The organism is Tabrizicola sp. (genome assembly GCF_041913445.1).
Classification (GTDB): domain Bacteria; phylum Pseudomonadota; class Alphaproteobacteria; order Rhodobacterales; family Rhodobacteraceae; genus Tabrizicola.
The window spans coordinates 1-48634 of sequence record NZ_JAYSFG010000024.1; the positions used below are offsets into that span (position 1 = coordinate 1).

Sequence of the window (48634 nt, forward strand, 5' to 3'; positions counted from 1 at the left end):
TCTTCGTCGCCTGGACCCTTTCCGCGGGCACCTCCGGATTCGAGGTGGGGCGCTACTGATCACCTTATCTACCAGCCTCTCCGGCACGATCGAAAGACTGAGACCCCTAGAAACAGAAACGACGCCAGACCATAGGCCCGACGCCGCACTGATTTCCTCGTGGTAGTGGGAATCTAGCGCGAGCCTTGGACCCGTTCAACCAGCAAATACCTTTGCTGGAACGAAATTTTGCATGCCTAACGGTCTGGTGTCATCCCAAGACGGAACGACACATCATGGAACTCACCACGGGCGCTATCCTGCGCCGCATCACCGAAACCCCACTCTCCACGGCGGCGCACAAGCTCGCGACGATCATCCTCGACGGGATTGCCTGGAAGGACGGTTACAACGGGCTCGAGCGCGGGACGGCGGCGTTCACACTGGCGCATCTTGCCGAGAAAATGGGGGTTTCGCGGCAGCACCTGACGGCGCTCCTGGTCGAACTTGCGGCATCTGGTTTGGCACTGGTCCGGTGGAAGCCGAATGGCAAGTTTGCGCCGTGGCTGTTTAGGTTTGGGGGTCACGAAAATGCCGTTGCACAGCCAGATGTCGTGTCAGCCTCAGGCGACACATCACTATCTAGAGAAGATAAGAACAAAACTATCTTTGCAGGAAGGATCGAGATTGCGGACGGAACCAACGTCTACCGGACGCCGTGGGCGGAGCTGATCAAAGCCTCGAAGGCGTCGCTCGCCTGCTGGAATGTCGACACGCAGGTCATCTGGGAGCGGTTCCTTGCGTTCAACAGGGTACGTGGAAATGCCCGCGTTCCGGCTGGCTTCTTGCTTGGCTTCATGCGCCGCTGGCGAACCAGTTCGCCAATCACAGCTCCGTCGCCCTCAGCAGCTCCGGTGCCGCAGCACACGGCTGACCCGAAGGCGCAAGAGCTTCACGATCATATCCGCGCCGCACCGAGCTCCAATCGGCAGTTTCATGCGTCGGATCTCTGTAGGCTGATCGGTCAGCCTGCCTACGAAGCCCGCGTCCGCGCCATCGTTTATCAGTTCGGATGTCCTAGGTTCGCTGCAATCCTCGCGGTGCATGGGCGGGCGGTACTGGCAGGGGAAATTCCGCGGTAAAGGGAATGGTGCGCGCTTTAGCGTCGTTAGATCGGGCAATGCTTCGCTCTGCCCATCGGGAGCAACCTGAGCGAGATATCGGCCATCGGTTCGTACTGTTTGACCGGCCGCGCATTCTGAGCACAAACATCAGGCCCCTCTGGGAGCGACCAAGATGAGCGCTGCACCGAGAAGACAGAGTACCGCTCCGCTCAGGTCCCAGGTGTCAGGGCGCTGTTTCTCTACGGCCCAGAGCCAGACGAGCGATGCAGCGATGTAGACGCCACCGTAAGCGGCATAGGCGCGCCCCGCGAAATCCGATGGCGCGAGGGTAAGGAGCCAGGCAAAGACCGCAAGGCTGAGGATGCCGGGAACCAGCCAGAGCGCGCTCGCCCCTTGTCGCATCCAGGCCCACACCGCGAAGCAACCGGCGATTTCGGCAAGAGCGGCGCCGGCGTATATGGTGAGCGTTGCGGGTGCAGTCATTCCGTCGCCTCTGCCTCCGGGTGTCGATGATCGGTCGCACAAAGGGAATGGTCGCCCAGCACTTCGATGACCCGACAGTCCGCGATCTTCCCGCCAGCGCATTGCACGACCATGCGTTCGAGTTCGGCTTTCAGCGCCGTCAGGCGCGCAAGGCGGCTTTCGACTTCGACCAGTTGGGACCTTGCGATGGCATCTGCGGCGGCGCAGGACTGGTCCGGCCTGTCTGACAAGCTCAGAAGATCTCTGATCGCTTCCAGCGTGAATCCCAGATCGCGGGCATGACGGATGAAGGCGAGCCGTTCCATCGCCTTGCGACCATAGAGCCGCTGGTTTCCCGAGCTGCGTTCGGCTTCGGGAAGCAGGCCAATCTGTTCGTAGTAGCGGATCGTTGGAACCTTCACCCCGGCCGCGTCGCCCAATTTTCCGATGGTCAGCATCAGATTCCCCTTGAAGCTATAGTTGCTAGAGACATTAGGTTGCTGATTCGATGAAATCAACTGCCCGCTCTGCGGCAGGAGGAATGACGATGTCGGAAGCTGCACGCGAAACGTCCTGCGACTGGACAGTGACTGGCATGGACTGCGGGTCCTGCGCGACCAAAATCAAGGATGCGGTCGCGCGTCTGCCGGGAGTAAGCGGCGTCGAGGTCGGGATCATGTCGGAGCGCCTGAGACTGACGCTGGATGAAGGGCAGACCGCGAAGGACAGGATCGAGAAGACTGTCCGCGCACTTGGCTACGAGATTGCGCCACGCACAGCATCGGCGAAGAAAGAATTCGTGCTGCCCGGCGCACAGGCTGTGGCCGATACGACCGACGCGCATCCGGATCTCGATCACGCCAACCGCGATCATGAGGGCCACGATCACGCCGGTCACGATCACGGCCCGAAATCATCCGGCACTAAGCAGGACGAGTCCCGCCACGGCAGCCCCGGCCATATCCATGACGACCCTGCGGATCGCGGCAAGCGTTGGTTTCAGACTGCCAAGGGTAGGCTGGTGATCTTCACTGCCCTTCTGCTGGGGGCTGCCTGGATCATTGAGTATCTGGCACCCGAGATCGGCAAATGGGCCTTCGTCGCCGCTTGTCTGATCGGGGTGGCACCGGTAGCGCAGCGTGCCTTTGCTGCCCTTCGCATGGGTCAGCCCTTCACCATCGAAAGCCTGATGACGATCGCGGCCGTCGGCGCGCTCTTCATCGACGCAGCCGAAGAGGCGGCGCTGGTCGTGTTCCTGTTCGCCGTGGGCGAAGTGCTGGAAGGCGTGGCCGCAGGCAAGGCACGGGACGGCATCCGGGCGCTGGCCAACCTGGTGCCCAAGACGGCACAACTGGTCACAGGTGACACCACGCGCGAGGTGCCAGCAGCAAGCCTGTCCGTTGGTCAGACCGTCCTTGTCCGCCCCGGCGACCGCATTCCGGCCGATGGCGAAATTACCGACGGGACCTCGGGTGTGGACGAAAGCCCGGTCACGGGTGAAAGCGTGCCCAAGACGCGCGGGCCGGGCGATGCGGTCTTTGCCGGGGCGATCAACACCGAGGCCGCCCTGCGCGTGAAGGTCACCAAGGGGCCGGAGGACAACACCATCGCCCGGATCATCCGCCTGGTCGAAGAGGCCGAGGAGGCGCGCGCGCCGACGGAACGCTTCATCGACCGCTTCAGCCGCTGGTACATGCCTGCCATCGTTGCCGTCGCGGCCCTTGTCGTGCTGGTGCCGCCCCTGGCCTTCGGTCAGCCGTGGGATACCTGGGTCTATCGGGGCCTTGCGCTTCTGCTGATCGGCTGCCCCTGCGCACTGGTCATCTCGGTTCCCGCCTCCATCGCCTCGGCCATGTCCACCGGGGCGCGGCGCGGACTCTTGATGAAGGGCGGCGCCGTGATCGAAGCGGCGGCCAAGGTCGATGTCGTGACCTTCGACAAGACCGGGACGCTGACGCATGGCCGCCCGCAGGTGACGGATGTGGTGCCGTTTGGGGCCACCACCGAAGCCGAGCTTCTGGCCGTTGCGGCCGGAGTCGAGACAGGGTCGAGCCACCCGCTGGCCATCGCCATCCTGAACAAGGCCAAGGACGCAGGCGTGACTGCGCTGCCATCGCAGGATGCCAAGGCGCTGATGGGAAAGGGTGTTGTCGCGACAGTGGATGGTGAGCCCGCATGGGTTGCCTCTCCGCGTTACGCGATGGAACATGGTGGGCTTGAAGGCCTTGGCTTGCGACAGGCCACGATCTTTGAGGAGGATGGCAAGACCGCTGTTGCGGTGTTCCGCGAAAAGACCCCACTTGGGTTGCTTGCCATGCGAGACGAGCCACGGGCGGACGCCAAGGACGCTGTGGGCCAGCTCACGGCCATGGGGGTGACCTCGGTGATCCTGACCGGGGACAACCCGCGAACGGCCTCCGCCATTGCCGGAAGTCTCGGGCTGAAGTTCGAGGCTGACATGATGCCCGAAGACAAGCTTGCCTATATCCGCGAGATCGGCTCCAAGGGCGGCGTGATGATGATCGGCGACGGCATCAACGACGCGCCGGCGCTGAAGCAGGCAAGCGTTGGCGTGGCGATGGGCTCGGGCACAGATGTGGCGCTGGAAACCGCCGATGCGGCAATCCTGCGCGACCGGGTCACCGACATCCCGGCGACAATCCGTCTGTCGCGAGCCGCAATGGCCAACATCCGCCAGAACGTGACCATCGCGTTGGGGCTGAAAGCCGTGTTTCTGGTGACCTCGGTTTTCGGTCTGACCGGCCTGTGGATCGCGATCCTGGCCGATACCGGGGCAACGGTGCTGGTAACCCTGAACGCCCTGCGCCTCCTGCGGTTCAATCCCGAGCGTGAGAGCTGACACCATGATCTCGGGTTTTGGCTGGGCCGCGCTGGCCCTTCTGTTCGGTTATTTGGCTCTGTTCTTCTGGGGCAGTGCCTTGGCGGCGCAAGCGGCGGGGCGATCCGTCTGGCTGTTTTCGCGCGCCAAGGGGCGCGACCGGGTGGCCGCGATGGGGTTTCGGGCGGCCTTTGCGCTTGCCTTTTTCGGACCGCTTCTCTGGCTTGCCGTCCCCGCACTACACAAGGTCGATCCGCTTTGGACTGAGGGGCGCGCCATATTCCTCGGCCTGATCGGAGTGTTTGTCGCAGGGCTTGGCGCGATGGTGGCTTTTGCCGCGCAGATGTCGATGGGATCATCCTGGCGCGTTGGCGTGGTGGACGGCGAAACCGGCGATCTGGTCTCGGGCGGCCTCTATCGCTTCAGCCGCAACCCGACCTTTGTTGGTCAGGCGGCGCTGCTGGCAGGTGTTGCCATTGCGGTTCCGGCAGTCCCAACAGTCCTCGCGCCAATCCTGTTTCTGTGGTCGGCCACCACGCAAGTCCGGTCGGAAGAGGCCGCCCTGCGCTTGGCCATTGGGCCGGATTATGACCGTTATGCGGCATCGGTTCCCCGCTGGATCGGCATCAACCGCAAGGCTGAACAATGACCAAGGCGAAGCTGATTTCGGTGATCGCTGCCGCAGTGGTGGCAGACCAGGTGACCAAGGCAACAGCGCTGTCGCTGCTGACGCAGGGGACTGCGGTTCCGGTTCTTCCGGGCTTCAACCTCACCCTTGGCTTCAACGAGGGCGCGAGTTTCGGAATGATGGGCGGGCTCATGGCGGGCAAGCCTCTTTTGATGGCGGCGCTGACGGGCGTGCTGACTGTTGCCTTCGCGGTCATGGCATTCAGGGCGCGGCACCCGCTGGAACGCGCGGGTTTTGCGCTGGTCGTGGGCGGGGCGCTTGGCAACATCATCGACAGGGTGCGGCAAGGGGCCGTCACTGACTTCCTTGATTTCTATTGGCGCGACTGGCACTGGCCCACATTCAACGTCGCCGATATTGCGATCACCTTAGGCGCGGTCCTGATCCTTGCCGCCTCATTTCCCCTTTGTCGCCGCAAGGAGCCTGTTCTTGACCAACACTGACCCGCAGAGCCTTTCGCGCGACGACTTGCCCTTGACCGCCGCCTTCCTTATTGCGCTGACGGCCACGCTTGGTGCGCTTTTCATCGGCGAGGTGCTGAGCCAGATGCCTTGCACGCTGTGCTGGTATCAGCGCATCGCCATGTTCCCGCTGGTGCCGATCCTCGGCCTTTCGCTCTGGCGCGGGGACGGCATGGCACGCACCTACGCCTTGCCGCTGGTCTTGGCCGGGCTGGCGCTTGCGGCCTGGCATTCGGGGCTTTACGCAGGGATCCTGCCCGCGCCCATCGTGCCCTGCACCGAGAACGGCCCATCCTGCACCGGCGAGGCGCAGGTCATCCTTGGCGTGCCGATCCCGTATCTTTCCATGGTCGCCTTTGTGGCGGTCCTTGCCTGTCTCCTATTGCCGAAAGGACAACGCCCATGAATCGTCGCAATCTCCTGATCGGAGCATCCGCACTCGGGCTCGCCGCCTTTGCAGGCGGCGCCATCATCCTGAACCGTCGCCGTTCGGCCGAGGCGGAGGCAGTGGCTGCCGCCACGCCTGCCGTAGATCCGGCGCTTTTGGTCCGAGAGTATTCCCCCAGCTTCGGTCCCGCCGATGCGCCGGTCACATTGGTCGAGTTCTTCGATCCCTCTTGCGAGGCCTGCCGCGCTTACCACCCCGTGGTGCAGGAAATCCGGCGGCAGTTTCCGACTCAGGTCCGCGTTGTGTTGCGCTACACCGTCTTCCATGAAGGCTCGGACGAGGCCGTGCGCATCCTTGAAGCTGCGCGGATGCAGGACAAGTTCGAACCGGTGCTGGACGCGCTTCTGGAGCAGCAGCCCGGCTGGGCCGTTCATGGCTCACCAGAGATGGATGTCGCCTGGGAAATCGCCGGTGCCGCAGGTCTCAATCTGGATAAGGCGGAAACCGACCAGTTCTTCCCGGGGATCACCGGCATTCTGAACCAGGACGCGGCCGATGTCGAAGCACTGGCCATCCGTCAGACCCCGACCTTCTTTCTGAACGGGAAGCGGCTGGAAAACTTCAGCGCCGAAAGCCTGATCGCGGATGTCCGCTTTGCGGTGGAGAACAACTGACGGCGTTCAGGACCGGTTGGCGAAGGCCGAAAACAGGGCCAGCGTCCGCGCGCTCACGTGATGCTCGATGCCCTCGGCATCGCGCTCCGCCGTCTCGGGATCGAGACCCAGACTGATGAGAAAACGCAGCACGATTTCGTGCCGACGCCGGCATTCCTGTGCCAGCGCACGCCCGTCTTCCGTCAGAAAGACCGACCGATACTTCGCGCGGGTGATCAGTCCCTCCCGCGCCAGACGGTCGAGCGTCTTGCTCACTGTCGGCACCTTCACGCCAAGCCGCGCGGCGATGTCCACGGGCCGCGCCTCGCCTTGATCGTGGATCAACTCCGCGATCAGTTCGACGTAATCTTCGGCCAGCTCATTGCGCCGGGCTTCGCGCACGCCCTGAAACGCTCCGGCGCGTAGATCCGCGGGCCGGTCATCCGACATAAAGTGGGGTGCAGGATCGAGCTCTGTCATCATGGCAGTCTCGCATGGAATGGATTGACAAGTAAAGGCGCAGAGAAGATTGTTAGCCTTACCTAACTTTGTGTGCCAAGACTTTGGTACGACCATAAGAGTGTAGAAAGCAAAATCCATGTCCGCGAACGCTTGGCGTCGAGAGAGCGAGACACCATCCCTTTCGGAAGTCTTCCGCAGCATCGCGGTCGGCAACGGCGGCACCAGCAGGTTTAGGCGCTTCCTTGCTTTCATCGGACCAGGCTATCTGGTGGCGGTGGGCTACATGGACCCCGGAAACTGGGCGACCTCGCTCGCGGGCGGGGCGGCCTTTGGCTACACGCTTTTATTCGTGGCCCTGCTGTCGAACATCATGGCGATCCTGCTCCAGTCACTATGCGCGCGGCTCGCTGTCGCCTCGGGGCGCGATCTGGCGCAGGCCTGCCGCGATGCCTTCCCCAAGTGGATGTCGGTCCCACTGTGGGTGCTGGCGGAGGGGGCGATCATCGCCACGGACCTGGCAGAGGTGATCGGCACCGCCATCGGCCTGAACCTTTTGTTCGGGATTCCGCTGGAGATTGGCATCTTCATCACCGCCGCCGACGTCTTCCTGATCCTGTGGTTGCAAAACAAAGGCTTCCGCTGGATCGAGGCGCTGATCATTTCGCTGATGGCTCTAATTGCCGCCTGCTTTGTCGTGCTGATTGCGCAGGCCAACCCTGTCTGGGGCGAAGTCATCGCCGGGTTCGCCCCTAGCCGCGAGATTGTGGGCAACCCGACCATACTCTACCTGGCACTTGGCATCATCGGGGCGACGGTCATGCCGCATAATCTTTACCTACATTCGGGCATCGTTCAGACTAGGGCCTTTGCGCTTGACCTGCCCGCTAAACGCGAGGCCCTGCGGCTGGCCACCTGGGACAGCACCATCGCCCTGATGTTCGCGCTGACGATCAACGCCTCGATCCTGATCCTCGCCGCCGCCGCGTTCTACACCGTCGGCGAAAACGATGTGGCCGAGATCGACAAGGCGCATCTTTTGCTGGAGCCGCTGCTGGGATCATCGCTCGCGCCGATCCTATTTGGGGTGGCGCTGTTGTGCGCGGGGCTCAACTCCACCGTCACAGCCACCATGGCCGGGCAAATCGTGATGGAGGGGTTCATCAACCTGCGCATCGCACCTTGGGCGCGGCGGCTGATCACCCGCTGCCTTGCAATCCTGCCCGCCATCTTCGTGATCCTGCTCTACGGCAGCGAAGGCGTGGGTCAGCTTTTGATCCTGAGCCAGGTCGTTTTGTCGTTCCAACTGCCCTTTGCCATTGTGCCTTTGGTCATGTTCACCGCCAGCCGCGCCAAGATGGGTGAACTCGTGGCCCCGCGCTGGCTGACCGGCCTGTGCTGGCTGATCGCGGCTGTCATCATCGTGCTGAACATAAACCTGCTGTCTACCGTTCTGTTAGGCTGACTCCAGGCAATTCCATCCAGTTACGCAAGGTAAAGCCGGTCACGGAATCTCGCTTGAAGTGCAAGGGTATGGCCGTGCAGCGTAATCAGATCAGCAGCACCTGAGTGCCGACTTGCGCAATGTCGTAGAGTTCGATGACATGCTCGTTGTAGAGACCGATGCAGCCATTCGATGATCTGCGTCCTATCTTTCGGGTGTCGTGAGTACCGTGGATCAAGTAGGCTGGCCAGGACAGATACAATCCGCGGACACCCAGTGGGTTGTCCTTGGCTCCACCCTCCACCATCTTCGGCCAGTCCGGGTTGCGCTCGAGCATCGAAGCCGTTGGGCGCCACGGCGGGTTCACGGCCTTGCGGACAATCTCGGTCCGCCCGAGCCGGGTCAGTTCCTCGGACAGAGGGACGGATGAGGGATATAGCAGGTAAATCGACTGATCCTCTGACCAATAATGGAGTGCACGTGACTTGGTATCCGCCAGAATTGCACCACCCCGAGTATTCTCAAAATAGTCCTGCCACTGCGGCATCCGGAAGCTGGACACGTTGTTCCGCACGCTGCTTGACGCGGGAGCTTGAAACTCCGTGCTGCCTTCCTGTGACCGGGCCGGCAGGGCTGCAAGACTGGCCACCCCGATTGCACCACCCAGCAACGCCCGCCGCTTCACCAAATCGTTGGTCATGGAACACTCCTTCACACGCTTTTCGCGAGTGGAAGTATCGTTCGCTCGTAGACGAGACAAATCAAACAGCCGTTAGCAGTCGGTGCTCGCGGCGAGGAGCGCGACCATCCTTTCTCCCCGCAACCGTACGATAGGCTATCTGGCGGTTTGCAGGCGACGAATATATCCCACCACCTCTTGGTAGTCCTGTTCAAACCGGACAATCCTTCCACAGTTTCAAGCCCACGTCGAAGATCGATCACGTTCCCACCAATCTGACAATGCTGTGATCTGCGAATAGATGCATTGCACCTCAAGCTACTAGAGCAGTTAGCCGTCACCCCTGATTTAGGGGTTGTGGCACGATTGTTCTTTCCAGACGCACGCCAATTTTCGAGCAGGAAGCCTGTCCAAAGCTGGGCGAGTTTGGGGGCAGCCATCGCGGCAGGCACCCTTTTTGTCATGGCTCTGCAGCCATACTCGATCCTGCCGTTTGCGCTGATCGCCTTCGCTATCCTGACAGTTTTGGTGCGTAGCGCATCAGGTTTCTTCGCCTTCGGGCTGGGATACTTCTTCGGCCTTGGTCAATTCGTGCCCGGGCTTTTCTGGATCACCGAAAGTTTTCAAGTTGAGGCGGACCGCTTCGGTTGGCTGGCTCTGCCGGCGGTTCTTGGTCTTTCGGCGCTTTTGTCGGTCTTTCCTGCCCTGGCCTGCGCTCTGGCGGCACGGATGGAACGCGCCGGGTTGTCGTTGGCGCTCTCAATGGCGACAAGCTGGACCGCCACGGAGTGGCTGCGTGGCCATGTTCTCACCGGGTTTCCCTGGAACCTGGCTGCTTACACATTGTCTGACTGGCCGGTTGCCGCGCAGGCTTCCGCTGTCTTCGGAAGCTACTGCCTGGGATTTCTTCTGGTGCTCTGCGCTGCGCTGGCCGGACTGGCCGTTGTCTCGGACGACAACGGGAAACGTATCCGCCACCTCGCCACCGCGGGCGCAATCGCCTTGTCGGTCACCGGATTTGGTGCGATGCGCTTGCTGCTCGCCGATGTGCCGTCAGAGCGCGGCGCGCAAATCCGTGTCGTTCAACCGAACATTGCACAAAGTGCCAAGTGGGATGATGCCGCTCGAGACGGGAACATCCTGAAGCTTCTTGCACTTTCTGCCCGGCCGGGCGACTTCGACATTCTGCTGTGGCCGGAAACCGCTTGGCCAGGGTTTCTGGCAGAGGACGCCGGCGCCAGGGCGATGTTGGGCTGGCTCTTGCCCAAGACCGGCGTCTTGCTGACCGGCAGCCCGGAAAGGGAGGAAACCGGGGCCGAGACAGTCTACCGGAATGCCGTGCTTGCTATCTCTCGTGACGGCACCATTCTGACGCGCTATGCCAAGCATCATCTCGTTCCGTTCGGTGAGTACATTCCGTGGCGGAACCTTTTGCCCCTTCAGCGTCTGGTTCAATCGCTCGGAGACTTCACGCCAGGGCCAGGACCACGGACACTGGCGTTCGGCCCACACCCCTATGCGGGGATCGCAATCTGCTATGAGATCATTTTTCCCGGACATGTCGTCGATGATGCGATCAGACCGGACTGGATCTTCAACGCGACAAACGACGCCTGGTTCGGTGCCTCGATCGGGCCATGGCAGCATTTGGCATCGGCCCGGATGCGGGCCATTGAAGAGGGCCTGCCTCTCGTCCGGGCCGCCAACACGGGAATTTCGGCAGTGGTTGATTCCTACGGTGCAACCTTGGCAATGCTCGAAATCGATAGGTCAGGCGTGATCGACATCCGCTTGCCCCGCCCATTGCCCGCAACCATCTACGCCCGCTTCGGAGACTGGGCGCTTCTCATTATTTTGCTCACTTCATGGGCCATCAGTGGCTACTGGGCCCGGCGGCACCGGGCAAACCTGAAAGGTGCATCGAAATGATCGGGCCGCTCTTCGCAACCATCGGGTTCATTTGGGGTTACCTCGTTGCGCGGCGGCGGGGCGGAAGGACCCTCGACCGCTTGCAGTATGGCGCAGGCTTCGCCATCGCCTTCGGGCTGTTCGGCACTCTCCTTGGAATCGCCCTCGCAAGATATCTTGGGGCAGCCTGATCGGCGAAACCTTGCCGGTCCTGAAACTCTCACCTTCTTATCGGTTGAACCTCTAGTTGCTCGAGGTTCTACACGGCAGGCTGTTCTCTCAGTCCGGACTGTTCATGCGTCTTCGTCCTCTTCAGATTATCCTTTGGATCGCCGCCACTGCGGCTGTTGCCACGTTCTCAGCGGTGCGGTGGTGGCCTGCCACGGACGACACCGCAACAGCAGCTGCAGCCTTCGCGCCTGCCTTCACGCTTGCGGACAGCGAAGGCCGCATCCGCTCGACTGCCGAATTCCGCGGAAAATTCCTGTTGGTGTTCTTCGGCTTTACAAGCTGCCCGGATGTCTGTCCGACGACGCTCTCCGAAGTCGCGCAGGTCATGGATGATCTTGGATCTGACGCAGAATCGGTGCAGCCGATTTTCATTTCGATCGATCCCGAACGGGACAAGCGTCTGGGGCTTGCTGACTACACAAAGGCCTTCCATCCAGCGATCCTTGGTTTGGCAGGAAGCGAAGAGGAGACAAAGTCTGCGGCCGCAAGCTTCAAGATCTTCTACGAGCGGGAGGCCGACACCTCATCACCGGACGGGTACACGATGGCGCACAGTCCTGGCCTGTATCTCATCAGCCCCGATGGCGAGTGGCTGCGTCAGTTCACCTACGGCACATCTGCGGCCGAAATCCTTTCCGACCTTCAATCGAGACTTTGACCTATGAAACACTTCCTTCTTGCCACAGCACTTGTCCTCTCTGCGCCTGCCGCGATGGCCTGTGAGACCGTGACAATCGGCGATCTTACCGTTGAACACGCCTGGTCCAAGGTGACGATCGGCGCGGGACGACCAGGCGTGTTCTATGTGGAGATCAAGAACACCGGGACGTCCGACGATGCGCTTGTGGGTATCGCGACGCCAGCAGCCGACATGCCAATGTTGCACGAGACTGTGGTGCAGGATGGCATCGCATCGATGCCGCATGCGATGTCAGTCCCGGTGCCTGCCGGTCAGAGTGTGCAGCTCGCGCCGGGGGGTTACCACGGCATGCTGATGGGGCTGACGACAGCCCTCAAGGAGGGCGACAGCTTTCCGGTGACCCTTTCTTTCGAAAAGGCGGGTGAGGTGACCGTGAATGTCGATGTCCTCTCGTTGCGCGCGGAGGGCCCGGATTGCGCCGACGCAGGGCAATAATCCTGGGTGCGGGAGGGGCAGTTGGAGCCGTCGCCTTCATGCTGGGCGTCGGGGCCTATCGCACGCGCAATCGGCCAGCCCGCAGCGAGGTCCTGCCAATGCCGATCGGTCAGATGACCTGGACCTTGACCGACCACCAGGGTCGCTTGGTCCGACCCTCTGACTGGGCCGGTCGCCCGGTTATGGTATTCTTCGGTTTCACTTGGTGCCCGGACGTCTGCCCGACCACATTGAGCGACATATCGCTCTGGCTCGAGGAACTGGGTGCCGACGCGGATCGCCTGATCGTGGCGTTGATTTCGGTCGATCCGGAGCGCGACACGCCCGACGTCCTTTTCGATTACCTCAGCAACTTCGATCCACGCATCATGGGGCTGACGGGTCCTGCTAACGAGGTCGCTCAGGTGGTCGCAGATTTTCGCGCAACCTATCGCCGCGTCGACAAGGAGGGCGGCGACTACACGATGGACCACACCGCCGGTGTATTTCTGTTCCACCCCGATGGGCGCTTCGCCAGCATCATAGACTTCCATGAAGACCGGCGTTTCGCCGTTCCCAAAATCCGCCGAACCCTCAGTTGAAAGGTCATTCTGCCAGATGATCCGCTCCACATTTCTGATCCTTGCTATCGCGGCCTTCTCCCCGCTCCAGGCAGTGGCCGATCCACCGACGTCGCATTTGCCTGTGGAATTCGAGGCCACAATCGCCCCCGGTGACACCTTGGACAGCGTCCTTGGTCACGCGGGAGTCCCCGGGACGATCCGGGCGGAAGCCGAGCTCGCGCTATCAGGTGTCTACGACCTGACAGACCTTCGACCTGGTCACCGCATCGAATGGACTGCGGCGTCCGGGGATCCGGCATCGCTGACACGCCTGTCGCTCTTCGTGGAAGATGGTGTGGAGATCGCTCTCTCCTTCGACGGGCCGATCGCGGCGCAACGGCTTGATCCGCCGGTTCGTCAGACGGACCGGCGGGAGACCTTGACACTTGACGAAACCCTGTATGACGCCCTGATGGCACGAAATGCGCCCGAACGATTTGCGGTTGACCTTACGGCACTACTTGCGGGCCAGGTTGATTTCAGGCGCGATCTCAAAGGCGGAGAAACTTTCGCACTCGTCTGGCAGGAAGATCAGCTTCCCGATGGGAGCATCGCGGGAGAGCCGCGCCTGAGTTACGCCAGACTCGAACTTGCGGATCGCGTGCTCGAACTCGTTGCGACCGAAGCCGCTGGCCCAGTCATAGTTTTCGAGGACGGCGAAGCTGTACAGCGTTCAGCGGCACCCATCCTCGGTGCCCGCCTGTCGTCCGTCTTCGGCCGCCGAAACCATCCGGTATTGGGCGGCGTGCGCATGCATACCGGGATCGATTATGCGGCACCTGTGGGGACCGAAGTCTCGGCAACTGGTGCTGGGCGGGTAGTCTTTGCGGGCACGATCCGTGGCTACGGCACCACAATCGACATCGATCACGGCGGCGGGGTCGTGACGCGATATGCGCATCTCTCCGAAATTGCCGAAGACGTTCGCGTGGGGACACGGGTCAAAGCTGGAGACGAGATCGGCGCAGTCGGCGCAACCGGGCTCGTGAGCGGGCCCAACCTTCACTACGAAGTTCGTGTCGACGGCCGACCGGTTGACCCGAAAGACCAGGATGCCCTGCCGGAACAGGAAATTGCTTCGGCAGAAGATCTCAATGCACTCGCCGCCTGGCGCAGCGAAACCGGCTTCATGCCAGCGAATGACGGGGAACGTGGATGAAGGAATATCGCATCGGCCGCCGTGAGTTCCTCCTGGCAGCGACAGCCTTGGCCATAGCACCTGCCGCAAGGGCAGAGGAAGAACCGCCGATCCACGTAGTAAAGGGGCGTGGCTGCGAATGTTGCGATGCATGGGTGGACTACCTGCGCGAACAGCGGTTCACGGTTACGGATGAGGTGTCGATGGGAACCTTGTTAATCCGCTTCAAGATGGATCAGGGCATACCAGCAAAGGTGTTTTCCTGTCACACGGGCACAGTTGACGGCTATGCGCTAGAAGGCCATGTCCCCGCTGCGGATATCCGCAGGCTTCTTGACGAGCGTCCTGACGCAGTTGGCCTCGCCGTGCCCGGCATGCCTTACGGCTCGCCGGGAATGGGATCAGAAGACGGTCGGGACGCCTATGACGTTCTGCTGGTTCGCCGGGATGGAAGCCTGGAAGTTTTTTCAAGCTATCCGGCCGCCTGACATGAACTGTAATTATATCGGATCAGCCAGACTGCCTGTGCGTCTTTTGGTGCTCACGCAGAAAATGGTGTCCGGTCATGTTATTTTGACTAACCGAGGTTTCAGCACAACGTCGGATTATCGACGTCAATTTTTGCCGTAGGCGCTGTACAGCAGCCGAATACGGCGGGACAGTTCTGACGACCTGAATAATGAGGTGTCGGCAGACTATCCCGCTTAGTACCCGTCAAGAATCAGCTCGCGGCTGGTTTGGCGACTTTGAGGAGAGTGGCCGCAACCGCTCGACCTGAGTTGAAGACAACCAGAACAAGCCGCTCGTGACCCATCCCAACTTTGGGAGCATGAACCAATTGTCAATCGCGCGATCAAGCGCATTTATAGTATCTGACCGAAGCTATTTGAACTCGGCCTAAATTATAGACGAACTAGCGGTGTCAACCAGCACTAAGAGAGCAATAGTGAGCTTACTAGAAAAAGCCCAAAAGTAGCCGCAGAGTTGCCAATGCGCACCCGTTAACTGACATCGCTCGATTATGAAACGCGCGGGGGGCACCTATGCGACTTCTCAGAAAAGTGAGTGAACTATCACACAATGTGCGATCAAGACTGGCTCTCCTCGCCACAACGCTTGCATTTCTTTCGGCTCAACCCTCCTTCGCGATCGATAACCGACAGACTGACACTGAAATGCTACCTATAGGGGCAGTCACCTCAGCTCCAGATGGGGCGTCAAATGTGTGCAATGTTTACGTTTGGGCTTGCGCGCAATCTGGTCGCACATTGAAGATTGGCGAGTTGCAACTTAGAGAGCTGCGGAAAGTTAATACTTCAATCAATCAGTCGGTTCGTTCGGTGAGTGACTTACAACAGTACGGTATCGCTGAACGCTGGACGCTGCCGACCAAAGGAAAGGGTGATTGCGAAGACTATGCCCTTTACAAGAAGTACGAATTGACGCGCGCTGGATTTCCGGCCGAGCAGCTACTGATCGCAACTCTTCTTGATTTGAACAGAGCGTCTCATGCTGTTCTCGTCGTGCGCACTGGCGCCAATGATCTCGTTTTGGACAACCTAACCAACAAGATCGTACCATGGCACAAGACAGGATACACCTTTTTGAGAATGCAGGACCCTCGGAAGCCCAAACGATGGGTTTCAGTTATGGCAGGGGGGATTTTCCTTAGGTGAGAGTGTATTGACGGGCGTTCTGTGACATACTTTTCAACTTGGTTGTGTTGAATCTCACAAAGGTTTTTTTGGACGCTTCAATTCCAGAATCTGATTGCGCACCAAGAGTAAGTCAGAGCGCGAAGTTTCAGCTCTCGAAACTGCCGGGCCTGGAAGAATAGCCCACGACCAGTCGGCGCAAGATCGATGCCCGTCGCGGACTCTCCGCGACGGGATTCTCATCTTTTTCGTTATTGCTTAGCTTCATCATTGACTGATCAGCCCTGTGACCTCGTCTCACGTATAGAGGAGAGAATGCTGCACTAAGGTAGAATGTTGCAACTGAGCGACGCTTGACCGTTGATCCTTTCGAGTTGCCAGCGTCGCGTTCAAACGCTACCCGAGACCCATTGGGTCAGAAGAAAACTGCGATGCCGATGACATGGTACTGATCCGGCGCGATGGCGAGCTTGAGGTCTATACCAGCTATCCGGCGGCCTGAGATCACATCCGTCTAGGGTCCGATCTTTGGCTGATGGTCTTCGACCAACACCGACTTATCCCTCAGAAGGAACCAACGATCTGGGCAACGGCGTCCTCGCTGTCCCACGCAAACGGGCCTTGAAGACGTCCGATCTCCCGGCTCTGCCGGTCGATCAGAAGAGTTGTCGGCAGGCCGATGAAGGCAAGGGCAAGCTGAACCCGCAGCGGCTCGGCCCAATAGAGCGGCAGATCGACGAGGCCGATCTCGTCGTAGAAGCGCCGCCCCCTTCCGATCCCCGCGTCGTCGATGCAGAGCGGAAGCACCGCGAAATCCGCGCCGCCCAGCCGGGACTGGAGCCGGTCAAGTGTCGGCATTTCTTCCCGGCAAGGTGGGCACCACGTCGCCCAGATGTTCAAGAGGATCACCCGGCCGGCGAAATCGTCGAGTTTCCGCGTTGTGCCTGCTTCGTCGAGGATCGGCGGGGACAGCAGCGGTTGCGGGTCCTCGCGCAGCCGGAAGGGCGGGCGCGCCTCGGCGGACCCTGCAAGGAAGGGCGCGGCGAGGGCACCAAGGACGGCACGGCGTCCGATGAGTGTTGGCATGGGTCCGCTCTCTCCGGGAAAGGGCCCGGACCCGCAGGCAGGCTGCGGGTCCGGCCGTGCGTCAGGCCGACACCGCGAACTCGGTCATCATGCCGGTCGAAAGGTGCGGCATGTGGTGGCAATGCAGCATCCACCGCGCCGCCTCGCCCGCGTCCACCGCGACCGTCACCATGCCCATCGGCGGCACATGCACGGTGTCGCGGACCGCGCCTGCGATCCGGTCCATGCCGACACCCACTACCTGGAAGGCGTGGCCGTGCAGGTGCATCGGATGCGCCATCATCGACATGTTGTGGAACATGATCTCGACTCGGTCGCCGGATTTCGCAGTCACCGGCACATGGGACCCCCAAGTCTGGCCGTTGATCGTCCAGACATAGGGCATCATGGTGCCGCCCAGCATCAGCATCGGCTGCGAAGCTGGCGCGCGTTCGGGCAGCGGGCTGACGGCGCGTAGAGCACCCTCCTGCGCCAGATCGCCGCTGAAGGCGGGATGGTCGGCCTCCGACATCTCGGCGATCCTAGTCACCGCCGCCCCCGGCGTGGCGAGGATGACACCCGTCCTTTCCTTGGCACCTTCGCGCAGGGCAAGGATCGGGAAGGCCCCGCCCTCGCCCGGCACGTCCAGTTCGATATCCAGCCGCTGGCCCATTGCGACGCCAAAGCGGTTGCCGGGCAAAGGTCGGACCGGCTCGCCGTCCACCGCGACTAGCCGTCCCGGCAGCGCGCCAGTGTCGATCCAAAACACGGTGGCGGCCGCAGCGTTGATGACGCGGACAAGGATGCGCCCACCTTTGTCGACCTGAACCACTTCGGGGTCGTCCAGCGTGCGATCATTGGCAAGATAGGCGTCGAAGTTGTAGTCGTTCAGGTCCATCGCCATGCCATCCATCCCCGGCATCGCCATCATGTCCCCCTGACCCATGGCACCCATGTCCATTCCGGAATGGTCCATGCCGCCCTGCCCCATCTGGCCATGATCCATCCCGGCCATCGACGCGCCGCCGGTGATCTCGGCCAGCACCTCGGCAGGTGGCTTGAAGGAAAAGTCGTGCAGGAACAGCGTCACTTCCTGCCGGTCGGCAGCAACGTCCTCGGGCCGCCGCACGACCAGGGGTGCTGCAAGCAGCATCATCTCGTGCGCCGGGATGTGGGCGTGCATCCAGTGCGTACCCGGTCGCGCGGCGAAATCGTAGGCGCGGTTTTCGCCGGGTTGGAGGACCGGCATCGGCAGGTCGGGCACGCCGTCCTGCGCATTGGGCGGAATCTGCCCGTGCCAATGAATGATCGTCGGCTCGGCCAAAGTGTTTGCCAGATCGACCGCGAAAGCCTGGCCCGGATCGAGGACAAGGCCGGACCGGCCGGCGCCATCCAGAAGCCCCCACACGGTTGCGGCCTTGCCCCGCACGTCGATGGAGCGGGTGGTGGCGGTCAGCGACATTCGACCGGACTGGGCCCGGACCCGAGCGGGAAGCATCAGCGAGGCGGCCGTGGCCGCAGAAGCGGCCAGAAAGCCGCGGCGAGAAAAGGGCGACATACGAATTCTCCTGTATCGCGTCGTGAATTGGACAAACGGTCCCCGGCGAAGGCCGGAACCGCAGGCTCAGATCACGGCGATCTTGGGAGGCGGCCCCGGGGGCGGATTGGCCAGCGAGGCGGCAAGGATGTCGACGCCAGCCTCCACAACGGAGGACCGCGCGAGAGTTTCCGCAACCCGGTCCGGCGCAGGAAAGGTCGCTGCCGCGAACAGGCAGTGCTGCTGACAGATCAGCTGCTGCGTCAGGTCCTTCGGGCCGTCAGTCGCGGGCATGTGCGCCAGGTGGCCGGCCATCGCCATCATCTGCGCATGGTCTGCCTGAGCTTGCTGCCGTTCGCCCAGAGCCAATACGGGAAGGATTGCCGCCAGGACGTAGGCGGCGAGGATCAGGACATGCATGCGAAACGTGAGAAGCGCCATATCTGAGACATCTATCAGGATGGCCCGCTTCCGTCACCTGACAGTTTGGTGTCCCTGAGGGGCACTCTGATCTCTAAAGCTGCGGCATCAATGCCGAGTTTCCGAATTCCCTGCCCCACTATCGCAGAGTTTACTGGAATCCGTCGCGATTGCGCAGAACCTGCGCAAAACGCGGGACAGTGAATCGATGTGGAAACTTCTTTTCGCCATGGCGGCAATCCTTGGCCTGGCATCCTGCGGTGCCGAACCGATCTGGGCACCCGAGGAGGCCGTGGCCGCCGCCCGCTACGAGCATCCCGGCCCGACCTCGGTCACGCTCTTCACGGTCCTCTCGACACGCAGCGGAGCGGGAGCGCATGCGGGCCTGCTCATCAACGGATCGCAGCGCGTGCTGTTCGATCCGGCTGGCACCTGGCGGCATCCCCGGCTGCCCGAGCGCAACGACGTGCACTTCGGGGTCACCCCGAAGATGGTGGATTTCTACATCGACTACCATGCCCGCGAGACCTACGACGTGGTTGAACAGACTATCGAGGTATCGCCCGAGGTTGCGGCACTGATCATGCAGCGGGCAATGGCCTATGGCGCGGTGCCGAAAGCAAACTGCACCATCGCGCTGTCGCGGGTGCTGGAAGGGGTGCCCGGATTTGAAAGCCTGCCGATGACCTGGTTTCCGAAACGGATGATGGAGGGGTTTGCCGACTTGCCGGGCGTCTCCACACGGACGATCACCGACGACGACGCCGACGAGAACCACGGGGTTCTGCTGGTTCAAGCCGGGGACCCAAGGCTGGAGTAGCATTTCGGTGATCTGTCGCCGGGTTCATCAGACTTTGCTCGCCGATCCCCGCACTTGCAGCTATGTTTCCCGTAAAGTTCCAACGAAAGGCCGACATCATGACACTGTCCCGGCGCAAGGTTCTCGCCGCCGTTCCTTGGCTGGCCGCCATTGCGGCTACCCCAGCACTTGCCGAGGGCGACGAAGCCATCCACGTCGTCAAGGACCCCGGCTGCCCCTGCTGCAACGGGTGGATCGGACATCTGCGCGACAGCGGCTTTCGGGTATCCTTCGAGGAACGCAGCATCGAAGAGCTTGCGGCGTTCAAGCGCGAGCGTGGCATTCCGGAAGACCTCGCGTCCTGCCACACCGCCACCATCGGCGACTATACTGTCGAGGGGCACGTTCCCGCCGCCGACATCCGCCGTCTTTTGGCTGAACGACCCGTCGCCGTCGGTCTCTCCGTGCCTGGCATGCCCTACGGGTCACCCGGCATGGGACCCGAGACCGATCGCGAAGCCTATGACGTCATCCTTGTCGGGATGGACGGCGGCGGCAGTGTCTTCACGAGCTACCCTGCAGCCTGATCCCGTTCAGTCGTGCGGGGACTGCCCAAAACCAATGACGCCGTGCGCCATTGGTTCCCGGGTCACCAGGACAGACCGGATTCGGTTGACCTCCAGGCGTTTAGCAGTGCTTCCTCGGGCACCACACCGTCCAACGGTCTGATTGCGACGTCGAGCCTGCGAGCCGCATGATAGGCCGTTGCCGCCATTAAGCCGGGCGTCGCGCCATAGGCGAGCCGGTAACGCGACACAAAACCGTCGGTTCCGTCTGCGCTGTCCCACCCATCCGGCAGTACGAACTGCCGCAAGACCGTGCTTGCCGAGGCATACGCGCGCGCGGCGTCGCTGGCCGCGGGTTCGGCGCCAATGACAATGACGACATCGGTCGGCTCGTCGGACGTACCGAACAGTCCTTCGACCAGCCCCGCCGCATCTCGTGGCAGCGGCAGCAGTTGCACATCAACCCCACCGAGATGTCCGTCCGATGTTTCGTTGGCGTGCCCGTCCCGTTCGTCGGCCGCTAGGAGGAAACCGCGCACCGCTTCTGCCAGACTTGCGTCAACGTCCTCGCCGACGACCAGAAGGCCGACGGTGATTGAATGCGCCGAAGCAATCCCTGTCAAGGCGATCCACAAAGTGGCTGCCACGACGGAATGCCTGATCCGGCCCAAGACCGTCTCAGTGATCGTGAAAGGCCGCTGAAGTCGGAAACCGAAAGGACGCGTAAAACGGATACTCATTCGGCGGCCCGCGCGGCGGCTACCACCTCGGCAAGCTGAGCCTTCTCGACAAAGCCCGGAATCAGTTGATCACCCACCACGAATGACGGTGTGCCGTTGAAGCCGAGAGCCTCGGCCAGACGTAGCGACGTGGCGATATGTTCCTCGACTTCGGGCGATTGCATGTCGACCTTGAGCTGCTCGACATCGAGTCCGACCTCGCCCGCGATCCGCAGCACCGACTGCTCGTCCAACTTCGCCCGCGCACCCATCAGCGCATTGTGCAGTTCAGCATACTTGTTCTGCTTCCGTGCAGCCAAAGCGGCCCGCGCCGCGATCGCTGATCCTTCGCTGAGGATTGGCCATTCTCTCAGAACAAGACGGATGTTTCCGTCCTCGGCCAGCAGGGCGTCGATTTCAGGCATCGCGCGTTTGCAATAGGGACAGTTGTAATCGAAGAACTCCACCACCGTCACGTCGCCTTCCGGGTTGCCGAGGACCGGAGCGTTGGGGTCGCGCTCAAGCAGGGCGCGCTCGTCGGCCAGGGTCGCGGCAACGGCGGCAGCTTGGGCCTCTGCCTGGCGCGCCTCCAGCGTCTGGAGAGCCTCGAGCACAAGCTCCGGGTTCTCGCGCAAGGTTTCGGCGACCAGTTCCTTGATCCGATCTTCCGTAATCTCCTGCGCCAGGGTGAGGCCGGGAGCGAAAACGAGCGTGATAGCAAACAGGATTGACGTGACGCGCATGGGAAGAGCCTTGTGTGACGGATGAAGATTTTGAGTTTCAGGCGGTCTGCACCCTCTAGTCCCTGGAGAGGCAAGCGGGAATTGGGAGGTCGGTGGCCTTACTTGCGGCTTCAAGGCGAACCTGCTTCCATCTGGCTGCGTTCAGCCTGTGCGGCACGAATGCGGTCGGGCCAGGTCGACCGAATATAAGCGAGGACGGCCTCGATGTCGTCCTCGGTCAGCTCACCGCCAAACCCGGGCATGCCGGAGGTGAAGTCGACCCCCATATCGTCCAGCACCGCCTGCCCGCCGCGACGGATGTAGTCCCGCAGCATCGCGTCCCCATGGTGCCAGGTGTGGCCCGTCTCGTCGTGGGGCGGCGCGGGATAGGTGCCGTCCTCCCTCGCCGACTGCCAGTCCGGCTGCCCTTCCAGGTTGGCACCGTGACAGGACGCGCACTTGGCCGCGTAAATGACTCGCCCGTCTTCGATGTCGGGCGCATCATGGAAGAACGCTCGCGCGGGAACCGGCGGAAGAACTAGGGCGACTGCGGTCATGGCGACCCCAAGAAAGCTTCGGCAGGACACCCTTCTGAGACGGTGCATCATGTCCGGCTCACCGTGGCGGTGATGCCGTCCGGCGGCAGGATGCGTTCGGACAGCAGGGCGAGGTCCTCCCGTATGCGCGCCCTCTGCGATGTCGGATAGGCGTCCTCAGGCGGCAGGCCGCCATGCTGTGCAAACAGCATGATGTCGCGCGCAATTGGCGCCGCTGCCGTTGACCCGCCACCGCCGTGTTCCACAACGACCGTGACAGCAAAGCGCGGCGCATCAAAGGGTGCAAAGGCCACGAACAGCGCGTGATCGCGCCGGTTCCACGGCAGCTCGTCCTGCGAGCGGACGCCTGCCGCCCGCTCGGCAGCGGTGATCGAGAAGACCTGGCTCGTTCCCGTCTTGCCGGCCATCGCCAATGTCGGATCGGCGATCCGCGAGGAATAGGCCGTCCCGCGCTCGTGGTTCGAGACCTCGAACATGCCCTGTCGCACAATGGCCAGTGCATCGGCCGACAGACCGAGCGGGGCCGGAGCAGCCGTATCCTGGTCCTGCCCGGTACGCGGTCGCACCAGTCGGGGCAACACGGCGGTCCCCGAAGCCAGTCGCGCCGTCATGGTGGCAAGCTGGATCGGCGAGGCGAGCGTGAAGCCTTGCCCAATCGAGGCATTGATGGTGTCCCCGATCAGCCAGTCCTGCCCGTACCGTTCCTGCTTCCAAGCACGCGATGGATTGTTGCCGTGCGCCATGCCGGACAGCGGAAGGTCGTACTTCTGGCCAAGCCCCAGCCGGTCGTTCATCGCGAAGATGCCGTCAATGCCGATGCGCTGCGCGACCTCGTAGAAGTAGACGTCGCAAGACTCGCGCAGCGCGCCGACCATGTTCACTCGGCCATGACCACCGCGCTTCCAGCAGTGGAACCTTCGGCCGGAGATCTCGACATAGCCATTGCAGGCGACAGTCTCTTCCGGGTCCATCAGCCCGGTTTCCAGCGCGGCCAGCGCATTCGACATCTTGATCGTCGATCCCGGCGGATAGGCCCCCTGCACCGTCTTGTCTGCAAGCGGGCGGAATTCGCTGTCACGGAGCGTGCCGTAGTCGCGGCTGGAAATCCCGCGGACGAAAAGGTTCGGATCGAAGGAGGGCGCCGAGGTGCAGCCAAGCAAATCGCCGTTTGTCACGTCCATCACGATCGCGGCAGCGCTTTGGCCTTCCAGCCGGACGCGCATGAAGTTTTGTAAATGGTGATCGAGCGTAACCTGCATATCCGGGCCAGGAGTTGCAGGATCGAGATCGAGTTCGCGCATCGTGCGGCCGGACACGTTGACCTCGACGCGGCGCGTGCCCGGCATGCCGCGCAAGGTGCGTTCGTGGATTCGCTCCACTCCTGTCTTGCCGACTTCAAAATCGGGCAGGCGGAGCAGCGGCGCATTGTCAGCCGCTTCGTTCTCCAGATCGCTGTCGCTTACCGGCCCTACATAACCGACCTGATGCGCGAAATCCGGGCCGAAAGGATAGACGCGGGAAAGGACCATCTCGGGCTGCACACCGGGAAGGACTGGTGAGTTCAGTGCCACGATCGACAATTCGTCCCAAGTGACGCGGTCCTTCACCGTTACCGGCACGAAAGCTCGAACACGGTCGATCTGCTCGTTCACCTTCGAAACAGTCTCTGCGTCGAGGCCGAGCAGCACCCGCAGCTTTTGCAGAACGTCGTCGACATCTCGGGCTTCTTCCTTTACCAGCGTGATGCGATATGCCTGCTCGTTGTCAGCAACGATCTTTCCGGCCCGGTCAAGGATGCGACCCCTGTCGGGACGTACCAGCCGCAGGCTGATTCGGTTTTCTTCGGCCAGAAGGTAGTACTGTTCAGCATCGCGGACGCCCAGTTGCCACATCCGGAAGCCCAAAACACCGACCACCGAGGACATCGCCCCACCCAGCAGGAGGGACCGCCGGGTCGTATTCTTTGCCGCGTGCGCGAGATCGCGTTCAGATCGACGCACGGCTTGCCTCCTCTCCCGGCAGTTCGGACAGGGCCTTGGCGCGGATGGTCTTTAGGTAGGCCGCCGCGCGCAGACCAAAGACGACGACCACCAGTGCGACGAACCAGGGCTGAAGCGGATTCGGCGGCGGCGTTGCCTGATGGAAGCTCAGGAAATGAATGAAGAGGAAGTAGGCCACATGTGCCACGGTCAGCCACCACATCGGCAGGACGCCCATCTGCAAGAACTTCCAGCCGGACAGCCCCAGACGCCGCATCGCGAAATCGCTCGACGTAGCGGCAAGCAGAACTGCGAGGACCAGGGCCGCGATCCCGATGGCGTTGGCAAGCCCGAAACCATGCTGGAACATGACATAGGCCAAGAGGTCGGGATGCCATTCGAACCCGAACAGCCGCATCAGATCCCATTCGACCCAGCCAACGAGAATGATCGCCGCGTGGACGATCACCAGAAGGCAAGCATGGATACCCATCTCACGCCGGAACGGCAGCAGCGGAACCGCCGCGCGCAGGAAGCGTGTCAGCGGCCCGAAGGCCATCGACAGCGCGACCAGCACCAGCGATGCATCCCCGAAGGCGCGGTTCCAGCGGTGCATCGGGCTGAACTGCGCGTGAACCGCCGCAAAGCCCAGCACCAGCCCAATCGCTAGGATGGCCACGAGCACGTGCCGGACCAGCGTTTTCCGGGCCAGCCTGCGCATCGCTGACCGCAAACCAGTTGTAGCTGTCACTGCGGGCCTCCCGTCACGGGAGCTTCAGTACGACCGACAGCCTCACGGCCTGATCGGGACTCGCGAAACGTTCGCCAGGTACGAAAGGCAGCAAAGCCCATGACGATGACCCCGGCTGCCGCGAGCCAGGGCCGGACCGGATCGAACCATGCGAGCAACGCCGGTCCGCCGAAAATCAGCATCAGGATCTTGTTGCAGGTCGGACAGGCAATCCCGAGGAAGCTCGCAAGGCCACCCGTCCCGGATGTACGCAGACTGCATCGGGGAACCCATAGCGCAGTCGTCACTCCGGCTAGGAACGCCGTCAGGACCGTCGCTCCAAACTCCCAAGGTCCGACCGGAGTCATGCGGACGAACAGCGGGTTCGCCCAGACCGCCGTCACTGTGCCCACGACCACAAAGAGCGCAAGGCCAACGGCAGTGCCGCGAAGCCCCCTGCGCATAGCATCTAGATGCCGTGCGTGAACTCTCGCTGCATCACTTGGCATCGAATTCGATCTCCATGAATTCGTCGCCGAAACCCACATTGACAACCCAGCGACCGGCCATCGGCAGTTTGAGGTTTGCCCGCCACACGCCGGCTTCAACCAACTCAAGCGGTGAATCGATCCCATCCATGTGCATATCGACCATCGCGAAATTTACCTCTGGGCGCTGGACTGCAAGCTCGATCGCGTCTGCGTCCGGCATGAACTGGATCTCGAGCCGTACATTGCGGTCACCAAGCGCATATACCTGGACATCGAGGCGGCCGTCGGAAAGTTGTTCGGACGTTTCAGCCGTCGGTGCGTCGCCTTGAGCGCCGGTCGCTTGCGGTTCGAGGGTCCATACGACCGTCCAGACAAAGATGCCTACGAAGGCAACAACCCCCACAGCCAAAATAGCGGCAACAACTCTAGTTCTCATTTGTCATATCCATCTGCGAATGATCCATCCCCGCCATCGGCGTCTCGGTCGCGGGAGGAGGAGGCGTGGGGATCGTGCCTGTTCCATCGGCGTCGAGCAGGTAGGTTGCGATGGCCGCACGGTCGGCGTCGGTGAGGTACGAGGTGCCCTCAGCCACGACCTCGGCCATGCTGCCGCCGAAAGCATCCCCATTGGGCAGCAGCCCCGACTGGAGCGCATAGGCGAGGTTCGCGACCGTCCAGCCGCCTTCCAGAAGGTCGGCTGTTAGGATCGACGGTGCCTTGCTGCCGCCGGGAAGGCTGTCGTTTCCGGCGAACCGGGCGGAAGCGTCCAGGCCGCCCGCAAGCGTTCGGCCGGTATGACAGGCTGCACAATGCGCCGCCCCTTCGACGAGCAAACGCCCGCGGTTCCAGGGCGATGATGTGCCCATCAGCGCATCCGTCTCCGGCGCGTCGAGGTAGGCAGCGCGCCAGAGCTTCAGCCCCGAGCGAAAGCTGAACGGAAACCCGACATCATGCGTCGGGGCAGCATCCGCAACCGGCGGAACGGTGCGGAACGCTTCCCACAGGTCGGCGATCTCCTGATCCGTGAAGCCTGCATAGAAAGAATATGTGAACACCGGATAGTAGGGGTCGCCCTCCGGCGAGATGCCTTGTCGAACAGCCCTGGCGAAATCCTGGATGGTCCAGGCACCGATCCCGGCGGTGGTGTGCGGGGTGATGTTCGGGGGCACGAAAGTGCCAAAGGGCGTGTCGAGAGGCGCACCTCCGGCGAGCGCCAGTCCCTTGGCAGCCGCGTTGGTGTGACAGGACACACAGCCGCTGGCACGGGCCAGATAGGCGCCGCGTTCTGCATCCCCGGGCGGGAACGCGGCCGGCTCCGGCGCGCCGATGGGCCATAGCGCCAGAACACCGGCCCCGAGGCTCGCCGCCACGGCCGGGAAAATGACGGAAGCGCGGATCAGACCCCGCATGGTCAGTTCCGGCCCGCGCGGTACTGCGAATGGCAGGACGAACAGGTGGCGCTGATCCGGGTGAAGAGGTCGTCAGCGGCCAGCGTCGTCAGATCGAACGCCAGCGTCGCCGGGTCCGATGTGCCACGCGCAACCTGGACCTCTTGGGTCCTTTCGCCGTAGCCCATCAACTCCGCTATCGTGAAGCCCTCATCTACCTGTGGTGCCGGGGTCATGGCCATCGCCGAGTGATCCATCCCGGCCATATCTCTGGGCGGCGGCAGCGCCGGCTCAAGACCGTTCGGGGCTGCCACGGCGAGCGCGTCAGCGTAGGTCTTCAATTCCTCGGCAAGTGCTGCGAAGTCCTGCCAGTCGGACCAGATTTCCGGCTTGGCATAGGTCACCCCTTCGAGGCTGCCTTCCGGGAACAGCGACAGCATCGTCTCGCCCGCGTGACCAGCGATGACGCTCGCACCCTCCGACACGATAAATGTGTCGTAGGGGATCGTGCCTTGCATCATCGGCGCCAGCTCCGCCACCGTGTCCCGCATCGCCGTCATACCGTTCATCCGTTCCAGGACGACACCCGTCGCCCCGTTATGTGCCAGCGCCACTGCCGCAACTGCGGAAGCGGCAAGCGCCAAAGCGCCTGTCCATTGTGGTTTCATCTGCCTGACTGCCCTTGGTTTCTTGTTGTTGACCGATCCCGCGACCCGCCCTTCCGGCGGATCGTGCGGCTTGCACAACTGTCTGGTGTCAGGCTGACAGAGATTGAACTGTCGACAGAGCTGCGGAGAGCCTATCGAACCGTCAGACGCACGTCCGGCCTGACTGTCAGATCCGGGTTCGGGGGGGAGGCAGGGTGACGGACGGGCCGCCAAAGCGGCGTTGCGACTGTGTCAGGTCCGGTCGCAGAGTGATCACGATTGACAACGACAGTGCTGTGACCGGCCCATCGGGCAGCACGAAAACAGAACAGGCGAGGCCCGGGTGGCAAGCAGGTGCCGGCGCGGTCTCTTGCCCGGCGTTGCCCGCGATCTCGACCCACGTGCCGGGATGATGATCCTCGACCGGGCCCGCCTCTGCGGTCTGTCCGAGGACCAAGCCAAGCGTCAGCACCACGGACAGAAGCCACATCGACACGAACCGAAACGACCCGCGCGAAAACAGGTTCTTGAGTGGGTTCGGTGAGGTCGACGAAGGTTTCATCTTGCTAGATCAGCTTCACTTGCGTCCCGACCGGCGTCCGGTCGAAAACTTCCTCGATATGTTCGTTGTAGAGCCCGATGCAGCCGTTCGACGAGCGGCGACCGATCTTGCGCGTGTCGTGTGTACCATGGATGCGGTAGTATTGCCACGACAGGTAAAGGGCGCGGGTGCCGAGCGGGTTGGTCGGGTCGCCGCCAGGCACGAAGGCCGGCCATTCCGGGTTCCTTTCCCGCATCGACGGTGTCGGGGCCCAACTCGGGTTCACCCGTTTCTCGACGACCTCGGTATAGCCCCGGCGGGTCAGCTCGTCCGACAGCGGGACCGAGGTCGGGTAGAGGTACATTTGACCGTCGCTCGTCCAGTGCTGGAGGACCTTGGCCGTCGTGTCAGAGATGATGATCCCGACGCCCAGAGCATCGAAGTGATCCTGCCACTCGTGGGTGCGAAAAGCCGAGATGTTGTTACGGACCGGGCCAGGCGTGTCTTCCGACGCGCTGGCGGCGCGACCGGTCACGAAAGGCGCGGCAAGTGCTCCGGCAACAAAAAGCCGTCGAGTGAATCGCATGTTCTGCTCCTTTTTGCAGAAGGCTTGCTTCCTTCCAACGTGGGAAGGTCAAACGGCTTTGCATCGCGGCCGGGTCACAAACAGGTGAATGCGTTGCGTTTTCGCCAATCCTGGAAGGAATTTTGCGCCTCACCTCGATGTGATCAGTCGGCATTTAGGTGACTGGGGCTATGCTTCAGCCATGCGGTTGATGATGGCCCTCCTGTGCAGTTTCCTCCTTCTCGCCACCCTTTTTGGACTGGCGCATTCAGAACGATCACCGCACGGAGTACATGCTGACGCACTTCACGCCCAACCCCTGATACCGGACGCTCTCTGCGGTGAGGGGTCAGGACACGGAACATGTCAGCTTGTTTTCCCCGGTGAGCCAGTGCCCGTCACTCTGATGTCGGTGGCCGGATCGTCGCATTTCGAGATCACGCCGGTCATGGGCTCCAGCCGCAGTTTGGCCCCCCACACGCCGCCGCCGCGATACGTCTTCTGAACGAACCCGGTCATTTTCGTTCCTCTCAGGAGATAGCATGATTTCCCGACGCTTCCTCATTGGCGGGGCCGCAATGGCGGCGCTGACCTCGCCCACCATCCTGCGGGCGCATACCGCAGAGCCATTCGTGCTGGCCGACGAATTCCAGCCCCGCGAGGTGCGCGTCCGTGAGCAGCACGCGCCCGGACAGATCCTCGTGTTCCCGCGAAGCTTCTTCCTCTACCATGTCTTCGACACCGAGCGTGCGATCCGCTACGGCGTCGGTGTCGGTAAGGCCGGACTTGCCTTCAGGGGGTCCGCGATCATCGAGCGCAAGGCAGAATGGCCTGCTTGGCGTCCGACGAACGACATGATCCGCCGCAATCCTGACCGTTATGCCCAGTTCGCCGACGGCGTCCCCGGCGGGCCGAACAACCCCCTTGGGGCACGGGCGCTCTACCTTTACCGGGAAGGGCGGGATACCTACTACCGCATCCACGGCACGACCGAGCCATGGTCAATCGGCCAGTCCGTGTCGAACGGTTGCATCCGGATGTTGAACGAGCATGTGATCCAGCTCTACGAACAGGTGCCGGTCGGGACGCCGGTGACCGTGGTGTGAACGTGAGACGCCGCGACCTTCTCGTCCTCGGCGGGATCGTTGCCCTGATCTATGGTCTGCGTGCCCTTCCCTGGGACCGGCTCCCGGGCCGCGGGCCGCGCTATGCCGACATTGCGGACTTGCCGCCGTTTCGCCGCCTTGAAGGGGGTGGCCAAACGTCCGGAGCAACGCCGGCATTCGTTGGCCTTGATCCGCCGTCAGAAGATGCAGACCAGCGCCGCGCGCGTGCTGACGTTGTGCGTGTCGACCCCTGCCCTGCCCTCTTTGGCACCGACGGGACGCCGGGAGTCGTGCCGATTGCCTATTTCAGCGAGCTCCGCTGCCCCTACTGCCGTGCGCTGGAGCGGGATCTCGACACATTGTTGGCCGAGTTTCCCGCTTCCTTCCGCCTGGTCCAGCATGAACTCCCCATCTTCGGACCGCCCTCCGAGCTTGCCGCGCGCGCTTCGGTCGCGGCTGCACGGCAAGGCAAGCAGCAGGAGCTTCGCCGCCGCTTCATGCGAACGCCGCTGGTGGCCGAGGAGGCTTCAATCCTGCGCGTGGCGGCCGACGTCGGCCTTGATGTCGACCGGCTGGCCCGCGACATGTCATCGCCGGAGGTGCAGGCGGACCTCGACCGGACGCGGGCACTTGCCGACATATTCGGGTTTGTCGGCACTCCGGGCCTGGTGGTCGGACGGACCGTCCTGAATGGCGCGATCCCCTATGCGCTGCTGCGCCGGATTGCAGAGGACGAGGCATCCATGCCGGACCCGGTCTGCTGAGGCCATGAACACGCCGTCGCACATGCTGATCGGGGCTGCCGTCTTCGCTCGACCACTAGCACCGGCAACCTTGATCGCAGCGCTCGCAGGAGGGTTAGCTCCGGATCTGCCGATGTTTGCGATGGTTCTCTGGGCGACCCGGGTTGTCGGCGTGCCGGAGCATGAGGTCTTCGGCACGCTTTTCTTCTCGGAGACATGGCAGGCCGTCTTTGCGGTGGATCACGGCTTTCTTGTCTGGGGAGCGTTGTTCGCGTCAGCGACCTGGCGCGGAAAGGTCGTCCTGCGCGCCTTTGCGGGTGCCGGTCTCCTGCATGCGATTGCGGACTTCATGACCCACCACGATGACGCCCGCCGCCAGTTCTGGCCCGTCTCGGACTGGGTGTTCCGCAGTCCCGTCAGCTATTGGGACGCGCGGTTCTACGGCAGTGCTTTCGGGATGTTCGAGGTCGCCTTGGTCGTGACGCTGGCCGCCTTCCTGTGTTGGCGGATGGCGGGATGGCGGGAGCGTCTGCTGGTCCTTGCCGTCGCCACGCCCGTCCTGCTTCCATTTCTGATGACCGGCAGCCTGCATGGGCTGCATGGCATGGGATAGGCGCGTCAGCCCCGGTAGCGCCGCAGAAGCTGGGCATTGATCGCGACGATGATGGTCGAGGCCGACATGAACACCGCACCGATTGCAGGGGTCATCATGAAGCCGGTGCCGAAGGTGATCCCTGCCGCCATCGGGATGGCAAAGGCGTTGTAGCCGGTGGCCCAGATCAGGTTCTGCACCATCTTGGAATAGGTTGCGCGCGACAGGCCGAGGATTGCCTCGACATCGCGCGGGTCGGAGCGGACGAGTACGACATCGGCCGACTCCACCGCCACATCCGTGCCTGCGCCGATGGCGATGCCGAGATCGGCCTCGACCAGCGCCGGGGCGTCGTTGACCCCGTCGCCGACCATCGCGACCTTCAACCCGCGGGCCTGCAGTTCCCGCACCTTGGCCGCCTTCTGGTCCGGCAGCACCTGGGCGAAGTATTCGTCGAGGCCCAGCTCCTTTGCGACCGACTTTGCAACACCCTCGGCATCGCCCGTCATCATGATCGACTGCACACCGCGGGCCTTGAGCCGGGCGACCACGTCGCGCGACTCCGCCCGAACGATGTCCGCCAGCGCGAAAAGCGCACTCGGCTTGCCGTCCTTGACCAGAACGACCACCGTCTTGCCCGCCTCTTCCAATGCCGCAAGTCGCGGATCGGTGACGGGCGTGTTCTGTCGGCGCAAGTGGCCGGGGCTGACGATGGCCACCTCCTGCCCGTCCACTCGCGCGGTCACGCCCGCGCCGGTGATGCTCTGCAACCCCTCCGGTGCCGGGAAAGCGATTCCCCTGCCCGTTGCAGCCGCCACGATCCCCTGCGCAATCGGATGCTGCGACTGGCTTTCGACCGAGGCTGCCATGCGCAGCGCCGAATCTTCGTCGCCACCCTCCAGCATGACGATATCGCTGACGCCGAACCTTCCTTCGGTCAGCGTTCCCGTCTTGTCAAAGACGACAGCGTTCAGGTCCCGTGCCCGCTCGAAGGCGGCACGGTCGCGGATCAGCAGGCCGTTCTTGGCCGCGAGCGAGGTCGACACCGCCACGACCAGCGGCACCGCAAGGCCAAGCGCGTGGGGGCAGGCGATGACCATCACCGTCACCATCCGCTCCAGCGCGAAGGTAACGCTTTCGCCTGCCCAAATCCACCAGGCGAACGACCCGAGACCGACCGTGATAGCGACCCAGGTCAAGACTGTCGCCGCGCGGGTGGCAAGATCTTGGGTTCGCGACCGGCTGTTCTGCGCGGCCTTCACCATCGCGATGACCTGGGACAGATAAGTGGCCTCGCCCGTCGCCTTCACCTCGATGGTGACCGCACCCTCGCCGTTGACAGCGCCGCCAATCACCGTCTCGCCTGCGGTGCGGGTAACGGGCTTCGACTCGCCGGTCAGCATCGCCTCGTTGAAGGACGAACTGCCCTCGGTAATCGTGCCATCGACTGGAACCTTAGCACCAGGACGGATCACCACGCGGTCGCCCGCGACGAGCGCCGCAACCGGAACCTCCTCGGTACTGCCATCGGCTTTCACGCGTAGCGCCGTATCGGGCAGGAGGCGCACCAGTTCCTCCAGCGCGCGCGACGCGCCAAGGACCGAGCGCATCTCCAACCAGTGCCCAAGGAGCATAATGGTTACGAGCGTGGCCAGTTCCCAGTAGAACGGCTCCCCCCCCGGCAGGCCGAGCGTAACGGCAGCGGAGTAGAAATAGGCGGTCGAGATTGCAAGCGCGACCAGCGTCATCATGCCCGGACGGCCACTGCGAATTTCCGGAATCGCGCCGGTCAGGAAGGGCCAGCCGCCCCAGAAATAGATGATTGAGGACAGGGTCAGGGCCACCCATTCCTCGGCAGCGAACAGCGGGGCCATCCCTTGCCCAAGGAAATCGCGCACCATCGGCGACAGGACCAGGACCGGGATGGTGAGGACGAGGCAGACCCAGAACCGGCGGCGGAAATCGGCGACCATGTCGCCGTGACCTGCGTGGGCACCACTGCCCTGCGACGCATGCCCCATCGCAGCATGATCGACGGATTTCGCGCCATGGCCCATCGCGGCGTGATCAATTGAGGACTTTGCACCATGCCCCATTGCGGCAGGGTCCATTCCGGCCATCGGCGGCGGGGTGTCCGGTTTCTGCGCGTTGCTGGTCATGGAACCAAACTCCCTGCGTCCCGGATTTGCAGGGGGGCGCGGCCAATCCCGGCCGCGCTCCCGAGGTCTTCCCGGGCTTACATGCCCTTGGTGGCGAGAAACGCCTTGAGCGTGGCGATCTCGGATTCCTGCGCCGCGATGATCGCTTCGGCCAGTTCGCGCATTCCGGGATCCGTGCCGAATTCAAGCTGGATCTTGGCCATATCGATGGCCGCCTGGTGGTGCGGGATCATGCCCACGGCGAAATCGACATCCACGTCACCCGTGTAGGGCACCATCATGTCGGCCATCATCTTGTCCATCGCAGCTGCATAGGCCACGGTCGCCGGATCATTGGCCAGTTCGGGCGGGATCAGCGTGGCATGGCTCATCATCGCCATGCCGTCGCCCCCCATGTTCATGCCCGAGTGGTCCATCCCCGCCATGCCATCCGTCTGGGCATAGACGTAAGTTCCGCCAGCCACCATCGCGGCAAGCACGGCACCGATTGCGATCTTCTTCATGGTCGTTTCCTTTTCTCTGTTGTGGAAAGTCTGTGCTTCAGGCGGGCGCGTAGCCGACCTCGGTCAATGCCGCAGTCAGCCGCTCACGGGGGGCCACAGACTTGACGTCGACCTTGTGGGTACTGGGATCCGCGCTGACCTCCGCCGCCGGATCGACCGACTGGATGGCCTTGGTCACGCTGCGCACGCAGCCGCCGCAGGTCATGTTCTCGATATGGAACTGCATGAGTGCCTCCTTCAGGGTTTTGCCTCATGCATCATCAGATAGGGCTTCCCACGGTTGTAAGGTCAACCCCACAAAGCCGTGAGAAGGAAATTGAAGTTACCCCTTGACCTTCCAATGATGGGAAGCCCTATCTCTGTTCGCGGAAGCACCTTGGAAGGAGTCCCGCAATGAACATGCAGGCAAGGCGACCATCCGTATCCGCCACGGACCGGATGGTGATCGACGTCGAGGGCATGACCTGCGCCTCCTGTGTCGCCCATGTCGAGCGAGCGTTGAAGGCTGTGCCGGGGGTGGCATCGGCATCGGTCAATCTCGCGACCGAGCGCGCCGAAGTGACCGGCCCGGCGCTGGACCGCGCTGCGCTGGTGCAGGCGGTGGAGGGGGCAGGCTATGCCGTGCCCGCGCGTCCCGTCGATCTGGAGATCGAGGGGATGACCTGCGCCTCCTGCGTAGCGCGGGTGGAGCGGGCGTTGAAAACGGTGCCGGGCGTGACCTCGGCCGCAGTCAATCTGGCGACCGAGCGGGCGACGGTGACGGGGTCGGCCGATCTGGCGGCGCTGACCCGAGCGGTTGCGGATGCGGGGTACGAGGCCCGTTACGCCGCCCCGGCGATGGCTGTGTCGGACGAGACGGCGACGAAAAAGGCCGCCGAAGAGGCGTTGCTCAAGCGCGACGTCCTGATCGCCGCCGCGCTGACGCTGCCGGTCTTCGTGCTGGAGATGGGGGCACACCTGTTCATGTGGGTCCACATGGCGGTGATGAACACCATCGGGATGCAGGCAAGCTGGCTGATCCAGTTCGCGCTGACCACTGCCGTCCTCTTTGGCCCCGGCCTGCGCTTCTTTCGCAAGGGCCTGCCCGCCCTCGCCCGCCTTGCCCCCGACATGAACAGCCTGGTCGCCGTCGGCACCTCGGCGGCCTACGGCTATTCGCTGGTCGCGACCTTCGCCCCCGGCGTCCTGCCGCAGGGCACCACCTTCGTCTACTACGAGGCAGCAGCGGTGATCGTGACGCTGATCCTGCTTGGCCGCTATCTTGAGGCCCGCGCCAAGGGTCGCACGTCGGAGGCAATCAAGCGGCTGGTCGGCCTTCAGTCAAAGTCCGCCCGCGTCGTCCGGGACGGCGCGACGGTCGAGGTGCCAGTTGCCGAGGTCCGCCCCGGCGATGTGATCGAGGTCCGCCCCGGCGAGCGGGTGCCGGTCGACGGCGAAGTCACGTCAGGTGCAAGCTGGATCGACGAAAGCATGATCTCGGGCGAACCCGTGCCCGTCGAAAAGACCACCGGCAGCCCCGTCACCGGCGGCACGGTCAACCAGACCGGCGCCTTCACCTTCCGCGCGACTGCGGTCGGCGAAGCGACGATGCTGGCCCAAATCATCCGCATGGTCGAGGCCGCGCAGGGTGGCAAACTGCCGATCCAGGCGCTGGTCGATCAGGTCACGATGTGGTTCGTGCCCGCTGTCATGGCCCTCGCCGCGCTGACGTTCGCCGTCTGGCTGGTCTTCGGCCCCGACCCCGCGCTGACCTTCGGCCTCGTCAACGCCGTCGCCGTCCTGATCATCGCTTGCCCCTGTGCGATGGGATTGGCCACACCGACGTCGATCATGGTCGGCACCGGGCGAGGGGCGGAGCTCGGCGTACTCTTCCGCAAGGGCGAGGCGTTGCAAACACTGCAGGGCGTGACGGTGGTGGCGCTCGACAAGACCGGCACGCTGACCGAAGGCAAGCCGAAGCTGACTGTCTTCGTGCTCGCGTCAGGCTTCGATCGTGCTGCCGTCCTCGCCTCCGTCGCGGCGGTCGAGGCTAAGTCCGAACACCCGATCGCCCGCGCCATCGTCACGGCGGCGGCCGAGGAAGGGTTGCCCCTGCCCGACGTCACGACCTTCGACTCCGTCACTGGCTTCGGTGTAACCGCCGTTGCGGGCGGGCAGAAAATCGAGGTCGGGGCCGACCGCTACATGGTGAAGCTCGGCCTTGACGTAACCGCCTTCGCCGACACCGCCACGCGCCTTGGCGACGAAGGCAAGTCGCCGCTCTACGCCGCCATCGACGGCAAACTCGCGGCGATCCTCGCAGTCGCCGACCCGATCAAGGAAACCACGCCGCAGGCGATCCGCGCCCTGCACGCGCTTGGGCTCAGGGTCGCGATGATCACCGGCGACAACGCCCGCACCGCGAACGCCATCGCCCGCCAGTTGGGCATCGACGAGGTGGTGGCCGAGGTGCTGCCCGACGGCAAGGTCGCCGCCATCAAGCGGCTGAAAGGCATCGGCACGCTCGCCTATGTCGGCGACGGCATCAACGACGCGCCCGCGTTGGCCGAAGCGGATGTTGGCCTTGCCGTCGGCACCGGCACCGACATCGCCATCGAGGCGGCGGATGTGGTGCTGATGACGGGCCGCCTGACCGCCGTGTCGGACGCCATCGCACTCTCCAAGGCAGTGATGCGCAACATCCGGCAGAACCTGTTCTGGGCCTTTGCCTACAACGCGGCGCTGATTCCGATTGCCGCGGGGGTCCTGTGGCCCGCCTTCGGCATCCTGCTTTCGCCGATCTTCGCCGCCGCCGCGATGGCCCTCTCATCCGTCTTCGTGCTCGGCAACGCACTTCGGCTGCGGCGGTTCGCGCCAGCGGCCGTCAACTGAAGGAGACCTGTCATGAACATCGGTGAAGCCGCAAAGGCCTCGGGCGTGTCCGCCAAGATGATCCGTTACTACGAATCCATTGGCCTGATCCCGGCAGCGGGGCGGACCGGGTCGGGGTATCGGGTCTACGCTCCAACCGAAGTGCAGATGTTGCGCTTCATCCGCCGGTCCCGCGACCTGGGCTTTCCCGTCGAAAAGATCGAGGAACTGCTGGCACTCTGGCGCGACCGCACCCGCCAGAGCGCGGACGTGAAGCGTCTGGCGACTGAACAGATCGACGGCCTCGAACGCAAAGTGCGCGAGATGCAGGCCATGATCGACACCCTGCGCCACCTCGCCGACGCCTGCTGCGGCGACCACCGGCCCGACTGTCCGATCCTTGCGGATCTCGGACACGGAGTGGAGCATGGACTCAATGGCGCAGGGCAGCAAGGCTCCAAGGGCGGACCGATGCAGCTTTCGCCCATCCGGTAGTCAGTTGACTTCGGACGGGATCGGCGCGAGCCTATCAGTGTTTGGTGTTCAAGGGGTGCAGAGCCCTGGAACTCAATCGGGAATGGGGAAGGGCGGACCCAGTTGCGGCGCCCGAAGCCTCAGCCGCCCCCGCGACTGTATGCGGTAGCGGCCCTTCATCAAGCCACTGGGCGACTGCCCGGGAAGGCGAAGGGCCGTGCAAATCCGCGAGCGAGGAGACCGGCCAGACTTCGATGAAACCCATTCCCGTCGGGTGTGACGGGCGGAGACCTGTTCCATGACCACATCGACTATTGGCGTTTCGCCTTCGAATGCTTCCCTTCGGCCAGTTCTCCTAAGCGCCGTGTTCGGGGCCGCTTTGCTGTTTGTCGCAGGGTTCTCCCAGCCCGATGCGCTGCATGCAGCGACGCACGACACCCGGCACGCGACCGGCTTTCCCTGTCACTGACGGCTGGAGGCCATGTCATGTCCAAGACCCTGCTTTCTGGCGGGCTGATTGCGGGTGCCTTGGCTGGCGTCGTAGTCGCTCTGCTCCAGCTGTGGCTGATCCAGCCTCTGATCATCGAAGCCGAACGCTATGAAACCGGAGAGTTGGCTCTGCCGCTGGTCCAAACCGAAGATCAGCCCGGCATGTCGACAACGATCCAACCCGATGACATTCAAATAGAGGGAGCCAATCTGTCCCGAGCTGGTCTGACCGTCATTTTTCTGACGCTGACGTGGTGCGGGTTCGGGCTTCTGGCTGGCGCTTCAATGTCTGCTGCGCAGATGTCGAAGAACGTCCGGCCCTTCTCGGCAGTCGGGATTGCCGTATCCGGATTTGCCGTGGCATCGCTCGCCCCCGCGCTCGGCTTGCCGCCAGAGCTTCCGGGAATGCCTGCAGCAGATCTCAATTCGCGCCAGCTGTGGTGGATTTTGACACTCGTTGCCACAGCTGCCGGATTGACTCTCACACTCCGGTTTGAGAACTGGGCGGCGCGTGGAGTCGCACTCGCCGTCATCGCCTTGCCCCACGTTGTGGGTGCTCCAAGCGTGCCTGTTGCCGCACCAATGATCCCGCCCGATCTTGCCGGACTTTATGTCGCTCGGGTCTTGGGTGTGAATTTCTTGGGTTGGCTCGTTCTGGGTGCCTTGCTCGAACGGCTTCTTGCAGGCCCGCTAGGAAGGAAATTGCCAACGTATCGCAAAATGCTCGACTAGACCCTATCACCTTGCGCCATCAGGCTTCCCGCGCTTCTCGAACCAACTATGGCAAAACTTGATGTAGTAGGCTCGTGGCGCTCCGGTTCGATCTCTTTGGAAGGTATTCAGTCCGACGGCGGTGGCCCACGAGGGGAGGCTGGGATTTCAGATGATCAGGCCTTTTCTTGTTGCCAGTCCTCCCAGTATGTCCCGATACTCCGTGATGCCTCGAGTTGGCCCGATGTGTTCGTTCCGCGCAAGATGTCCTGGTAGTTTCCGTTGGATGGACGATCATCTGGGGCACCATCCATTCGCTCAGGACGGTTTGCAAATCGTCGGGCGCTGATCCCATTCAGTCAGGACACCAATACAATCTCCGTCCTTCTTTCATGACAATATCCGCCACATCCGATACCGCCCCTGTCCGGTCACCTCGCGGATCAGAGTCCGTGCCTCCATCCACGCAAGATTTCGCTGGACGGCCGCGCGACTGGCACCGGTCAGGGTCTCGGCCATCGGAGCGGAAACGAGTGGCCATTCGGTCAACACGGCGCGCAAGGACGGGGGCGTCTTGCCCGAAAGTCGCGCAATCTCGGCCTCCGCCCGCGCCGCCCACGCCTCGATATCATCAAGGTGCCGCATCGCTGTCAGACATGCCGTCTCCATCCCATGGAGCCAGCGCGCAAGACGGTCAGCCGGTAGGCCACCGGAGCGCAGCCCCTCTGCCCCGGCCATGGCCAGAGGCGCAAAGATTGCCCCTTTCCCATCACTGGCTGCGATCCGCGCTGCGGTGACTGCCGCTTCCATGCGGTCGCCGTACTGCCCGAGTCCTGCGAGGCTCCAGAGGTGAAAGCCCAAGCAAGCGCGAGTGATCGGGTGCAGTTCAGCGGCCTCCGCCATCAGGCCTAACCAACCGCCCGCGCGATCCGCGAAGGACTCGGCTTCAGCTGGGATATTCTCGGTGTCACGGCGGTCGAGAAAGGCAGATAGGTCGGCTTCGGGTCCAGGCCCACCTGTCAGCCGCCGCACTGCCCAACCGACACGCGCGAGCGCCGCCGTGTCGTCTTGCACACCGGACAAGCGCATGGAGATCCAGAGCGCTAGCCGATCTGAGCCAATCCGGTCGCCTGAAAACCAGCTCAGATCAGCCGCTTCGATCAGGGCGAGCCGGTGCCGCCATCCCTCCGGGCCACGTCGCAACCGATCGTCGAGCGCGCCTAGTCGGCCCGCGGCGCGAGCGAGACGTGCGGCGTGGCCCGCCTCGGCCTTTCGCCAGTCGTCGAGGACCGCAGTTTCGCGGCGTTCGGCACGTGGCCAGGGCGGCAGATCGTCGGGCTCCTCTTCAATCGGGCCGGGCAGGAACCACAGATCGTCCTCTGATCTCTCTTCGTCCTCTTCCACACTGGTCAGAGGATCAGAAAAATCATCATGTAGGGTAGATGCTTGAGCCTTCATATGTGCAAAATACGTACGTTTCGCACTTTACCCAAGGGTTTTCTCTAGGTGCGTTTGCACTCCTTATATAGCACGCGCGCGCGGTTGCCTTCGAGATAAGTCTCGGCGCGCTCAGCCTCAGAAAGCCAAGGGCATTCCGCAGATCAGCGCCATAGAGAGTGATCTTGCATCCGTTTACAATCGGTCGTTTATTGATGGTATATGAAATTGCAAACGGCCTGTTTTGATGCCCCTGATCGGCTACGCGCGCGTCTCGACCGAGGATCAAACCCCCCTGCCCCAGTCGCAGGCCCTGAAATCCGCGGGCTGCGTCGAGATCCACGAGGAGCAGGCCTCGGGCGGGAACCGCACGCGGCCAGTGCTGGCCCGCGTGCTGGACCGGATCGGCAAAGGCGACACGCTGGTCGTCGTGCGGATCGACCGCCTGGCGCGGTCCCTCTCGCATCTGCTGGAGGTGATCGAGCGGCTTGAGGCGAAAGGTGCCTACTTCCGCTCACTGACCGATCCCATCGACACGTCCTCGCCGCAGGGCAAATTCACCCTGCAAGTCCTGGGCGCCGCGGCCGAGTTCGAGCGCGCTCTAATCCGCGAACGCACGAAGGCGGGGCTGGCCTCGGCGCGCAGCAAGGGGCGGGTCGGTGGCAACCCGGGTCTGCGCGCTCGCGATCCCGCGGCGCTTCGCAAGGTGCGGCTGGCGCGCCAGCACGGCTACATGGAACGGCTGAACGAGACGGCCCAGCACTGGGTGCCCCATGTCCGCCGCCTGCGGCCCGACATGGCCTGGGAGGATGTGCTGCGCATCATCAACGGCCCCCTGCCCAATGAGCGGCATTGGACGCAAAGCCGCCTGCTGCGCGCCGTGAATGCCTACGTCCGCGACGGCTTCCTGCCCGAAACTGTGCTGGGCCGTGCCGGCCGACGCGAAACCGACGACCGCCTGCCCGCCATCGTCGCCGCAATCAAGGGCGCGGATCCCGACATCACGCTTCAGGCGATCTGCACCCGGCTGGAGGCGATGCGCGAGCGCACGCCCCGTGGGCGGACAAGCTGGCAGCCGTCATCCGTGAAGATGCTGCTGGAACGAGCCGAGAGGCTGGGGTTGCTTGAGTGAAGTTGCGGGAATCGACCGCGCGATTCTGAAGATCGTCGTTACGTAGGCGTCCACAATACATGTTGTGGCCACGACATCCCGGGCCACGAACTGTTGAAGTGATCTACGAACAGGGTCACCCAAAGCATTGATACTTAACAGCTTTATCTCGTCAGAAATAGGCCGCCTCAACGCCCTTAGGTCGTTCAACAGTTCGGGCTGGATTTAATCGCCAAAACTGTTAAGGTCTGCAAAACAATAAAGACTTGAGGGCAGTGATGAGCGGGATACGGGCCTCTCAAAGATTCGACGTCATGTCCAAGCGGCTCGGTAGCCGGTTGCGTGAACATGCGCAGGAAACCTTCCCACCGGATGCCCAGAAAGGTCTCCGTCGTTTCGCGATGCGTGAAGCGGCTGATCTCCTTCGGATCAACCAGAACACCTTCCGCCACCATGTGTCAAACCTCGAGGGCTTTCCCGAAGGCATCCTTGAGGGTGGCAACCGCCGCAGCTTCTCTGCCGGAGAAATGGTCGAGGCCCAACGCGTCCTTCTTGAGACGGGTAGGATCAAGCCCGATGAGCACCCTCACAGAAGAGCCGGCGAACCGTGCCAGGTCGTGACAATCTTCAACCTGAAGGGCGGGTCCGCAAAAACGTCGACCGTGGCTCATGTTGGTCAGCTGCTGGGCCTTCGCGGCTATCGGGTCCTGCTGATCGACCTCGACAGCCAGGCAAGTCTGACGAACCTGTTCGGGGTGACCCCTGAACTCGATCCGGACATGCCGACCTCCTACGATCTGATCCGCTCGGAAGGTCCCCTGCCCGCCTCCGATATCATTCGCAAGACGAACTTCCCGACAGTGGATCTGATCCCGGCCTCCATGGACATCATGGAGTACGAGTTCGAGGTCGCTTTGAGCTTCAGACACGGCGCCACCACCTTCCACAGTCGGATCCGTGAAGCGCTTGAGCCTGTCCTGAGCCGATATGATGTGGTGATCTTCGACACCCCGCCGCAGCTGAACTTCTCGGTGATCTCCGCCCTCTTTGCTTCCACTGGGGTCCTGATCCCGCTCAACGCGTCCATGCTTGATGTGATGTCTCTGGCAAGCTTTCTCGGCATGGCGAGCAACCTGATGGGCGTCGTCGAGGCGCATGCTCCCGAGCACGGCCTGAACTTCGTTCGGGTGCTGATCACCCGGTACGAGAACACCGACGGTCCACAGGTCCAGATCTCGTCTCTGCTTCGGACGGTCCTTGGCGATGCGGTCCTTCCGGCCGAGTTCCTTAAATCGACGGCGGTAGGCGACGCTGCAAACACCCAACAGAGCATCTTTGAGGTCGAACCTCGCGACGTGAACCGCAGAACATACGAGCGTGCGATCGAGTCCGTTTCACGCGTGACCGACGAAGTTGAGCGCGAAATCCTCAAGGCATGGGGGCGTAGCCATGGCGCGTAAGGTCTTCGGAGATTCCCTCAAGAACGCGATGGGTAAAGCGTCAACGTCGGATGAGGATGCGGATCTCGATCTGAAGCGCACGAGCCCAACTGTAGCTCGAGCGCAAGCATCGGTGTTGGAAGAAGACAAGCACGCCACGCGCCTGATCGACCCGAGCACTGTTCGGATGTCCGCGGTCATGGATCGTATCGATCCGAGCGATGGCCTCGAAGAACTTGTGTCCTCGATCCGAGAACACGGACAAAAAGTTCCCATTCTTGTCCGCCGAACCCAGGATGGCGCACTTGAGATCGTCTATGGGCGCCGCAGGCTTCTCGCCTGTCGTGAGCTAGGTCAGAAGGTGCGGGCCACGGTCATGGAAATGACCGAAGAGGAAGCTCTGATCGCCCAAGGCGTGGAGAACAATGCCCGCCAAGACCCCTCGTTTATCGAGAGGGCTCTGTTCGTCGCCGGGATAATTCGAGAACTTGGGAAAACAGACGAAACGCGCAAGAACGCCCAGACCATCGCCTATCGGGCACTCCAGATCGATGAGTCTCTCGTCTCTCGGATGAACCGTATCGCGACGGGTATTCCAATGGAGCTGATTCAGGCCATCGGACCTGCACATGGCGTTGGTCGGAGGGTCTGGGAGAAGCTTTTCAGGCTGTGCGAGAAGGACGTCTCGAGAGCCAGGGAAGTTGCACGTGAAATCCCCCGCACATTGCCCGGTCCAGACCGACTTGACGCAGCGATTACGCTGCTCACGGCCACCAAGGCAACTACACCCAAGGTTGAGCAAGGTGAGCGCGTGAAGATCGGCCGCAAAGGCAACCGCATCACAATCGATGTGGACGCTGACCTTGCCCCGCGCGTCGAAGACGCCATCCGAAAGCTGATCGGGGAGCTTCTTGACCGCAGTCAAGACAACCCAGAATGACGACCCCGTGTCTTGACCGCGGTCAAGACATCAAAAGCAACGAGCAGAAAACGAAAGGAGGACGGGCTAGAAAAGGAAAGACCCCCCGAAAGCGGTGCTTCCGAAGGGCCTCAATCAGTCTCGACACCTGATTGATACCCCCAAAACGAATCGAGTTCAACACCGCTCGCGGTGACCGGGGAAGCTTTTTCTTCCGAAACACCATGAGACATGTCACTCAAGCACGAACCGCCTTGGCGGAACAGGCAGCTATTGCCTGCTCTAACCCCTACGAGCTTCTGGGGCCGGTGCGGGTTCTTCGGAAAGACCTGAACCTCACGAGCAACGACGTCACCGTACTGACAGCGCTCATCAGCTTTCTTCCGCGCAATCAGAGCCCCAACTCTGGTGAAACACAGTGCCAGCTGACCGTTGTGTTCCCTTCTAACGCCTCCTTATCAGAGCGCGCAAACGGCATCGATGAGAGAACGCTTCGCCGCTGCCTGGGGCGCCTTGAGGCTGCGGGACTCATCCAGCGAAAGAGTTCAGCGAACGGGAAACGCTTCCCTCTCCGCTACGGAGGCATCATCAGGGATGCGTTTGGGATCGACTTGGGTCCGCTAATGCAGAGCCACGACGCTCTTGCAGCCAGAGCATCGAAGGTCACGGAAGAACGTGAACGCCTGCGCTCCCTCAAGGCAGAAGCCTTAGCGCTGCGCGCGTCCCTCCTTCAAGACGAACAGCTCAATGACGCACGGTTGGCTTCACTGGAAACGATCCGAAACCTGCTTCGTCGAGCAACCCTGACTGCCGACACAGTCTTGCAAATCATCGCTGGTCTCCGCGAGCTCGGAGCCAACGCCAAGCGGAGCTACGGAGAGTGCCGCGATTCAAACACCCGTGCGAACCGAGTGCAATCGCAAGACCAAACCCTCGGCCGTGAGTACGCGAGCAAAATGTCCGCCAGGAACGGACAAAATGACCGGCAGATAGAGTCTGAAAAAAAAGAACATATAAAGAAAGCCACGCACGTGAAGCAGACCAACGCTTCCCAAAGCATTGGGGCAGCGACCATGAACCGGGACCCTGCAAAAATGGCATGGACGGACTTTTCACATGTCGCGGACTTCTTCCCAGACCCGCCACGAACAGGCGAAGCCCTCAACCGCGTTCTCTTCGATATCGGTCGATTGCTTAGAATACACCAAGAAAAACTGATGCGCGGTCTCCAGAAAGCTGGGGCTGGACGGCTTTTGCTGATCTTGGACTACCTGTTGGGGAAGGGGGAAGCGATCAGGCAGCCCGAGGCATACTTTGAAACGATCCTGCGCGCATAGAGCATGCAGCTTACACGTCTTGACCGCGGTCAAGACCGACGAAGAGAGGGAAAGGTTGGGGGTTGAGGGGTGACGGGAAGTGAGATCGGGAGAGTGGCTTCCGACGCCCGTCGTGGAGAAGATCTGATGGCGAAAGCAACCCAGAACGTCGTCCTGTCCCCGTCGCGGGACATCCCCTTCAACAAGCTCGTGCTGAGCCAGTCCAACGTGCGGCGCATCAAGGCCGGCGTCTCGGTCGAGGAACTGGCCGAGGACATCGCCCGGCGCGGGCTCCTGCAGAGCCTGAACGTCCGGCCTGTGCTCGATGCGGATGGGGTCGAGACCGGTATGTTCGAGATCCCCGCCGGTGGCCGCCGCTTTCAGGCGCTGTCGCTCCTGGTGAAGCAGAAGCGGCTGGCCAAGACCGCGCCGATCCCCTGCATCGTTCGGGACGCCGCGTCCGAGATTCTGGCCGAGGATGACTCGCTGGCAGAGAACATACAGCGCGTGGCCCTGCACCCGCTCGACCAGTTCCGTGCGTTTCAGGCTCTGCGCGAGAAGGGTCAGGGCGAGGAGGCGATTGCCGCGGCCTTCTTCGTTACCCGGCAGATTGTGAAACAGCGCCTGAAGCTCGCCTCTGTGGCCCCTACCCTCCTGGATGTCTATGCCGAGGATGGCATGACGCTCGAACAGCTGATGGCCTTCACCGTGAACCCGGATCATGCGCGTCAGGTGCAGGTCTGGGAAGCAGTGAAGAACTCCTGGAACAAGGAGCCCTACGCCATCCGGCGCATGCTGACGGAAACCTCGATCCGGGCGTCCGATCGTCGTGCTGTCTTCGTCGGTGTCGATGCCTATGAAGCGGCAGGCGGTGTCGTGCTGCGCGATCTCTTCCAAGGTGATGACGGTGGCTGGCTCGAGGACCCTGCCCTGCTCGACCGGCTGGTTTCCGAGAAGCTTCAGGCCGAAGCCGATGCGCTGACCTCGGAGGGCTGGAAGTGGATCGAGGTGGCGACCGACCTGCCCTATGGCTACAGCCACGGCCTGCGGCGTCTGGCCGGTGATCCTGCGCCGATGACCGACGAGGAAAGCGCGTCCCACGCGACGCTCCTCGCAGAGTATCGGGCGCTGGAGGAGGAATACTCCGGCCAAGACGAGTACCCCGAGGAGATCGATGCTCGGCTTGGTCAGCTCGAGATGGCGATGGAAGCGCTTGAACAGCGGCCCCTGATCTACGATCCGGCCGAGGTTGCGCGGGCGGGCGTCTTCGTGACGCTAGATCGGGACGGCAGCCTTGCGATCTATCGCGGCTATGTCCGGCCCGAAGACGAGTCGCGCGAGGAGACCGCGGTACAGGAGGATGATGGTGCGGATGCCATGGGGCAGGGGGGTGATTTCGGTGTTTCCAACTGGAAACCATCGGCGACCTCCGCTGGCGCCACCGTCATAACCTCGGGCGGTCACCCGATCGGCGCGGACGCATCCGACGAGGAAGACGACGGGGCGCTGAAGCCGTTGCCTGAGCGGCTGGTCATGGAACTGACGGCCCATCGGACCCTCGCGCTGCGTGAGGCTATCGGACGGTCGCCGGACGTCGCGCTGACGCTTCTCCTCCTGAAGCTGGTCACGGATACCTTCCGCACCTCCTCTGCTTCGGGCAGCTGCCTCGAAGCCTCTGTCCGATACGTCTACATGTCGGCGCAGGCGCCCGATCTGAAGGACAGCGTCGTGGCCAAGCTCGTCGACGAGCGTCACGCAGCTTGGGAGGCTGATCTGCCCCTCGGCGATGATGCCGCGCTTTGGGACTATCTGACCGTGCTCGATCAGGGCAGCCGTCTCGCGCTCCTGGCGCATTGCCTCAGCTTCGGGATCAACGCGCTCCATGAGAAGGTGAACCCCTATGGGGCAGGCATCTCCGCCAGCGGTCTGACCCGCCGCATGGCACATGCCGATCTCGTGGCCCGCGCGGTCGATCTCGACATGGTCGAGGCAGGTTGGGAGCCGACGGTCGATGGCTATCTCAACCGCGTGCCCAAGGCCCGGATCCTCGAGGCTGTGCGCGAGGCGAAGGGGAAGGGGACTGCGCAGCTTCTCGATCACCTCAAGAAGGGTGAGATGGCCACAGAGGCTGAGCGGCTGCTCAAGGGCAGCGGTTGGTTGCCCGAGGTCCTGCGCCGGGCTGATCTGGCGGCAGGCGACGGCCTAAGGATTGCAGAAGGGCAGGGGGAGGACGCGAGCGCGCCCGATGACATCGATCTCCCCGCCTTCTTGACGGCTGACCTGGCCGGCGGCGACGCGTCGATGCTGGCTGCGGAATGATCTGAGCCATCCGGGGGCGGGGAAACCCGCCCTCACCCCCACAAAACACAGCAATATCAATATGATGAATGCGAGCACTCGTATTCAGGATGAGGAATCATGTCTGCAACAACCATCATCGACACAGCCCCTCTGGGGGCACTGATCCGCTACACCGACGGCAGCCCGAAGCCGCCGGCACGTTTCACCAAGAAGCTCGCGGCCTGGGAGCGCTCGAACGGCGTCGGCCGCCTCGTGAAGAAGGAACCGCCCAGGGCATATCCGACCTGGACGGCACCGGCCTCCTTCACGCTGCATGAAGGCAACTTCTCCTCCGACGGGGTCATTCTCGTCACCATCATGCGCAGTCATTCGGCGGACAGTCGTCTGATCTTCGAGGTGGCCGAGGAACCGAAGTCGGAGCAGGTCCGCGTGCTCCTCGACTTCGGCGGCAACACCGAGTTGCTGCATCTGGCGGAGTCCCTCACCGCTGCCGAGCTCTGGATTGCACGGGAGGGCTATCGCAACGCGCGGCTGGAAATCGTCGGTTATGAAGACGGCGATAGGGCAGGGGGCGCGGACCTGGCCGCCTGAGCCCTGACAATGCGTGAGGGGCCTGCCGAAGGGCGGACCTCTCACCGACCACTCCCTCTGCCCGCGATATTGCGCGGGCGCCAAGGCTCCATCCTTCGGGACGGATGATCGTCAACCAAGAGCCTGCCTAGGAGGCTGGCGGCTTTCGAAGCATCAGCGGGACAACCGGCTCCTGACGTTGGGGGACCATCCCCCGCTCGCCATTCCCTTCCTTGCCCCGAATCCCGTCTTCGAGATCAACCCGCAAAGGGGTCGGACTACGGGCAAGCCCGTGCCGCCGGGAGGATTCGGGCGAGCCGAACGCACCCGGTGATGTCAGCCAGTCTTCGGGCCTGCGGGGTCCTGTCGCGCGGGGGATGGTCCCCCGCCTCCAAGACAGGAGCCAAACAGATGTCCCGCAAAGATGCACACGCCTTCGCCGCCTCCCTCGCCGCCACGCTCATGGTCTCGATCGTCGTTTTCCGGGCAGGAGATGGAACCTTCGGCGCTGTTCCCGCCGATGAAATCGACGGCGACGAGGTCGTGATCGTCTCGGAATACGATCCCTTCGGGTGAGGCTTCGGCCTCACTTTCCGAGGGCCTGCCACGGCGCAGGTGCGCCTCCGGGCCTATCTCCGATAGAGTGATCGGCGGTGCCGATCTGAGGAAGGCTTATGTGCCACCAGCACAGATCTTGGGGCGCAGAGGGCGGAAAGCGGCTGTTCGCCGCGGTTAAGACGAATGGCATGTAAGCGCAGGAAGCGAGCCGATGGCAGGGTTGGCCGTGCGACCTTGCCTAAATTATTGCGCGACAATCTGGGTGAGACCGAGAACCTAAGTGGCATGGTTCAAGGGCCGTTGCGGATATCTGTAAGCCTTTCGCGCCTTCCTGATCGGTTGCCGAGCGTTACAGCAATGAGCGGGTTATCTTCAAACGAGCCGTTTATGATCGCCAAAATAGGTCACTGGCAGCGGTAGGATTGGTCTTTCGCGATTTTCTGAATTGCACGTAGATCAACAGAACTTGGGGATGGATGATAGGCAGGGTGGACGCACAACGACGCATGGAACGGGATGGTGACGTCCTTGCCCCTGACAATCTCGACCATGTGCAATCTCCCTTAGCGGCGACAATCGCGTGACCGCCACCCGGGAAGGCTGCCCCCTATGCACTTCGCCTCCTCAAGGATTCGATCTGACTGGACAGGAGAGCGGGCAACTCACACGCGTTCCAGCGCGATGGCGATGCCCTGCCCCACGCCGATGCACATGGTAGAGAGTGAGCGTCTGCCGTTGATGTGGCGCAATTCCAGCGCGGCCGTGCCGGTGATCCACGCACCCGA

General features: G+C 62.6%; 53 protein-coding genes, 1 pseudogene and 1 riboswitch. Of the genes and pseudogenes, 31 read left to right on the forward strand and 23 right to left on the reverse strand.

The features are described 5' to 3' along the window. The first annotated feature begins 275 nt into the window (after positions 1-275). Positions 276-1121, forward strand: coding sequence for a hypothetical protein (locus ACE3Q6_RS19255; protein ID WP_374436022.1), 846 nt, complete (start codon positions 276-278; stop codon positions 1119-1121). Between the two features lie 129 nt (positions 1122-1250). Here the strand turns inward: ACE3Q6_RS19255 and ACE3Q6_RS19260 are convergent, their stop codons facing one another. Beyond that, positions 1251-1586 (reverse strand): YnfA family protein, encoded by a 336-nt coding sequence (locus tag ACE3Q6_RS19260; RefSeq protein WP_374436024.1) that lies wholly within the window; start codon positions 1584-1586, stop codon positions 1251-1253. After that, a complete protein-coding gene (locus tag ACE3Q6_RS19265; RefSeq protein ID WP_374436102.1) occupies positions 1583-2023 on the reverse strand; it encodes a helix-turn-helix domain-containing protein in 441 nt (146 codons plus the stop codon). Before ACE3Q6_RS19265 ends, ACE3Q6_RS19260 begins: the two co-directional genes overlap by 4 nt. A gap of 83 nt (positions 2024-2106) precedes the next feature. Here ACE3Q6_RS19265 and ACE3Q6_RS19270 point away from each other — a divergent pair, with 83 nt between their 5' ends. From ACE3Q6_RS19270 to ACE3Q6_RS19290, 5 genes are read left to right on the forward strand one after another with little or no spacing between them, the layout of a single operon-like run. Continuing rightward, positions 2107-4425, forward strand: coding sequence for a heavy metal translocating P-type ATPase (locus tag ACE3Q6_RS19270; protein ID WP_028031009.1), 2319 nt, complete (start codon positions 2107-2109; stop codon positions 4423-4425). Beyond that, entirely contained in the window at positions 4415-5053 is a 639-nt protein-coding gene (locus ACE3Q6_RS19275; RefSeq protein ID WP_374436028.1) for an isoprenylcysteine carboxylmethyltransferase family protein, read from the forward strand. The genes ACE3Q6_RS19270 and ACE3Q6_RS19275 overlap by 11 nt, the downstream gene beginning before the upstream one ends. After that, positions 5050-5535, forward strand: a complete 486-nt coding sequence (lspA, locus tag ACE3Q6_RS19280; RefSeq protein ID WP_028031011.1) for a signal peptidase II — start codon at positions 5050-5052, stop codon at positions 5533-5535. Before ACE3Q6_RS19275 ends, lspA begins: the two co-directional genes overlap by 4 nt. Continuing rightward, complete coding sequence (locus tag ACE3Q6_RS19285) at positions 5522-5959, forward strand: disulfide bond formation protein B (protein ID WP_374436031.1); 438 nt, start codon at positions 5522-5524, stop codon at positions 5957-5959. The genes lspA and ACE3Q6_RS19285 overlap by 14 nt, the downstream gene beginning before the upstream one ends. Next, positions 5956-6615 (forward strand): thioredoxin domain-containing protein, encoded by a 660-nt coding sequence (locus tag ACE3Q6_RS19290; protein WP_028031013.1) that lies wholly within the window; start codon positions 5956-5958, stop codon positions 6613-6615. The genes ACE3Q6_RS19285 and ACE3Q6_RS19290 overlap by 4 nt, the downstream gene beginning before the upstream one ends. Before the next feature lie 6 nt (positions 6616-6621). Here ACE3Q6_RS19290 and mntR read toward each other — a convergent pair whose 3' ends face one another. Beyond that, positions 6622-7074 (reverse strand): manganese-binding transcriptional regulator MntR, encoded by a 453-nt coding sequence (mntR, locus tag ACE3Q6_RS19295; RefSeq protein WP_028031014.1) that lies wholly within the window; start codon positions 7072-7074, stop codon positions 6622-6624. 118 nt (positions 7075-7192) lie between these two features. Between mntR and ACE3Q6_RS19300 the strand changes: the two genes are divergently transcribed. Further along, complete coding sequence (locus tag ACE3Q6_RS19300; RefSeq protein ID WP_374436034.1) at positions 7193-8518, forward strand: Nramp family divalent metal transporter; 1326 nt, start codon at positions 7193-7195, stop codon at positions 8516-8518. Between the two features lie 85 nt (positions 8519-8603). Here the strand turns inward: ACE3Q6_RS19300 and ACE3Q6_RS19305 are convergent, their stop codons facing one another. Next, positions 8604-9197, reverse strand: coding sequence for a L,D-transpeptidase (locus ACE3Q6_RS19305; RefSeq protein ID WP_374436036.1), 594 nt, complete (start codon positions 9195-9197; stop codon positions 8604-8606). Between the two features lie 285 nt (positions 9198-9482). Between ACE3Q6_RS19305 and lnt the strand changes: the two genes are divergently transcribed. The 8 genes from lnt (at position 9483) to ACE3Q6_RS19345 (ending at position 15866) form a co-directional block, all read left to right on the forward strand. Next, entirely contained in the window at positions 9483-11105 is a 1623-nt protein-coding gene (lnt, locus tag ACE3Q6_RS19310) for an apolipoprotein N-acyltransferase (RefSeq protein WP_374436038.1), read from the forward strand. After that, positions 11102-11275, forward strand: coding sequence for a hypothetical protein (locus ACE3Q6_RS19315; protein WP_374436040.1), 174 nt, complete (start codon positions 11102-11104; stop codon positions 11273-11275). Before lnt ends, ACE3Q6_RS19315 begins: the two co-directional genes overlap by 4 nt. Before the next feature lie 104 nt (positions 11276-11379). Beyond that, on the forward strand, positions 11380-11973 hold the full coding sequence (locus tag ACE3Q6_RS19320) for an SCO family protein (protein ID WP_374436043.1): 594 nt from the start codon (positions 11380-11382) through the stop codon (positions 11971-11973). Between the two features lie 54 nt (positions 11974-12027). Beyond that, positions 12028-12450 (forward strand): copper chaperone PCu(A)C, encoded by a 423-nt coding sequence (locus tag ACE3Q6_RS19325; RefSeq protein ID WP_374436045.1) that lies wholly within the window; start codon positions 12028-12030, stop codon positions 12448-12450. A 38-nt stretch (positions 12451-12488) separates the two neighbouring features. After that, positions 12489-13031, forward strand: a complete 543-nt coding sequence (locus ACE3Q6_RS19330) for an SCO family protein (protein ID WP_374436047.1) — start codon at positions 12489-12491, stop codon at positions 13029-13031. A 16-nt stretch (positions 13032-13047) separates the two neighbouring features. After that, positions 13048-14211, forward strand: a complete 1164-nt coding sequence (locus ACE3Q6_RS19335; protein WP_374436050.1) for a M23 family metallopeptidase — start codon at positions 13048-13050, stop codon at positions 14209-14211. After that, on the forward strand, positions 14208-14678 hold the full coding sequence (locus ACE3Q6_RS19340; RefSeq protein WP_051294566.1) for a DUF411 domain-containing protein: 471 nt from the start codon (positions 14208-14210) through the stop codon (positions 14676-14678). The genes ACE3Q6_RS19335 and ACE3Q6_RS19340 overlap by 4 nt, the downstream gene beginning before the upstream one ends. A 687-nt stretch (positions 14679-15365) precedes the next feature. Continuing rightward, the gene (locus ACE3Q6_RS19345) at positions 15366-15866 is read left to right on the forward strand and encodes a transglutaminase-like cysteine peptidase (protein WP_374436106.1); all 501 of its coding nucleotides are present in this window, start codon (positions 15366-15368) and stop codon (positions 15864-15866) included. A 543-nt stretch (positions 15867-16409) separates the two neighbouring features. Here the strand turns inward: ACE3Q6_RS19345 and ACE3Q6_RS19350 are convergent. From ACE3Q6_RS19350 to ACE3Q6_RS19360, 3 genes are all read right to left on the reverse strand, one after another. Continuing rightward, positions 16410-16931 carry a TlpA family protein disulfide reductase gene (locus ACE3Q6_RS19350; protein WP_374436052.1) on the reverse strand — a complete coding sequence of 174 codons (522 nt, stop codon included), beginning with the start codon at positions 16929-16931 and terminating at the stop codon, positions 16410-16412. 61 nt (positions 16932-16992) lie between these two features. Beyond that, on the reverse strand, positions 16993-18468 hold the full coding sequence (locus ACE3Q6_RS19355) for a multicopper oxidase family protein (RefSeq protein ID WP_028030812.1): 1476 nt from the start codon (positions 18466-18468) through the stop codon (positions 16993-16995). Between the two features lie 66 nt (positions 18469-18534). Further along, the gene (locus ACE3Q6_RS19360; RefSeq protein ID WP_374436055.1) at positions 18535-18867 is read right to left on the reverse strand and encodes a hypothetical protein; all 333 of its coding nucleotides are present in this window, start codon (positions 18865-18867) and stop codon (positions 18535-18537) included. Between the two features lie 208 nt (positions 18868-19075). Here ACE3Q6_RS19360 and ACE3Q6_RS19365 point away from each other — a divergent pair, with 208 nt between their 5' ends. Both ACE3Q6_RS19365 and ACE3Q6_RS19370 read left to right on the forward strand, forming a co-directional pair. Then, a complete protein-coding gene (locus ACE3Q6_RS19365; protein ID WP_149143153.1) occupies positions 19076-19687 on the forward strand; it encodes a hypothetical protein in 612 nt (203 codons plus the stop codon). A gap of 98 nt (positions 19688-19785) precedes the next feature. After that, entirely contained in the window at positions 19786-20253 is a 468-nt protein-coding gene (locus tag ACE3Q6_RS19370) for a DUF411 domain-containing protein (protein WP_220664782.1), read from the forward strand. Between the two features lie 62 nt (positions 20254-20315). Here the strand turns inward: ACE3Q6_RS19370 and ACE3Q6_RS19375 are convergent, their stop codons facing one another. The 11 genes from ACE3Q6_RS19375 to ACE3Q6_RS19425 all read right to left on the reverse strand — a co-directional run bounded on the left by ACE3Q6_RS19375 (position 20316) and on the right by ACE3Q6_RS19425 (position 29090). After that, positions 20316-20972 (reverse strand): hypothetical protein, encoded by a 657-nt coding sequence (locus tag ACE3Q6_RS19375; protein WP_374436058.1) that lies wholly within the window; start codon positions 20970-20972, stop codon positions 20316-20318. Continuing rightward, complete coding sequence (locus ACE3Q6_RS19380; RefSeq protein ID WP_100196062.1) at positions 20969-21694, reverse strand: DsbA family protein; 726 nt, start codon at positions 21692-21694, stop codon at positions 20969-20971. The genes ACE3Q6_RS19375 and ACE3Q6_RS19380 overlap by 4 nt, the downstream gene beginning before the upstream one ends. A gap of 110 nt (positions 21695-21804) precedes the next feature. After that, complete coding sequence (locus tag ACE3Q6_RS19385) at positions 21805-22230, reverse strand: cytochrome c (protein WP_232622705.1); 426 nt, start codon at positions 22228-22230, stop codon at positions 21805-21807. A gap of 47 nt (positions 22231-22277) precedes the next feature. Then, the gene (gene mrdA / locus ACE3Q6_RS19390) at positions 22278-24230 is read right to left on the reverse strand and encodes a penicillin-binding protein 2 (RefSeq protein ID WP_374436061.1); all 1953 of its coding nucleotides are present in this window, start codon (positions 24228-24230) and stop codon (positions 22278-22280) included. Next, a complete protein-coding gene (locus ACE3Q6_RS19395; protein WP_220664778.1) occupies positions 24217-24930 on the reverse strand; it encodes a ferric reductase-like transmembrane domain-containing protein in 714 nt (237 codons plus the stop codon). Before ACE3Q6_RS19395 ends, mrdA begins: the two co-directional genes overlap by 14 nt. A gap of 507 nt (positions 24931-25437) precedes the next feature. Beyond that, the gene (locus tag ACE3Q6_RS19400) at positions 25438-25866 is read right to left on the reverse strand and encodes a hypothetical protein (protein ID WP_220664777.1); all 429 of its coding nucleotides are present in this window, start codon (positions 25864-25866) and stop codon (positions 25438-25440) included. Next, on the reverse strand, positions 25856-26839 hold the full coding sequence (locus tag ACE3Q6_RS19405) for a cytochrome c (RefSeq protein ID WP_374436064.1): 984 nt from the start codon (positions 26837-26839) through the stop codon (positions 25856-25858). Before ACE3Q6_RS19405 ends, ACE3Q6_RS19400 begins: the two co-directional genes overlap by 11 nt. A gap of 2 nt (positions 26840-26841) precedes the next feature. Next, positions 26842-27432, reverse strand: coding sequence for a cytochrome c (locus tag ACE3Q6_RS19410; RefSeq protein WP_374436066.1), 591 nt, complete (start codon positions 27430-27432; stop codon positions 26842-26844). Between the two features lie 220 nt (positions 27433-27652). After that, positions 27653-28027 carry a hypothetical protein gene (locus ACE3Q6_RS19415; protein ID WP_220664775.1) on the reverse strand — a complete coding sequence of 125 codons (375 nt, stop codon included), beginning with the start codon at positions 28025-28027 and terminating at the stop codon, positions 27653-27655. Between the two features lie 4 nt (positions 28028-28031). Next, a complete protein-coding gene (locus ACE3Q6_RS19420; protein WP_028030802.1) occupies positions 28032-28592 on the reverse strand; it encodes a L,D-transpeptidase in 561 nt (186 codons plus the stop codon). 345 nt (positions 28593-28937) lie between these two features. Continuing rightward, positions 28938-29090, reverse strand: a complete 153-nt coding sequence (locus ACE3Q6_RS19425) for a hypothetical protein (RefSeq protein ID WP_154664631.1) — start codon at positions 29088-29090, stop codon at positions 28938-28940. Positions 29091-29113: 23 nt separating this feature from the next. Between ACE3Q6_RS19425 and ACE3Q6_RS19430 the strand changes: the two genes are divergently transcribed. The 3 genes from ACE3Q6_RS19430 (at position 29114) to ACE3Q6_RS19440 (ending at position 31033) form a co-directional block, all read left to right on the forward strand. Further along, a complete protein-coding gene (locus tag ACE3Q6_RS19430; protein ID WP_374436070.1) occupies positions 29114-29677 on the forward strand; it encodes a L,D-transpeptidase in 564 nt (187 codons plus the stop codon). A 290-nt stretch (positions 29678-29967) separates the two neighbouring features. Beyond that, positions 29968-30441: a DsbA family protein gene (locus tag ACE3Q6_RS19435; RefSeq protein WP_374436072.1), complete on the forward strand. Its 474-nt coding sequence runs from the start codon at positions 29968-29970 to the stop codon at positions 30439-30441. Positions 30442-30553: 112 nt separating this feature from the next. Beyond that, the gene (locus ACE3Q6_RS19440; RefSeq protein WP_374436075.1) at positions 30554-31033 is read left to right on the forward strand and encodes a cobalamin biosynthesis protein CobQ; all 480 of its coding nucleotides are present in this window, start codon (positions 30554-30556) and stop codon (positions 31031-31033) included. Between the two features lie 5 nt (positions 31034-31038). Here ACE3Q6_RS19440 and ACE3Q6_RS19445 read toward each other — a convergent pair whose 3' ends face one another. From ACE3Q6_RS19445 to ACE3Q6_RS19455, 3 genes are all read right to left on the reverse strand, one after another. Beyond that, the gene (locus ACE3Q6_RS19445; protein WP_374436077.1) at positions 31039-33171 is read right to left on the reverse strand and encodes a copper-translocating P-type ATPase; all 2133 of its coding nucleotides are present in this window, start codon (positions 33169-33171) and stop codon (positions 31039-31041) included. Positions 33172-33248: 77 nt separating this feature from the next. Beyond that, positions 33249-33674, reverse strand: a complete 426-nt coding sequence (locus tag ACE3Q6_RS19450; protein ID WP_374436080.1) for a DUF305 domain-containing protein — start codon at positions 33672-33674, stop codon at positions 33249-33251. Positions 33675-33711: 37 nt separating this feature from the next. Further along, complete coding sequence (locus ACE3Q6_RS19455) at positions 33712-33900, reverse strand: heavy-metal-associated domain-containing protein (protein ID WP_374436082.1); 189 nt, start codon at positions 33898-33900, stop codon at positions 33712-33714. Positions 33901-34067: 167 nt separating this feature from the next. Between ACE3Q6_RS19455 and ACE3Q6_RS19460 the strand changes: the two genes are divergently transcribed. From ACE3Q6_RS19460 to ACE3Q6_RS19475, 4 genes are all read left to right on the forward strand, one after another. Continuing rightward, positions 34068-36545 carry a heavy metal translocating P-type ATPase gene (locus ACE3Q6_RS19460; protein ID WP_374436085.1) on the forward strand — a complete coding sequence of 826 codons (2478 nt, stop codon included), beginning with the start codon at positions 34068-34070 and terminating at the stop codon, positions 36543-36545. 12 nt (positions 36546-36557) lie between these two features. Continuing rightward, a complete protein-coding gene (cueR, locus tag ACE3Q6_RS19465; RefSeq protein ID WP_374436087.1) occupies positions 36558-37019 on the forward strand; it encodes a Cu(I)-responsive transcriptional regulator in 462 nt (153 codons plus the stop codon). Between the two features lie 25 nt (positions 37020-37044). Next, a riboswitch (cobalamin riboswitch) is annotated at positions 37045-37262 on the forward strand. Between the two features lie 34 nt (positions 37263-37296). Beyond that, positions 37297-37467 carry a CbtB domain-containing protein gene (locus ACE3Q6_RS19470; protein ID WP_374436089.1) on the forward strand — a complete coding sequence of 57 codons (171 nt, stop codon included), beginning with the start codon at positions 37297-37299 and terminating at the stop codon, positions 37465-37467. 17 nt (positions 37468-37484) lie between these two features. Continuing rightward, positions 37485-38219 (forward strand): CbtA family protein, encoded by a 735-nt coding sequence (locus ACE3Q6_RS19475; RefSeq protein ID WP_374436091.1) that lies wholly within the window; start codon positions 37485-37487, stop codon positions 38217-38219. Between the two features lie 369 nt (positions 38220-38588). Here ACE3Q6_RS19475 and ACE3Q6_RS19480 read toward each other — a convergent pair whose 3' ends face one another. After that, entirely contained in the window at positions 38589-39656 is a 1068-nt protein-coding gene (locus ACE3Q6_RS19480; RefSeq protein ID WP_374436093.1) for a hypothetical protein, read from the reverse strand. 226 nt (positions 39657-39882) lie between these two features. Here ACE3Q6_RS19480 and ACE3Q6_RS19485 point away from each other — a divergent pair, with 226 nt between their 5' ends. The 7 genes from ACE3Q6_RS19485 to ACE3Q6_RS19515 all read left to right on the forward strand — a co-directional run bounded on the left by ACE3Q6_RS19485 (position 39883) and on the right by ACE3Q6_RS19515 (position 47867). After that, positions 39883-40767 (forward strand): recombinase family protein, encoded by an 885-nt coding sequence (locus ACE3Q6_RS19485; RefSeq protein WP_161763793.1) that lies wholly within the window; start codon positions 39883-39885, stop codon positions 40765-40767. Between the two features lie 293 nt (positions 40768-41060). Continuing rightward, positions 41061-42206, forward strand: a complete 1146-nt coding sequence (gene repA, locus ACE3Q6_RS19490; RefSeq protein WP_161763794.1) for a plasmid partitioning protein RepA — start codon at positions 41061-41063, stop codon at positions 42204-42206. Further along, positions 42196-43125 carry a ParB/RepB/Spo0J family partition protein gene (locus ACE3Q6_RS19495; protein ID WP_161763795.1) on the forward strand — a complete coding sequence of 310 codons (930 nt, stop codon included), beginning with the start codon at positions 42196-42198 and terminating at the stop codon, positions 43123-43125. The genes repA and ACE3Q6_RS19495 overlap by 11 nt, the downstream gene beginning before the upstream one ends. Positions 43126-43328: 203 nt before the next feature. Next, the gene (locus tag ACE3Q6_RS19500) at positions 43329-44441 is read left to right on the forward strand and encodes a helix-turn-helix domain-containing protein (protein WP_374436097.1); all 1113 of its coding nucleotides are present in this window, start codon (positions 43329-43331) and stop codon (positions 44439-44441) included. A 126-nt stretch (positions 44442-44567) separates the two neighbouring features. Continuing rightward, complete coding sequence (locus tag ACE3Q6_RS19505) at positions 44568-46739, forward strand: ParB/RepB/Spo0J family partition protein (protein ID WP_161763797.1); 2172 nt, start codon at positions 44568-44570, stop codon at positions 46737-46739. 99 nt (positions 46740-46838) lie between these two features. Next, complete coding sequence (locus tag ACE3Q6_RS19510; protein ID WP_161763798.1) at positions 46839-47312, forward strand: hypothetical protein; 474 nt, start codon at positions 46839-46841, stop codon at positions 47310-47312. 390 nt (positions 47313-47702) lie between these two features. Further along, the gene (locus ACE3Q6_RS19515) at positions 47703-47867 is read left to right on the forward strand and encodes a hypothetical protein (protein ID WP_189382791.1); all 165 of its coding nucleotides are present in this window, start codon (positions 47703-47705) and stop codon (positions 47865-47867) included. Positions 47868-48511: 644 nt separating this feature from the next. On the opposite strand, the pseudogene ACE3Q6_RS19520 reads toward ACE3Q6_RS19515, so the two are convergent. After that, positions 48512-48634: pseudogene (locus ACE3Q6_RS19520) on the reverse strand (3-oxoadipyl-CoA thiolase); the annotation flags it as partial.

Coding starts and splice junctions, on each gene's coding strand:
- ACE3Q6_RS19255 (WP_374436022.1), top strand. CDS start 276: ATGGAACTCACCACGGGCGCTATCCTGCGCCGCATCACCGAAACCCCA.
- ACE3Q6_RS19260 (WP_374436024.1), bottom strand. CDS start 1,586: ATGACTGCACCCGCAACGCTCACCATATACGCCGGCGCCGCTCTTGCC.
- ACE3Q6_RS19265 (WP_374436102.1), bottom strand. CDS start 2,023: ATGCTGACCATCGGAAAATTGGGCGACGCGGCCGGGGTGAAGGTTCCA.
- ACE3Q6_RS19270 (WP_028031009.1), top strand. CDS start 2,107: ATGACGATGTCGGAAGCTGCACGCGAAACGTCCTGCGACTGGACAGTG.
- lspA (WP_028031011.1), top strand. CDS start 5,050: ATGACCAAGGCGAAGCTGATTTCGGTGATCGCTGCCGCAGTGGTGGCA.
- ACE3Q6_RS19290 (WP_028031013.1), top strand. CDS start 5,956: ATGAATCGTCGCAATCTCCTGATCGGAGCATCCGCACTCGGGCTCGCC.
- mntR (WP_028031014.1), bottom strand. CDS start 7,074: ATGACAGAGCTCGATCCTGCACCCCACTTTATGTCGGATGACCGGCCC.
- ACE3Q6_RS19300 (WP_374436034.1), top strand. CDS start 7,193: ATGTCCGCGAACGCTTGGCGTCGAGAGAGCGAGACACCATCCCTTTCG.
- ACE3Q6_RS19305 (WP_374436036.1), bottom strand. CDS start 9,197: ATGACCAACGATTTGGTGAAGCGGCGGGCGTTGCTGGGTGGTGCAATC.
- ACE3Q6_RS19315 (WP_374436040.1), top strand. CDS start 11,102: ATGATCGGGCCGCTCTTCGCAACCATCGGGTTCATTTGGGGTTACCTC.
- ACE3Q6_RS19320 (WP_374436043.1), top strand. CDS start 11,380: ATGCGTCTTCGTCCTCTTCAGATTATCCTTTGGATCGCCGCCACTGCG.
- ACE3Q6_RS19325 (WP_374436045.1), top strand. CDS start 12,028: ATGGCCTGTGAGACCGTGACAATCGGCGATCTTACCGTTGAACACGCC.
- ACE3Q6_RS19330 (WP_374436047.1), top strand. CDS start 12,489: ATGCTGGGCGTCGGGGCCTATCGCACGCGCAATCGGCCAGCCCGCAGC.
- ACE3Q6_RS19335 (WP_374436050.1), top strand. CDS start 13,048: ATGATCCGCTCCACATTTCTGATCCTTGCTATCGCGGCCTTCTCCCCG.
- ACE3Q6_RS19340 (WP_051294566.1), top strand. CDS start 14,208: ATGAAGGAATATCGCATCGGCCGCCGTGAGTTCCTCCTGGCAGCGACA.
- ACE3Q6_RS19345 (WP_374436106.1), top strand. CDS start 15,366: ATGCTACCTATAGGGGCAGTCACCTCAGCTCCAGATGGGGCGTCAAAT.
- ACE3Q6_RS19350 (WP_374436052.1), bottom strand. CDS start 16,931: ATGCCAACACTCATCGGACGCCGTGCCGTCCTTGGTGCCCTCGCCGCG.
- ACE3Q6_RS19355 (WP_028030812.1), bottom strand. CDS start 18,468: ATGTCGCCCTTTTCTCGCCGCGGCTTTCTGGCCGCTTCTGCGGCCACG.
- ACE3Q6_RS19360 (WP_374436055.1), bottom strand. CDS start 18,867: ATGCATGTCCTGATCCTCGCCGCCTACGTCCTGGCGGCAATCCTTCCC.
- ACE3Q6_RS19365 (WP_149143153.1), top strand. CDS start 19,076: ATGTGGAAACTTCTTTTCGCCATGGCGGCAATCCTTGGCCTGGCATCC.
- ACE3Q6_RS19370 (WP_220664782.1), top strand. CDS start 19,786: ATGACACTGTCCCGGCGCAAGGTTCTCGCCGCCGTTCCTTGGCTGGCC.
- ACE3Q6_RS19375 (WP_374436058.1), bottom strand. CDS start 20,972: ATGAGTATCCGTTTTACGCGTCCTTTCGGTTTCCGACTTCAGCGGCCT.
- ACE3Q6_RS19380 (WP_100196062.1), bottom strand. CDS start 21,694: ATGCGCGTCACGTCAATCCTGTTTGCTATCACGCTCGTTTTCGCTCCC.
- ACE3Q6_RS19385 (WP_232622705.1), bottom strand. CDS start 22,230: ATGACCGCAGTCGCCCTAGTTCTTCCGCCGGTTCCCGCGCGAGCGTTC.
- ACE3Q6_RS19395 (WP_220664778.1), bottom strand. CDS start 24,930: ATGCGCAGGCTGGCCCGGAAAACGCTGGTCCGGCACGTGCTCGTGGCC.
- ACE3Q6_RS19400 (WP_220664777.1), bottom strand. CDS start 25,866: ATGAGAACTAGAGTTGTTGCCGCTATTTTGGCTGTGGGGGTTGTTGCC.
- ACE3Q6_RS19405 (WP_374436064.1), bottom strand. CDS start 26,839: ATGCGGGGTCTGATCCGCGCTTCCGTCATTTTCCCGGCCGTGGCGGCG.
- ACE3Q6_RS19415 (WP_220664775.1), bottom strand. CDS start 28,027: ATGAAACCTTCGTCGACCTCACCGAACCCACTCAAGAACCTGTTTTCG.
- ACE3Q6_RS19420 (WP_028030802.1), bottom strand. CDS start 28,592: ATGCGATTCACTCGACGGCTTTTTGTTGCCGGAGCACTTGCCGCGCCT.
- ACE3Q6_RS19425 (WP_154664631.1), bottom strand. CDS start 29,090: ATGACCGGGTTCGTTCAGAAGACGTATCGCGGCGGCGGCGTGTGGGGG.
- ACE3Q6_RS19430 (WP_374436070.1), top strand. CDS start 29,114: ATGATTTCCCGACGCTTCCTCATTGGCGGGGCCGCAATGGCGGCGCTG.
- ACE3Q6_RS19440 (WP_374436075.1), top strand. CDS start 30,554: ATGTTTGCGATGGTTCTCTGGGCGACCCGGGTTGTCGGCGTGCCGGAG.
- ACE3Q6_RS19445 (WP_374436077.1), bottom strand. CDS start 33,171: ATGACCAGCAACGCGCAGAAACCGGACACCCCGCCGCCGATGGCCGGA.
- ACE3Q6_RS19450 (WP_374436080.1), bottom strand. CDS start 33,674: ATGAAGAAGATCGCAATCGGTGCCGTGCTTGCCGCGATGGTGGCTGGC.
- ACE3Q6_RS19455 (WP_374436082.1), bottom strand. CDS start 33,900: ATGCAGTTCCATATCGAGAACATGACCTGCGGCGGCTGCGTGCGCAGC.
- ACE3Q6_RS19460 (WP_374436085.1), top strand. CDS start 34,068: ATGAACATGCAGGCAAGGCGACCATCCGTATCCGCCACGGACCGGATG.
- cueR (WP_374436087.1), top strand. CDS start 36,558: ATGAACATCGGTGAAGCCGCAAAGGCCTCGGGCGTGTCCGCCAAGATG.
- ACE3Q6_RS19470 (WP_374436089.1), top strand. CDS start 37,297: ATGACCACATCGACTATTGGCGTTTCGCCTTCGAATGCTTCCCTTCGG.
- ACE3Q6_RS19475 (WP_374436091.1), top strand. CDS start 37,485: ATGTCCAAGACCCTGCTTTCTGGCGGGCTGATTGCGGGTGCCTTGGCT.
- ACE3Q6_RS19480 (WP_374436093.1), bottom strand. CDS start 39,656: ATGAAGGCTCAAGCATCTACCCTACATGATGATTTTTCTGATCCTCTG.
- ACE3Q6_RS19485 (WP_161763793.1), top strand. CDS start 39,883: ATGCCCCTGATCGGCTACGCGCGCGTCTCGACCGAGGATCAAACCCCC.
- repA (WP_161763794.1), top strand. CDS start 41,061: ATGTCCAAGCGGCTCGGTAGCCGGTTGCGTGAACATGCGCAGGAAACC.
- ACE3Q6_RS19495 (WP_161763795.1), top strand. CDS start 42,196: ATGGCGCGTAAGGTCTTCGGAGATTCCCTCAAGAACGCGATGGGTAAA.
- ACE3Q6_RS19500 (WP_374436097.1), top strand. CDS start 43,329: ATGAGACATGTCACTCAAGCACGAACCGCCTTGGCGGAACAGGCAGCT.
- ACE3Q6_RS19505 (WP_161763797.1), top strand. CDS start 44,568: ATGGCGAAAGCAACCCAGAACGTCGTCCTGTCCCCGTCGCGGGACATC.
- ACE3Q6_RS19510 (WP_161763798.1), top strand. CDS start 46,839: ATGTCTGCAACAACCATCATCGACACAGCCCCTCTGGGGGCACTGATC.
- ACE3Q6_RS19515 (WP_189382791.1), top strand. CDS start 47,703: ATGTCCCGCAAAGATGCACACGCCTTCGCCGCCTCCCTCGCCGCCACG.